The 44645-nt window shown below is 70.6% G+C and carries 39 protein-coding genes (1 of these 39 only partly in view); 28 read left to right on the top strand and 11 right to left on the bottom strand.

Annotated features, from left to right (window positions below; all coding sequences use genetic code 11):
- The first annotated feature begins 465 nt into the window (after positions 1 to 465).
- Genes gatC through gatB form a run of 4 tightly spaced genes read left to right on the top strand, consistent with a single transcriptional unit; the run spans position 466 to position 4040 of the window.
- On the top strand, positions 466 to 762 hold the full coding sequence (gene gatC / locus ACWDZ6_RS25575; RefSeq protein WP_326652771.1) for an Asp-tRNA(Asn)/Glu-tRNA(Gln) amidotransferase subunit GatC: 297 nt from the start codon (positions 466 to 468) through the stop codon (positions 760 to 762).
- A gap of 5 nt (positions 763 to 767) precedes the next feature.
- The gene (gene gatA / locus ACWDZ6_RS25570; protein ID WP_451504697.1) at positions 768 to 2279 is read left to right on the top strand and encodes an Asp-tRNA(Asn)/Glu-tRNA(Gln) amidotransferase subunit GatA; all 1512 of its coding nucleotides are present in this window, start codon (positions 768 to 770) and stop codon (positions 2277 to 2279) included.
- Positions 2276 to 2515: a hypothetical protein gene (locus tag ACWDZ6_RS25565; RefSeq protein WP_175256968.1), complete on the top strand. Its 240-nt coding sequence runs from the start codon at positions 2276 to 2278 to the stop codon at positions 2513 to 2515. Before gatA ends, ACWDZ6_RS25565 begins: the two co-directional genes overlap by 4 nt.
- A 16-nt stretch (positions 2516 to 2531) precedes the next feature.
- A complete protein-coding gene (gene gatB / locus ACWDZ6_RS25560) occupies positions 2532 to 4040 on the top strand; it encodes an Asp-tRNA(Asn)/Glu-tRNA(Gln) amidotransferase subunit GatB (protein ID WP_326652773.1) in 1509 nt (502 codons plus the stop codon).
- A gap of 305 nt (positions 4041 to 4345) precedes the next feature.
- Here the strand turns inward: gatB and ACWDZ6_RS25555 are convergent, their stop codons facing one another.
- Entirely contained in the window at positions 4346 to 5245 is a 900-nt protein-coding gene (locus ACWDZ6_RS25555; RefSeq protein WP_366733459.1) for a hypothetical protein, read from the bottom strand.
- Positions 5246 to 5528: 283 nt separating this feature from the next.
- Here ACWDZ6_RS25555 and ACWDZ6_RS25550 point away from each other — a divergent pair, with 283 nt between their 5' ends.
- From ACWDZ6_RS25550 to ACWDZ6_RS25540, 3 genes are read left to right on the top strand one after another with little or no spacing between them, the layout of a single operon-like run.
- The gene (locus ACWDZ6_RS25550; protein ID WP_389178249.1) at positions 5529 to 6080 is read left to right on the top strand and encodes a GNAT family N-acetyltransferase; all 552 of its coding nucleotides are present in this window, start codon (positions 5529 to 5531) and stop codon (positions 6078 to 6080) included.
- A 26-nt stretch (positions 6081 to 6106) separates the two neighbouring features.
- Positions 6107 to 6691 carry a hypothetical protein gene (locus ACWDZ6_RS25545; protein ID WP_451504696.1) on the top strand — a complete coding sequence of 195 codons (585 nt, stop codon included), beginning with the start codon at positions 6107 to 6109 and terminating at the stop codon, positions 6689 to 6691.
- Between the two features lie 57 nt (positions 6692 to 6748).
- Positions 6749 to 7525: a GNAT family N-acetyltransferase gene (locus ACWDZ6_RS25540; protein WP_451504695.1), complete on the top strand. Its 777-nt coding sequence runs from the start codon at positions 6749 to 6751 to the stop codon at positions 7523 to 7525.
- A 176-nt stretch (positions 7526 to 7701) separates the two neighbouring features.
- Here ACWDZ6_RS25540 and ACWDZ6_RS25535 read toward each other — a convergent pair whose 3' ends face one another.
- Positions 7702 to 8730 carry a LuxR C-terminal-related transcriptional regulator gene (locus tag ACWDZ6_RS25535; RefSeq protein ID WP_451504694.1) on the bottom strand — a complete coding sequence of 343 codons (1029 nt, stop codon included), beginning with the start codon at positions 8728 to 8730 and terminating at the stop codon, positions 7702 to 7704.
- Positions 8731 to 8892: 162 nt separating this feature from the next.
- On the opposite strand from ACWDZ6_RS25535, the gene ACWDZ6_RS25530 reads away from it, so the two are divergent.
- From ACWDZ6_RS25530 to ACWDZ6_RS25490, 9 genes are all read left to right on the top strand, one after another.
- The gene (locus tag ACWDZ6_RS25530) at positions 8893 to 9051 is read left to right on the top strand and encodes a hypothetical protein (RefSeq protein ID WP_451504693.1); all 159 of its coding nucleotides are present in this window, start codon (positions 8893 to 8895) and stop codon (positions 9049 to 9051) included.
- 63 nt (positions 9052 to 9114) lie between these two features.
- On the top strand, positions 9115 to 10401 hold the full coding sequence (locus ACWDZ6_RS25525) for an ATP-grasp domain-containing protein (protein WP_451504692.1): 1287 nt from the start codon (positions 9115 to 9117) through the stop codon (positions 10399 to 10401).
- Positions 10402 to 10430: 29 nt separating this feature from the next.
- Entirely contained in the window at positions 10431 to 11666 is a 1236-nt protein-coding gene (locus ACWDZ6_RS25520; protein ID WP_451504691.1) for an NAD(P)/FAD-dependent oxidoreductase, read from the top strand.
- A 12-nt stretch (positions 11667 to 11678) separates the two neighbouring features.
- A complete protein-coding gene (locus ACWDZ6_RS25515; protein ID WP_451504690.1) occupies positions 11679 to 13097 on the top strand; it encodes a SidA/IucD/PvdA family monooxygenase in 1419 nt (472 codons plus the stop codon).
- Entirely contained in the window at positions 13094 to 14428 is a 1335-nt protein-coding gene (locus ACWDZ6_RS25510) for a glutamine synthetase family protein (protein WP_451504689.1), read from the top strand. The genes ACWDZ6_RS25515 and ACWDZ6_RS25510 overlap by 4 nt, the downstream gene beginning before the upstream one ends.
- A 41-nt stretch (positions 14429 to 14469) precedes the next feature.
- Positions 14470 to 14943, top strand: a complete 474-nt coding sequence (locus ACWDZ6_RS25505; protein ID WP_451504688.1) for a redoxin domain-containing protein — start codon at positions 14470 to 14472, stop codon at positions 14941 to 14943.
- Complete coding sequence (locus ACWDZ6_RS25500) at positions 14936 to 16246, top strand: MFS transporter (protein WP_451504687.1); 1311 nt, start codon at positions 14936 to 14938, stop codon at positions 16244 to 16246. Before ACWDZ6_RS25505 ends, ACWDZ6_RS25500 begins: the two co-directional genes overlap by 8 nt.
- Complete coding sequence (locus ACWDZ6_RS25495; protein ID WP_451504686.1) at positions 16243 to 17535, top strand: ATP-grasp domain-containing protein; 1293 nt, start codon at positions 16243 to 16245, stop codon at positions 17533 to 17535. Before ACWDZ6_RS25500 ends, ACWDZ6_RS25495 begins: the two co-directional genes overlap by 4 nt.
- Positions 17532 to 18917 (top strand): hypothetical protein, encoded by a 1386-nt coding sequence (locus ACWDZ6_RS25490; RefSeq protein ID WP_451504685.1) that lies wholly within the window; start codon positions 17532 to 17534, stop codon positions 18915 to 18917. The genes ACWDZ6_RS25495 and ACWDZ6_RS25490 overlap by 4 nt, the downstream gene beginning before the upstream one ends.
- Positions 18918 to 19012: 95 nt before the next feature.
- Here ACWDZ6_RS25490 and ACWDZ6_RS25485 read toward each other — a convergent pair whose 3' ends face one another.
- The 3 genes from ACWDZ6_RS25485 to ACWDZ6_RS25475 form a co-directional block, all read right to left on the bottom strand.
- Positions 19013 to 19189 (bottom strand): DUF6191 domain-containing protein, encoded by a 177-nt coding sequence (locus ACWDZ6_RS25485; RefSeq protein WP_451504684.1) that lies wholly within the window; start codon positions 19187 to 19189, stop codon positions 19013 to 19015.
- A 14-nt stretch (positions 19190 to 19203) separates the two neighbouring features.
- Complete coding sequence (locus tag ACWDZ6_RS25480; protein ID WP_451504683.1) at positions 19204 to 20370, bottom strand: PQQ-dependent sugar dehydrogenase; 1167 nt, start codon at positions 20368 to 20370, stop codon at positions 19204 to 19206.
- A gap of 210 nt (positions 20371 to 20580) precedes the next feature.
- A complete protein-coding gene (locus ACWDZ6_RS25475; protein WP_451504682.1) occupies positions 20581 to 21579 on the bottom strand; it encodes an aldo/keto reductase in 999 nt (332 codons plus the stop codon).
- A gap of 74 nt (positions 21580 to 21653) precedes the next feature.
- On the opposite strand from ACWDZ6_RS25475, the gene ACWDZ6_RS25470 reads away from it, so the two are divergent.
- The 6 genes from ACWDZ6_RS25470 (at position 21654) to serA (ending at position 31383) form a co-directional block, all read left to right on the top strand.
- The gene (locus ACWDZ6_RS25470; RefSeq protein WP_451504681.1) at positions 21654 to 22604 is read left to right on the top strand and encodes a 2-hydroxyacid dehydrogenase; all 951 of its coding nucleotides are present in this window, start codon (positions 21654 to 21656) and stop codon (positions 22602 to 22604) included.
- Between the two features lie 355 nt (positions 22605 to 22959).
- Positions 22960 to 25776, top strand: a complete 2817-nt coding sequence (locus tag ACWDZ6_RS25465) for a putative bifunctional diguanylate cyclase/phosphodiesterase (protein WP_326652791.1) — start codon at positions 22960 to 22962, stop codon at positions 25774 to 25776.
- A 202-nt stretch (positions 25777 to 25978) separates the two neighbouring features.
- The gene (locus ACWDZ6_RS25460; protein WP_366733451.1) at positions 25979 to 27847 is read left to right on the top strand and encodes an acetolactate synthase large subunit; all 1869 of its coding nucleotides are present in this window, start codon (positions 25979 to 25981) and stop codon (positions 27845 to 27847) included.
- 39 nt (positions 27848 to 27886) lie between these two features.
- Entirely contained in the window at positions 27887 to 28411 is a 525-nt protein-coding gene (gene ilvN, locus ACWDZ6_RS25455; protein ID WP_071263920.1) for an acetolactate synthase small subunit, read from the top strand.
- Between the two features lie 120 nt (positions 28412 to 28531).
- Entirely contained in the window at positions 28532 to 29533 is a 1002-nt protein-coding gene (gene ilvC / locus ACWDZ6_RS25450) for a ketol-acid reductoisomerase (protein WP_326652793.1), read from the top strand.
- A 257-nt stretch (positions 29534 to 29790) separates the two neighbouring features.
- Complete coding sequence (serA, locus tag ACWDZ6_RS25445) at positions 29791 to 31383, top strand: phosphoglycerate dehydrogenase (protein WP_451504680.1); 1593 nt, start codon at positions 29791 to 29793, stop codon at positions 31381 to 31383.
- A gap of 71 nt (positions 31384 to 31454) precedes the next feature.
- Here the strand turns inward: serA and ACWDZ6_RS25440 are convergent, their stop codons facing one another.
- Positions 31455 to 33017 (bottom strand): MFS transporter, encoded by a 1563-nt coding sequence (locus tag ACWDZ6_RS25440; RefSeq protein WP_451504679.1) that lies wholly within the window; start codon positions 33015 to 33017, stop codon positions 31455 to 31457.
- Positions 33018 to 33113: 96 nt separating this feature from the next.
- Between ACWDZ6_RS25440 and ACWDZ6_RS25435 the strand changes: the two genes are divergently transcribed.
- On the top strand, positions 33114 to 33689 hold the full coding sequence (locus ACWDZ6_RS25435; protein ID WP_451504678.1) for a TetR/AcrR family transcriptional regulator: 576 nt from the start codon (positions 33114 to 33116) through the stop codon (positions 33687 to 33689).
- A gap of 149 nt (positions 33690 to 33838) precedes the next feature.
- On the opposite strand, the gene ACWDZ6_RS25430 is transcribed toward ACWDZ6_RS25435, so the two are convergent.
- Positions 33839 to 34417 (bottom strand): YciI family protein, encoded by a 579-nt coding sequence (locus tag ACWDZ6_RS25430; RefSeq protein WP_451504677.1) that lies wholly within the window; start codon positions 34415 to 34417, stop codon positions 33839 to 33841.
- 368 nt (positions 34418 to 34785) lie between these two features.
- On the opposite strand from ACWDZ6_RS25430, the gene ACWDZ6_RS25425 reads away from it, so the two are divergent.
- Complete coding sequence (locus tag ACWDZ6_RS25425; RefSeq protein WP_451504676.1) at positions 34786 to 38358, top strand: SpoIIE family protein phosphatase; 3573 nt, start codon at positions 34786 to 34788, stop codon at positions 38356 to 38358.
- A gap of 76 nt (positions 38359 to 38434) precedes the next feature.
- On the opposite strand, the gene ACWDZ6_RS25420 is transcribed toward ACWDZ6_RS25425, so the two are convergent.
- Complete coding sequence (locus tag ACWDZ6_RS25420) at positions 38435 to 39772, bottom strand: PucR family transcriptional regulator (RefSeq protein ID WP_451504675.1); 1338 nt, start codon at positions 39770 to 39772, stop codon at positions 38435 to 38437.
- A gap of 189 nt (positions 39773 to 39961) precedes the next feature.
- Between ACWDZ6_RS25420 and ACWDZ6_RS25415 the strand changes: the two genes are divergently transcribed.
- The 3 genes from ACWDZ6_RS25415 (at position 39962) to ACWDZ6_RS25405 (ending at position 42941) form a co-directional block, all read left to right on the top strand.
- Entirely contained in the window at positions 39962 to 40888 is a 927-nt protein-coding gene (locus ACWDZ6_RS25415) for a proline dehydrogenase family protein (RefSeq protein ID WP_451504674.1), read from the top strand.
- 40 nt (positions 40889 to 40928) lie between these two features.
- Positions 40929 to 42560: an L-glutamate gamma-semialdehyde dehydrogenase gene (gene pruA / locus ACWDZ6_RS25410; protein ID WP_451504673.1), complete on the top strand. Its 1632-nt coding sequence runs from the start codon at positions 40929 to 40931 to the stop codon at positions 42558 to 42560.
- 141 nt (positions 42561 to 42701) lie between these two features.
- Positions 42702 to 42941, top strand: coding sequence for a hypothetical protein (locus ACWDZ6_RS25405; protein ID WP_326652803.1), 240 nt, complete (start codon positions 42702 to 42704; stop codon positions 42939 to 42941).
- A gap of 20 nt (positions 42942 to 42961) precedes the next feature.
- Here ACWDZ6_RS25405 and ACWDZ6_RS25400 read toward each other — a convergent pair whose 3' ends face one another.
- Both ACWDZ6_RS25400 and ACWDZ6_RS25395 read right to left on the bottom strand, forming a co-directional pair.
- Positions 42962 to 43354 carry an ArsR/SmtB family transcription factor gene (locus tag ACWDZ6_RS25400; RefSeq protein WP_451504672.1) on the bottom strand — a complete coding sequence of 131 codons (393 nt, stop codon included), beginning with the start codon at positions 43352 to 43354 and terminating at the stop codon, positions 42962 to 42964.
- A complete protein-coding gene (locus ACWDZ6_RS25395; RefSeq protein ID WP_451504671.1) occupies positions 43351 to 43806 on the bottom strand; it encodes an SRPBCC family protein in 456 nt (151 codons plus the stop codon). The genes ACWDZ6_RS25400 and ACWDZ6_RS25395 overlap by 4 nt, the downstream gene beginning before the upstream one ends.
- A gap of 140 nt (positions 43807 to 43946) precedes the next feature.
- On the opposite strand from ACWDZ6_RS25395, the gene ACWDZ6_RS25390 reads away from it, so the two are divergent.
- Positions 43947 to 44489 carry a GNAT family N-acetyltransferase gene (locus ACWDZ6_RS25390; protein ID WP_451504670.1) on the top strand — a complete coding sequence of 181 codons (543 nt, stop codon included), beginning with the start codon at positions 43947 to 43949 and terminating at the stop codon, positions 44487 to 44489.
- Between the two features lie 86 nt (positions 44490 to 44575).
- Here ACWDZ6_RS25390 and ACWDZ6_RS25385 read toward each other — a convergent pair whose 3' ends face one another.
- Positions 44576 to 44645, bottom strand: the 3' portion of a protein-coding gene (locus ACWDZ6_RS25385) for a phosphocholine-specific phospholipase C (protein WP_451504669.1). Its footprint extends 1964 nt past the window's final position; only the last 70 of its 2034 coding nucleotides appear in the window; its start codon lies off the right edge, out of view — the gene reads right to left on this strand; its stop codon occupies positions 44576 to 44578.

Genomic DNA, 44645 nt, shown 5'->3' with positions numbered 1-44645 from the left:
CCACCGCGCACGGCGTAACCGGCCGGCTCCCCCGTGGCCGGCCGGCCACGGGGGAGCCGGCCGGGGCGCGGGCCACCGCCGACGGTCCGGGCAGCCGGTTGCCAGAGATCGTCCAGCCGACCTGACCGACACCGGTGCTGTAGACGGCACACTGCGCCTTCGACTCGTTGTAGCCCCGTTGGGAGCCACCCATACCTCTGCACCGGAGACATCCGGCGCCCGGGCCGACGGAACGCACACCTGACGGATGTCAGGACGGCCCGGCTCAGGGCCGGTGCGAAGCCGTGTGAGGCCGGGTCGGATGCCGGGTCGATGCCGGGGCCGAGCGGCGGGACTCCGCCCCGGTCCGATCGCCGGGGCCCGGTCCCTTGGACAACCGTTTAGTGGGCAGCGGCCCGCGCCCCATAGGATTGGGCTCAAACCACACAGCTCGAACCACACACACTCACCCCTGAGGATCGCTGCATGCCTGGCATTACGCGCGAGGAGGTCGCCCACCTCGCCCGGCTGGCGCGTCTGGAGCTGAAGGCCGAAGAGCTCGACCACTTCGCCGGACAGCTCGACGACATCATCGGCGCGGTCGCCCGCGTCTCCGAGGTCGCCGACCAAGACGTACCCCCGACCTCCCACCCACTGCCGCTGACCAACGTCATGCGTGCGGACCAGGTCTCTCCGTCGCTCACCCCCGAGCAGGCGCTCTCCGGCGCCCCCGCCCAGGAGCAGCAGCGTTTCAAGGTGCCGCAGATTCTGGGGGAGGACTAATCACCATGTCGGCCATCAACAAGAACGAGAGCTGTATCAGGCTCACCGCCGCCGAGATCGCCGCGAAGATCGCCGCAGGCGAGTTCACGGCCGTCGAGGTCACCGAGGCTCACCTGGCCCGGATCGAGGCCGTCGACGAGAAGGTGCACGCCTTCCTGCACATCGACCGTGAGGGCGCGCTCGCGCAGGCCCGCGCCGTCGACGCCAAGCGGGCGGCCGGCGAGAAGCTCGGCCCGCTGGCCGGTGTGCCGCTCGCGCTGAAGGACATCTTCACCACCGAGGGCATCCCGACCACGGTCGGCTCCAAGATTCTCGAGGGCTGGATCCCGCCGTACGACGCGACGCTGACCAAGCGGCTCAAGGCAGCCGACGTTGTCATCCTCGGCAAGACCAACATGGACGAGTTCGCCATGGGGTCCTCGACCGAGAACAGCGCGTACGGCCCGACGGGCAACCCGTGGGACCTGACCCGTATCCCCGGCGGTTCGGGTGGCGGCTCCAGCGCCGCCCTCGCCTCCTACCAGGCCCCGCTCGCCATCGGCACGGACACCGGCGGCTCCATCCGCCAGCCCGCCGCCGTCACCGGCACCGTCGGCGTCAAGCCCACCTACGGCGCGGTCTCCCGCTACGGCATGGTCGCCTTCTCGTCCTCCCTCGACCAGGGCGGCCCCTGCGCCCGTACGGTCCTGGACGCGGCGCTCCTGCACGAGGTCATCGCCGGTCACGACGAGCTCGACTCGACGTCCATCGACGCCCCGGTCCCGCCGGTCGTCGAGGCCGCGCGCAACGGCTCCGTGGCCGGTATGCGCGTCGGTTTCGTCAAGCAGTTCTCCGGCGAGGGCTATCAGGCCGGCGTCGTCCAGCGCTTCAACGAGTCGGTCGAGCTGCTGAAGTCGCTCGGGGCCGAGATCGTCGAGCTGGACTGCCCGTCCTTCGACCTGGCCCTGTCGGCGTACTACCTGATCGCGCCGTCCGAGTGCTCCTCCAACCTCGCGCGCTTCGACGCCATGCGCTACGGCCTGCGGGTCGGCGACGACGGCACGAAGTCCGCCGAGGAAGTGACCGCGCTGACCCGTGAGGCCGGTTTCGGCGACGAGGTCAAGCGCCGCATCATGCTCGGCACATACGCGCTCAGCTCCGGCTACTACGACGCGTACTACGGCTCCGCCCAGAAGGTGCGGACACTGATCACCCGGGACTTCGAGAAGGCCTTCGAGCAGGTCGACGTGATCGTTTCGCCGACCACGCCCACCACCGCCTTCCCGATCGGCGAGCGCGCGGACGACCCGATGGCCATGTACCTCGCCGACCTGTGCACCATCCCGACCAACCTCGCCGGAAACGCGGCGATGTCGCTGCCCTGCGGTCTCGCGCCGGAGGACGGCCTGCCGGTCGGTCTGCAGATCATCGCCCCCGCCATGAAGGACGACCGTCTTTACAAGGTCGGCGCCGCCGTCGAGGCCGCCTTCGTGGAAAAGTGGGGCCACCCGCTGCTCGAGGAGGCACCGTCGCTGTGAGCACACTTGCCAAGGCCAAGGGCTTCAAGAAGTCCAAGACCGGTACGTACCTGTCCATCGGCACCACCGCCTTCGGCGCGATCAGCGTCGTCAAGCAGGCCAAGAAGGCCCGCTTCGAGGGCGACACGCTGCGGCTGATCGACGCCGCCGTATCCGCCGCCGCCATCGTCACCGGCCTGGCCCTGCTCTACCGCGAGCTGAAGCGCCTGGGCGACGACGACGTCCTGCTGGGCTGAGAGGGAAAGTTTCACCGTGACCGTCACTGAACTGGTGTCGTACGAGGATGCCCTCGCTGCCTACGACCCCGTCATGGGCCTCGAGGTCCATGTCGAACTCGGCACCAAGACCAAGATGTTCTGCGGCTGTTCGACCGAGCTGGGCGCCGAGCCCAACTCGCAGACCTGCCCGACCTGCCTGGGTATGCCCGGATCGCTCCCGGTCGTCAACGCGATCGGTGTCGAGTCGGCCATCAAGATCGGCCTCGCGCTCAACTGCGAGATCGCCGAGTGGTGCCGCTTCGCCCGGAAGAACTACTTCTATCCGGACATGCCGAAGAACTTCCAGACCTCCCAGTACGACGAGCCGATCGCCTACAACGGCTATCTGGACGTCCAGCTGGAGGACGGCGAGGTCTTCCGTGTGCAGATCGAGCGCGCGCACATGGAGGAGGACACCGGCAAGTCGACGCACGTCGGCGGTGCCACCGGCCGTATCCAGGGCGCGTCCCACTCCCTGCTGGACTACAACCGCGCCGGCATCCCGCTGATCGAGATCGTCACCAAGCCGATCGAGGGCGCGGGCGAGCGTGCGCCGGAGGTCGCCAAGGCGTATGTCACCGAGCTGCGCGAGCTCATCAAGGCGCTCGGCGTCTCCGAGGCCCGGATGGAGATGGGCCAGATGCGGTGCGACGTGAACCTGTCGCTGCGTCCGCACGGCCGGGAGAAGTTCGGCACGCGCTCCGAGACGAAGAACGTCAACTCGCTGCGCAGCGTCGAGCGTGCGGCCCGCTTCGAGATCCAGCGGCATGCCGCGGTCCTGAACAGCGGCGGCACGATCATCCAGGAGACCCGTCACTTCCACGAGGAGGACGGCTCCACGACGTCCGGCCGTGTGAAGGAAGAGGCCGAGGACTACCGGTACTTCCCGGAGCCCGACCTGGTGCCTGTCGCCCCGTCCCGTGAGTGGGTCGAGGAGCTGCGGGGGACCCTGCCCGAGCTGCCGCGCGTACGCCGTAACCGGCTGCGCGAGGACTGGGGCATCTCCGAGCACGATATGCAGTCGATCCTCAACGCCGGCGCGGTCGACCTGATCGTCGCCACGATCGACGCGGGCGCGGATGCGGCCGCGGCGCGCAAGTGGTGGATGGGCGAGCTGGCCCGCCGCGCCAACGAGGAAGGCGCTGACCTGGCGTCGCTGGCGATCACGCCGGAGCAGGTCGCCCGGGTCGCGCAGCTCGTCGTAGCCGGCGACCTGAACGACAAACTGGCCCGCCAGGTCATCGAGGGTGTGCTCGCCGGTGAGGGCGGCCCGGACGAGGTCGTCGACAAGCGCGGCCTCAAGGTCGTCTCGGACGAGGGCGCGCTCGGCGCGGCCGTCGACGAGGCGATCGCGGGCAACGCGGCGATCGCCGACAAGATCCGCGGCGGCAAGGTCGCGGCGGTCGGCGCGCTGGTGGGCGCGGTCATGAAGACCACCCGCGGCCAGGCGGACGCGGCGCGCGTCAAGGAGCTGATCCTGCAGAAGCTCGGCGTCGAGGGCTGACGGCCGGCTTTCGCGGCCCGGAGGCGCGGCCCGCACCACACGGTGCGGGCCGCGTCTTTGTGTTGAGGGGGTGTCCGAGTGCGGCGGGAGGCTCGCGTGTGCCCGCGCTTCTGCCCGTCCCGGCGCAAGGTCTGCCCCTGCGGCGACCTGCTCGTGCCCCCGCCCCGGGGGAGTGTGCCCCCGTCCGGGGGCGAGTGACGCCGGTTCGGGCATGCCTGCCCGTACCCGTGTACCGGTGCGCTTGTCCACGTCCGGCGCAGGACCCGCCCGTGCCGCAGAGCCTCCCGTGTCCCCGCCCGTCCCCGTCAGTGACGTATGCCCAGGCCCGGCAGCCACAGTTCGCCGCGGTCTTTGCAGCTCACATCCCGGGCCCGCAGTTCCTCCGGCTCCCTCGTGCCGCGTGCCAGCAGTTCCGTGATCGCCAGGCGAGCCACCGCGGCCACATCTCCGCGCTCCGGTTCCGCGAAGTCCGCCTGCCACCAGCCGCGGTCGCGGGAGTGCCAGCCGCGCGAGCGCATCGACCGGTCGCGCTCCGGGCTGTCCTCGCCGTCCCGGTCGTCGACCGAGATATGCAGCCCGTCCTGAAGTGCGTACGAGATGAGCAGCTGGCGGCCGCGGTCCGCTGCGCTGGTCACGCTGAAGCTCGCCCAGTCGTCGCCGACCTGCACCGCGAGCTGCTCCACCCAGGCCGCGAGCAGCAATCCCAGCGCGCTCTCGAAGTGTTCGAGGCTCGAGGCCATCCGGCCGCCCGGCCGCTCGATCGGGCGCTCGCCCGGACCGCTGCGGTCCAACTGCCAGATGAACGGCAGGAAGTCGAAGTCGTGGGGCTCGTCCGTCGACCAGGCGCCGCCCCACTCGAAGGTCCTGCGCTCCTCGTTCTCCAGGGAGTCGGTGCTGTGGACCGAGAGCTGCGCCCGCTGACGGTTCCCGGCCAGTAGCACCAGCCTTCTGCTGTCCCGCCAGCGGACGTTGGGACCCTCCGCCGAACCGCCGTAGAGCGTGGGCTCCCCGATCCGGGCCACGATCGCGGCGTACACCTCCCGGAACGCCTCCCGCCGGTCCCGCAGCGTCGCGCCGGGGTCGTACGCGAGCACCGGGACGGGGCGCTGATCGAAGTGCGGATCGGGTGCGTCATGGAGCATCAGGGCGAGCTCTGCGGCACCGCCGGGTGACAGGGTCGGCTGGTTGGTCCCCGTGTATTCCATGTCGCCATCGTGCCAGCCGTCGCCGACAACACTGATGTGGTCTTGGGGACATGAGGACCCGGGGATCGGGGTGGTGGCCGAAATCCGGCGGATCGGGGGCCAGAACGGTGTGCCCAACGGGGGGATGCGCGCCGCCCTCACCATTGGCTGCCGCGACGGCTGGACCGGTGGCTGCCGTGGATCAGCGTCGAACCGCCCGAGTGCCTGGCCCATGCGAAGATCCCTGTGCAGCGCGCGGGCGAAGACGCACAGCTCGTGCCGTAACCGGGCCGGAGGATGAAGGATGTTCGCGATATCGCTGGGTGACGACGGAGCGGAACTGCGTCCCCTGGAACCGTGGCGGGCCGAGGAGTTCTTCGCCCACATGGAGCGCGGACGGGACTTCATCGGCCAGTACGTCGGGCTCCCCACGCTCGTCACGGACATCGCATCGGCGCGCGCTTTTCTTCAGTCGTACGCCGGGAAGCAGGCCGCGGACACGGGCCGGCTGTACGGAATCTGGCTCGACGGGACGCTTGTCGGCGGCGTGATGTTCCGGATCTTCGACGCCGAGTCGGGCAACTGCGAGGCCGGCTGCTGGCTGGAGCCGTCCGCCGCGGGGCGTGGTCTGATCACGCGGGCCACCCGGGTGCTGATCGACTGGGCGGTCGAGGAGCGCGGCATGCACCGCGTGGAGTGGATCGTGTCCTCCGCGAACACCGCGAGCATCAACGTCGCCGGACGGCTGGGGATGACGCGGGACGGAGTGCTGCGGGAGAGTTACCCGTACAAGGGTGTACGTCACGACATGGAGGTCTGGTCAGTGCTGGCTCCCGAGTGGCGGGCCGGTCGTTAAGGGGACTCTCAGACAGGCCACCTAGCGTGCGGCGCATGAACCCCACCGAGACCGAAGAGACCGAAAAGACCACCGCCGCGACCGGGGCGTCCGAGGCGACGCAGAAGGCTGCCGCCCAGGCTGCTGAGCCGGCCGGGACCCCCGCCGCGGAGAAGAACGAGACGGGCCACGAGACCGACGACGAGACGGGCTACGGGACGGACGACGACGCCAGGGAGACGCCTCGCGGCCTCTCCGGCATCGGAGCCGCCGCCGGTGCCGTCGTCGCGGCCGGTCTCGGCGTCGTGGCGCTCAGCGGCAGCTGGGTCGGGAAGATCGCCGCCGAGCGGCAGACGCTGATCGGACAGATCAAGACCGCCCAGGGCGGCACTCCCGCTCAGCAGATCTCCGCCCTCTACGGCGACGCCTGGCACACCACCGCTCTGGTCAACGGCGTCTTCGCGCTGTTCGCGCTGATCGTCGGCGGGGCCGTACTCGCCCTGCCGCAGAAGGCCGGCTGGGTACGCGCCTTCGCCGTGGCCGGAGCCGGACTCGGCGTCCTGGGGCTGATCGTCTCCGCCGGCATGTACTTCGACGTGTTCCTGAGCCTGCCCAGCGCCGGTTCCCGGTAGCCTCCGAGGCCCTGAAACTCATTGGTGCCCACGTCCGCCCACTGCTGCAATGTGCGGATGGATCACGACGCGGTGCTCACCCTGTTCGACCACCAGATGCGGCAGCGCACCCGTGCCGATGATCCCGGAGCGCGTGCCGAACGGGTCGGCGACGTCGTGCGGCAGGTCGGCGCCGACGGAGACTGGAACGGCATCGTCTGGTCCGGCCTCCACCCGGCCACGGCCGACGCGGCGATCGCCGAGCAGGTGCGGTACTTCGCCTCCCTGGGACGCGACTTCGAGTGGAAGCTGTACGCCTACGACCGGCCCGACGACCTCGGCGCACGGCTGCGGGCAGCCGGCTTCACACCCGAGCCCGAGGAGACGCTCATGGTCGCCGAGATCGGCGACCTGCCCACCGCCGTCGACCTCCCCGAGGGCGTGAGGCTGCAACCGGTCACCGATCCGGCCGGCGTGGATCTCATCGCGGATGTGCACGAGCAGGCGTTCGGTGTGAGCGGCGCCCGCCTGCGCGAGCAGCTCCTCGCGCAACTGGCGCAGACCCCGGACAGAGTCAGCATGACCGTCGCGATCGCCGGTGACCTGCCCGTGTGCTCGGCGCGGATGGAACTGCACCCGGGCACCGAGTTCGCCAGTCTCTGGGGCGGCGGCACCCTGGCCGCCTGGCGCGGCCGGGGTATCTACCGGGCCCTGATCGCCCACCGGGCCCGTATTGCCGCCGCGAGCGGCTACCGCTACCTACAGGTCGACGCCTCGAGCCAGAGCCGGCCGATCCTGCGGCGGCTGGGATTCGCCCCGCTGAGCACCACCACCCCGTACGTGTACCAGCTCTAGGCCACGGGCCGCCGGGGCGCGGGGACCGTATGCGTACGCCGTCCGGTCTCGCTCAAGCACCCCGCCCCCCGGCCGAGAACCTCATCGAGGCGCTGTCGTCCGCAGCTCGAGCGCCATCTTCGGCGGTCGTGCATGCCCCCGCCCCGGCACAACCGCCTTCAGCCGGTCTCCGCAGCTCACCCGACAGGTTCGCGGGGAAGGCTCATCTCGGTCGCCAGCAGGAAGCCGAGGTGTGTGCGATTACGGGCGCCGAGTTGTGCCATGAGTTTGGCGATGTGCTGGCGACACGTCCGTTCGCTGATGCCCAAGTGACGGGCGATGGCGGCGTCTTTGTCCTCACGCAGCAAGAGGCGGGCGATGGCACGCTGCATGTCCGAGACGATGAGCTTTTGCCGACGGGACTCGTACGCCGAGGCAAAGGGGATCGCGGTGCGCCAGGCGGCCTCGAACGTGCTCACCATGAAGGCGACCACCTCCGGGTGACGGACCAGCAGGGCGGCCGAGCCGTCGCCTGCCTGGATGAAGGCTGTGCGGTGGTCGAAGACGATGAGCCGCGGGAAGAGGGTGTTGAGGGTGCGGATCTCGGCGCCCGCCTTGGTAAGGCGTTCCGCGTAGGACTCGGTCGCCGGGCTGAACCGGGCGCTGTGCTGGTAGATCGTGCGCATCCGCACACCCCGGGCCAGTAGCTCGGAGTCCCTGGCCAGTGCCTCGTTGAGAACCTCGACGGGGCGGGGGCCGCCGGGCTGGGCAGTCAGCAGGTCCGATTCGCAGTCCGTGGCCGCCTTGTCCAGCATCACGTTGACGTCCGCGGCGTCGAGCAACAGGAAGTCCGGCTCCCCGCCCTGTTCATCCGCGGCCGCCGCGTCGTACACCTCGCGCAGGGCGGCGAACTCGACGGTCGCCGCGTCGATATGGTCCTGCACCGCTTGCAGTTGGTGGCGAAGCGGGCCGAGCGTGCGGGCCTCCGCCACCTGGGGGGTGCACCAGTCGTAGGCGCCGGGCCTGCCTTCTGCCGGCTGCAGCAGATTGAGCGCCCGCAGCCGCTCGAAGACGGTGTCGGCGGCGGCGGGGGGCAACCCGAGGAGCCCGCCCAACTCGTGTGGTGTCGCAGCATTCTGACGCAGCGCCGCTTCGTACATCTGCTGCGTGCCAGGGGTGAGCGAACGAGGTTCGCTTTCGTCGTTTACCTGATGTTTGTCAGTCATTTGTCTTGCCCTCATATTCCGTCATTTCCTATTCATGATCCATCACGGCTGTGGTGTCCGCTCCAGGTCGGCGCAATGATCGAAACCAGGCCGGGCGACGGGGAAGACGTACCAAGGACCGGCCTCGACCATGCAGTGCAGACAAACGGGGCGGAAAACGACATGAACAAGATCACGCGCTGGATACTCCTGTGCACCACCGCGGTCGCGGTGACCGCCGGCTCGCAGTCGGTTGCGGCGCACCGGTCCGGCGGAGCCGGGGTGGACAGCGGCCGGGGGGTCGGCATCAGCGCGGCGGCCCAGGACACCGGCTGGGGATGAGTCGGCCGGGCACTCGCCGTGCCCCGTGCCACCGATGACCTCTCCCGAACGAAAGTTGTAGCAATGGACGCGAAAGCCCTCCTGCTGCTGGTCCGTGTGGGCTGTCTGCGCGAGCAGGCGCTGACCTCCTGGACAGCCCGGACGGATTTCGGACTGGCGGTGGCGGAGAGCGCCACCGCCGCCTACCTCAGGCTGGCGGACCAGCAGATCCCGCTCTCCCCGGAACGCCCTGCCGAGGAGGTGTACGAAGCCTGCCGGGCCGCTCTGGCCGCCGCGCCGGGCAAGAAGGGCGTGATCGGCTTCCTCGACTCGACCCTGCCCCTTGTGGCGCGGCTCGCCGAGGAGTTCGGCCTGCCGGGCTGCTCACCGCAGACCCTCCAGGCCCTCACCGACAAGACCTGGGCACGTGAGCGCTTCGCCGAATCCGGGGTGCCGGGCCCGCGGTTCCGGGTACTCGACGCGGCGGCGGCCGCCCCGGACCGGCGGATGGCGGTCGACGGTCTCACCTATCCGCTCATCATCAAGCCCGCCGACTCCTCAGCGGGGCGGGGAGTGGTACGAGCCGGGAGCGCGCAGGAACTGGACGCGGCCTGGGATGCCGCGGCGCCGTTCACCAAGACCGGCAGTCTCCTCGCCGAGGAGGAGCTGATCGGCGAGGAGATCAGTGTCGAGACGGTCACCGTCGACGGCCGCACGGTGGTCCTGGCCTGCACGGAGAAGCTCAGCACCCGAGGTGACGCGTTCGTCGAACTCGGCCAGGCGATGCCGGCCCGACTCGGCGGAGCCCTGGATGCCGAGGTACGCGAAACCGCGGCCGCCGCGCTGAAAGCCGTCGGCTACGACCACGGCATCGCGCACACGGAGATGATCCTGACCACCGACGGCCCCCGGATCATCGAGGTCAACCCCCGGCCCGCCGGTGACTGCATCCTGGACCTCGTCCGGCTCACCAGCGCGGTAGACGTCTACGGCATCGCCGCGGATCTCGCCCTCGGCCGGCCGGTCGACCTCGACGCGCTCGACCGGACCGCCTTCACGGGCGGCGCGGCGATCCGCTTCCTGACGGGTGAGCCCGGCGTCGTACGCCGTATCGACGGCGTCGCCGAGGCAGCCGCCCTGCTCGACCCCGCCCGCGAGCGACTGGTGTTGCTGACCAGGACCGGCGATGTCGTCGAACCGGTCACCACCAATCTGCACCGTCTCGGCTATGTCATCACGGTGGGGGAGGACACGGCGGCCGCGGTCGAACGGGCCGACAGCATCGCCGCGTTGATCTCCATCGAGACGTCCCCGGCCGCCTCCGGCGAACAGCTCGCCCGCCGCCTGCCCAGTTCAGAGTGCTGGACCTGATGGCCGGCAGCATCCCGACAAGGACTTCCATGCAATCCCCCGATTCCTACTGGATCGCCACCGGCCCGGACTGGACCGGAAGCGGCGCGGCACTGCCGAAACGCACCGGCGTCTGTGTGCTCGGTGCCGGCGTGATGGGCTCGACCCTTGCCTACTGGCTCTCCAGGGCCGGGCTGCGGCCGCTTGTGCTGGAGCGCAACCCCGGCCCGGCGATGGGCTCTTCGGGCCGCAACGCCGGCCGGCTGATCCAGGGCGGCAATGCCCAGCATGCCCTCGCGATCGAGAAGTTCGGCCACGCCGAGGCGCTCGCCGTCTACCGTGCCACCCTCGTCAACCGGGACCTGGTGCGCGAAGTCATCGCGCGTGAGGGGCTGGAGGCCACCCGTTTCCCGACGGCCAAGCTCGACCTCGCCGTCAGCGAGGACGAGGCCCTCGAACTCAAGCGGACCGCCGAGGCCCTGCGGGCGGACGGCATCGCGGCCGAGTGGCTGGACCTTCCCGCCTCGCGCGAGGTGTTCGGCACCGACCTCCCGGACACCATCATCGGCGGGCTGTACCGGCCGGACCAGGACGCGGTTCATTCGGTCGCGTATGTACGCGGAATGGCGGCGGCCGCGGAGCGCGGCGGAGCGGAGTTTGCGTGCGGCGTCACCGTGACGTCCGTGGAGCCCGCCACCGGAGGCGGCTGGCTTGTCACCACCGACGCGGGCCATGTGCTCGCGGACCAGGTGGTCGTGGCCCTCAACGCCTGGACGCCCCGGCTGCTGCCGGAGCTCGCCCCGGTCATCACCCCCGTGCGCGGGCAGCTCGTCCAGACCGCGCCGGTGCCCTTCCGTATCCCCCAGTGGGGACTCGACCGCGGTCTCGTGTACGGCGGGCAGGCCCCGGACGGCTCGCTGCTCCTCGGCGGTCTGCGTAACACCGTCCCGGGCCGCGACGAGGGCGTCGAACTGCCGGAAGGCAGCAATACGCCCGCTTTCTCGCCCGAATTGGCCGGCCGGCTGGCCGAGGCACTTCCCTCGCTGCTGCCCGAGGCCACGGGCGTACCGGTGGTCAGGGCGTGGAGCGGAGTCATGGCCTTCACCCCGGACCGCTGCCCGCTGGTCGGTGCCTGGCCGGGCGCCGACGGCCTCTGGGTGATGGCCGCGTTCAACGGCCATGGAATGCCGTATTCGCAGGTCATGCCGGAACAATTGGCGGAGCGGATCCGCGGTGGCCGGGGCGACGGCATCCCCGCCGCGTTCGATCCCGCCCGCTTCCTCTGAGCTGGAGCAACCATGTCACAGCCAACAGCTCTTTCCCCGGCCACCGAGGCCGGGTCCTGGGACCCCGCCCGACACAGTGGCGCCCCTCTTCTGGTGATCGGCGCGGGCCCCAAGGCCATTGCCCTTGCCGTGAAGTCGAGTGTGCTGCGCGCCGCCGGGTTCGACGTCCCCGAGGTCGTCGCGGTCGAACGGGACTGTACGGCCGCCAACTGGCGTGAGGGGCGCGGCTGGACCAACGGCCGACAGCTGCTCGGCACCCTGCCCGAGAAGGACCTCGGCTTTCCGTACGACTGCGCCACCTGGGGGGACAGCCAGGATCCGGTCACGGGCGAGATAGCCCGCCGGATGGCCGGCTTCAGCTGGGCCGGTCATCTGCTCGCCCGGGGCGTGTACGCGCGCTGGATAGACCGCGGCCGGCCTCAGCCGAGCCACCGTGAGTGGGCCGACTATCTGGAGTGGGCGGCGACCCGGGCGAATCTGAGGTCCGTCACCGGGGAGGTGCGGCGCGCCGAACTGGCGGACGGCGGCTGGAAGCTCACCGTCGTCGACGGCACGGCCCGCACGGCCGTTCACGGCTGTGGCCTGCTGGTCTCCGGACCCGGCCCGACCGCGGGTACCGTGCCCGCCGACGGCACCCGGGTGCTGGACACCGCGGGCTTCTGGAAGCTCGCCGTGGAGGGACTGCCGGACTGGGCACAGTCCGTGGTCGTCATCGGTGCCGGCGAGACCGCCGGCACCATCGTGCGGGAGCTCGCCATCGGCATGGACCGCGAGGTCACCGTCGTCGCTCCCCGGGCCACGCTCTACAGCCGCGGCGAGAGCCCCTTCGAGAACCGCTACTACAGCGACCCCACCGGCTGGCCCCGGCTCTCCGAGGCGGACCGGCAGGAGTTCATCCGGCGTACCGACCGTGCCGTCTTCTCACAGCAGGTGCAGAGCGACCTCGCGCTGACGACCAAGGTCTCCTGGGAGCCCGGCCGCGTCGTCGGTACTCGTCGCGCCGACAACGACATCGCGGTGGAGATCGCGTACGGCGGGCAGCAGCGGATCCGCCACGCCGACCTGGTCATCGACGCCACCGGCGGCGACCCGCTGTGGTTCACCAGGGTGCTCGGGCCCCGCGCCGAGGCCGCTCTGCGTGCCGGACTCGGCGGGTCCGTGACCCGCGAGCGTCTCGAGCGGGCCATCGGTACCTCTCTCGCGGTCACTGGCCTGCCCGCACCGCTCCATCTGCCGAACCTCGCGGCTCTCGCGCAGGGCCCCGGGTTCCCCAACCTGAGTTCTCTCGGGCTCCTCTCGGACCGAGTGCTGGCTGCCTATGTCCCCCACATCCGCCCCGAAGCCGGCGCGGCGGGCGAGGCGCGGACAGGCGCAGACCTGCCCGACCACACCGCCGTCCCCGCAGTGAACCAAGGAGCAGCGCACCGATGACCCGACACGCACCGACGAGCGACCCCGCGCTGGACGTCGACTTCGTCCAGTTGCTCTTCACCGATGTGGCCGGACGCCTCAAGACCCTGGAGGTCCCGTCCGCCCGCTGGGCCGAGGTACGCGACAGCGGCTGGACGCTCGACGGGGCCGTACTGCTCGGCCATGGAGACCCCGAGCACAGTGATCTGCGCCTGGTCCCCGACCCGTCGACCTTTGTGCACCGGCCCTGGACCACGCCCTCCGGGCGCACCGTGGGAATGGTCTTCTGCGACATCCTGGATACCTCGGGCCGGCCGTTCGCGGCCGACCCCCGCGCGGTGCTACGGCGGGCGGTCGAGGCGTCCGAGGCCCGCGGGCAGCGTCCCGTCTTCGGCGTCGAGGCCGAGTTCTACCTGCTGCGCCGGGGTGCCCCCGGCACCGCGGGGGACCCGGCCGACAGCGCCGGCTACTGGGACATCAGCGTCGACGAACAGGCCGACGAGGTCTGCCGGGACATCAGTGAAGCGCTGGGATTGATGGGCTTCACCGTCGACGGACACCACCACGAGGTGTGCCCCGGGCAGCGCGAACTCGTCTTCCGGCACGGCGACGCGCTGACCACGGCGGACCGGCTGCTGCTGCTCAAGCACACCGCCCGCGTCATGGCGCGCCGCCGCGACATGTCCGCGGTCTTCATGCCCAAGCCGCTCGCCCACCTGTACGGCAACGCCCTGCATGTCCACGTCTCGCTGGACGGCACCGGAGCGGAGAGCGGACCTCTGTTCCACGACGCCGCCGACCCGAACGGCATGTCCGCGCTCTTCCACGACTCGCTCGCCGGCGTGCTGGAACACGCGCCGGCGCTGACGGCCCTGGGCAACCCGACCGTCAACTCCTACAAGCGGCTCGTCCCCGCCTCGGGGACTCCGGTCCACGCCAGCTGGGCCCGGCGCAACCGGTCCACCGCATTCAAGGTCGCGGGCGACACCGCGGTGCCCCGCTCGCTGCGGCTGGAGCTGCGCAGCCCCGACCCCGCGGCCAATCCCCACCTGCTCTTCGCGGGGGTGCTTGCCGCGTTCGCCGACGGCCAGGACCGGGGCCTGAAGCTGCCCGACGCATGCGAGGAGCCGGCCGACACGCTGGCCCCGGAGGCCCTCGCGGCCCGCGGCATCACCTCGCTGCCGACGGACCTCCCCTCTGCCCTGAGGGCCCTGGAGGAGGACGCCACGGTCCGCAGCGCCCTGGGCGACCTCGTCGCCCACGCCGTCACCCTCAACTCCCGGGCGGACTGGGCCTCGTGGCACAGCCTCATCACCCCCTGGGAGACAGAGCGGTACGCAGAGACCGTATGACCGCGACCAGTCACCCGCACACTCACCTCCGAGGAACCACCATGCACGTCACTGCCGAGAGCACCGAAGGTCCTGTCAGGGTTCCCTCCCCCGACCACCGGTGGACCGCGCTGTTCTTCATCACCGAGCCGGGCATCGGCGAGGTACTCCCCGAACTGGCCGGCTGCACGACCGGTCTGTGTTCCGTGCGCGACGATGCCGCACGGTTCGCACGCGCGGATGTCCGGGTGCTGGGAGTCAGCGCACATGCGCCGGGCCACCTGGCCGAGTTCGCGAAATCCCGTGACCTGGGCTATCCGCTCGTGGGCGACGGGGAGCTGACACTTGGCCGGGCCGTGGGTGTGCCCGAGGTGAAGGCGGGCGACCGCACCTTGTTCAGCCGGGCCGCGGTCGTCCTCGACCGGATGGGCGTCGTACGGGCCGTGCTGCACCCGGTGCCGGAGCCCGAGCGCCACGCGGCGCTCGTCCTGGAGACGGTGGCGCAGCTCGAAGCCGACGAGGCCGGCCGTGCCTGACAAGACGGCCGCGCGGGGCGGGCGTATCCGGGCCTGGCTGCCGGCTCCCGGCGCACCCCGCGCACTCGCCCTGTCCACCTTCGTCGGCCAGACCGGCAGCGGCCTCTTCCTCCCGGTCAGTGCGCTGTTCTTCACCCGCTCCGTGGGGCTGGCACCGTCCCAGGTCGGGCTCGGGCTCGCGATCGCCGGACTGATCGGGCTGAGCGCCGCCGTACCGATGGGACGGATCGCGGACCGGTTCGGCCCCAGAGGCACCTACGCGGTCACCCTGATCGGCCAGGCCGTGGCCACCGCTTCGTTCACCCTGGTGCACTCCTTGTGGGCGTTCGTCGTGGTCAGTACCGTCGCGGCCCTCGCGGAACGCGGAGGCAGCGCCGCCCGCGGGGCTGTCATCGGGGGTGTGGGGACCGGCGAGGCGCGGGTGAGACTGCGGGCCCTGCTCAAGTCGGTGACCAACGCCGGCCTGAGTATCGGCGCCGCACTTGCCGCACTCGCCCTGGCCGCCGATTCGCGCTCCGCCTATCTGACGGTCGTCTTCGTCAACGCCGCGACCTATGTATGCGCCGCGGTGCCCCTGCTGCGGGTGCCGCCGGTCGAAGCCGCAGGCAGCGGCCCGACCGCGCCCGCGCGCCGCGCGGTGCTGCGCAACCGCCCGTACACCCTGGTGACCGCACTGTGCGGGATCACCAGCATCCATTACGACGTGCTGTCCCTCGCTCTGCCGCTGTGGATCGCCGGGCACAGCAACGCCCCGAAGTGGAGCATCTCCGCCGTCATCATGGCCAACACCGTCCTGGTGGTCCTGCTCCAGGTCCCGTTCTCCCGGGGCACGGGCGACAGGGCGGCCGCCGCTGCGGCGGTGCGCCGCTCCGGCTGGGTGCTGTGGGCAGGCTGGGCAGTGATCGCCTGTGCCGCCTTCGCCGGCTCCCCGGCCCTGGCGTGCACGCTGCTCATCGCGGGCATGGTGCTGCACACCGCCGGCGAGCTGTGGCACTCGGCGGGCAGCTATGGGCTCAGTTACGAACTCGCCCCGGCCGGCTCGCACGGCGAGTACCAGGGCTTCTTCTCGCTCGGCCGCGGGGCCACCGCGGCGCTGGCCCCCTTGGTGGTCACCACCGTCTGCCTTGCCGAAGGCCCCGACTGGCGGCCCGTCACCGGCTGGCTGCTGCTCGGTCTCGTCGTCGCGGCGGCGGCCGCCGCCGTACCTTCAGCCACCCGCTGGGCGGAGCACGCCGACACCGACCGGCACGCCGACGCCCCGGACCGTACCTCCGTCCGCCTTCCCGTGCAGGAGTCAGCATGACCACGTTCGCGTCCTCTCCGCCCGCGCCGACCGGAGCGCGGCAGCCCCCGGACGCTCCGGACCCCCGTGGTCCGGCGGTCCTGGTCCTGGGCGGCGGCACCCGGCTGCCGAGGGCTCTGCGTGGACACGGCATGTACGTCGTCTACGGCGGTACTCCCGACGAGTTCACCTCCGCGCACCACGAGGCCTGCGACGAGGCGTGGCTCCTCGCCGACGGCTCCGAGGACAACTGGGTTCGCAGGGCGGTGGCTCTGCACCAGGTGGTCCCCTTCCGGCGCGTGGTCACCGTCCGGGAGCGGTTCCTGACCGCCGCAGCCCGGATCGGCGATGCACTCGGTCTCGGAGGGAACCCGCTCGACACCGTACTGACGCTGAAGGACAAATTCCTGATGCGGCAGAGCTTCGACGGCCTTGTGGACGGAGGCGCGGTACAAGCACGGCTGATGCACACCCCTGGAGATGTGGACGCGTTCGTGGCCCGGGTCGGTCTGCCCGTCGTGCTCAAGCCGCGTGATGGATCCGGCAGTGAGGACATCGCCGTTGTCCGCGACACGGACGGCATCCGAGCCGCGCGGCAGCGAGTCCGCGCCCGGCCGGAGGCGCTGCTCGCCGAAGAGTTCCTGAGCGGGCCGGAGTTCAGCATCGAGACGTTTACGCACGGGGGCCGCCACCAGCTCCTCGCCGTCACCGAGAAGTTCACGGGCGACAACGCCGTCGAGATCGGCCACGTCATACCCGCACGAATCAGCGCGGACGATCGCACCGCACTCGAGGAGACGACCTGCCGCTTCCTCGACGCGGTGGGTCTTACCGAAGGCCCTGCCCACACCGAGATCATCCTCACCGCGTCCGGTCCCCGCGTCGTCGAATCGCACAATCGGCCAGGCGGCGACGGCATCGTCGACCTTGTTCGACACGTCCACGGCGTCGACATCCGGGATCTCCTCGCAGCCCAGACAGCGGGCGTCGCGCTCCCCGCCGCGAGCGAACCGGCCGGCGCCGCCGCGACCTGGTTCCTGACCGCCGCCCCGGGCATCGCCACCGAGGTGTCCGGCTGGGAAGCGGCTGCCGGCCGGCCGGGAGTCGTGGCCGTGTCGCCCGGCACCCGGGCGGGAGACACCGTGACCCTGCTGCGCGGGTCCGGTGACCGGTGCGGCTCGGTGACCGCGGTGGCCGAGACGCCCGACGAGGCTCTCAACAGCGCCCGCGGCGCACTCGCCCTGGTCACCATCCGTACCGACGCTGCCCTTCGGGAGCAGCAGAACCCTGAGAGCCGAGAAAGCCGATGACCACTGCCGCCCGCACCGCCCCCGTCGGCGTCCGCAACTCCCTGACCGAGCGCTATCTCGGCTCGTCCGCCGGTATCTCCGCGGTCTGGCCCGACGCTCCCGACCAGGCCCGTCTCAACCTGGTGCGCGAAGCGCTGGAGGACCGGTTCCTGACTCGTCCGGGCCTTCTGGAGGCCGCCGAGGTGGCACGCCTCGAAAGGGATCTGAACGGCATGATGGATCTGCTGTTCTCTCTGCCCGCCCGGCTCTTCGGCGACGACGTACATGCTTTCGCCACCGCTGTGGGGCTGCGGCCCGAGCAGGCACGGATCGCTCTGCGTACCCCGGTCCAGGAGCCGGCCCGGATCGGTCGCGCGGATCTCTACCACGACGGCACGAACTTCCGGCTGCTGGAGTTCAACCTCAGCAGCGCTCTTGGCGGCACGCAGAATCCCGAACTCAACCGGCTCCTGCTGGAGGACGAGAATCTGGCCGACTTCGCGGCGGCGGAAGGCCTGACGTTCCCCGACACCCTTGCCGCGGTCGCCGGAGTCATCCTCGAGGCGGCCCAGGACGCCGGACACCGTGGTGCCACCCCCCGCGTCGCACTCATGGACTGGCCGAGCGGGTATCTCAAGACGGAACCGGAGATCCGCGTCCTGGCCGGGCTGCTGGAGCGTTACGGCATCGAGGCCATCCCCTGCCACACCGGCCAGGTCCGGGAGACCGGTGGCCGGATCACGATCGACGGCGACGGCCGCCCCGTCGAGATCGTCTACCGCTTCTTCACGCTCGGCGAGCTGACCGCCGACACCGCGTCCATCACGCGGGCCGAGGAACTGCTGGATGCTTTCGCACGGTGCGGTACGCCGGTGCTGTCCCCCCTGCGCACTTCCATGCACGGCAACAAGCGGGCGCTGTCCATGCTCTGGGAGGACCGGTGTCAGCAGACGTACGACGCTGCCGAGAGGGACCTGGTGGAGCGATTCCTGCCCTGGACACACGCGTTGCGGCCCGGTACCGCCCTGATACGCGGCGAGGAGACGGACCTTGCCTCGTACTGCGTACGAAACCGTCGTGACCTCGTGCTGAAGCCCTCGCACGGCCTCGGCGGTGCCGGCACCGTTCTCGGCCGAAGCGTGTCCGAGGGGGAGTGGGCCGACGCCCTGTCCCGGGCGGGCGACCGGTACATCGTCCAGGAACTCGTCACTCCGCAACCCGAGTTGTTCCCCGCCGCAGACACCGGGGAGCTCTCCCCCTGGGTCGTCAACTGGGGCGCCTTCCTTCTCGGGCGGCAGTACGCCGGATCCTTCCTCCGGGCCCTGCCCGCCGATCGCGCCGACGTGATCTCGTACGACAACAAGGCACACGTCAGCTGCGCCTTCCAGGCCACCGACGTCTGAGCTCCCGGCCCGGGCCGCGCCTCCGCAAGCACAGCGGCTGCGCGGCCCGACGGGTGACCGGAAGGTACCCGGTCCCCGGGTGCGGCCCCGCGCGGTCAGGCCGGCGGCGTCTCCTCCGGCGGGCGGACGGTGACCTTTCCCGAGGCCAGGTCTATCGGGCCGCGGCTCGGATCGTTGTCGCCCACATCGGTCCTGGTCAGTGCGAGTCGGTTGTGTTCCTCCTCGGTGTGCTTGCGGCCCGGCGCGAAGAACTCCTCGAAGACGTTGAACACAAGCTGTTCACCCCTTACTTCACCTCCAGCCGGAGGATCTTGTCGTCCCCCGGCTCGGGTGTGCCCCGGGTGTCCGTCTCGCTGGTGACGAGCCAGACCTTGTCGCCGCCCGCCGACAGGACCGTGCGCAGGCGGCCGTACTTCCCTATGAGGAACGACTGGGGCGCGGCCGAGGGTTCCGCGCCCGCCAGGGGGATGCGCCAGAGCCGCTCGCCCTTCAGGGCCGCCATCCAGATCGATCCTTCGGCGTAGGCGATGCCGCTCGGCGAGGCGTCGGCCGTCTTCCACTGAGCCACCGGGTCGACGAATCCGGGCTTGCCGGCTTTGCCCTCCGCCTCGGGCCAGCCGTAGTTCTTGCCGGGCTCGATCAGATTCAGCTCGTCCCAGGTGTTCTGCCCGAACTCCGCCGCCCACAGCCGCTTGTCGGCGTCCCAGGCAAGCCCCTGCACATTGCGGTGACCGTAGGAGTAGACGACCGAGTCGGCCTCCGGATTGCCGTGCACCGGCAGGCCGTCCGGTGTCATCCGAAGGATCTTGCCGCCCAGCGACTTCTTGTCCTGCGCCAGTCCGGTGTCACCCGTCTCCCCCGTGCCCGCGTAGAGCATCTTGTCCGGACCGAAAGCGATCCGCCCACCGTTGTGCACGACCCCCTTCGGGATGCCCCGCAACACCGTGTCCGGCGCGCCCAGTTGCTGCCCGGCCGGCTTCCTCTCGTCGTAGAGCATGCGGGCGATGCGGTTGTCCGACTCGGTGGTGAAGTACGCGTACACCTGATGGTCCGAGGCGAACGACGGCGAGACGGCCAGGCCCAGCAGACCGCCCTCGCCTCCCGGCGCGACCCCCGGCACCGAGCCGATCACGGTCTGCTTGCCGCTCTCCGCGTCGACCCGGGTGATCGTCCCCTCGTCCCGCGACGCGACCAGCAGATCGCCGTCCGGAAGCGCGGCCACACCCCACGGCGACTTCAGCCCCTCGGTAAGCGTGGACACCACCTTCACCGAGCCCTTCGCGGGAGGCCCTTGGGGACTTGGTGAGCCGCCCGAGGCGGAGCCGGAGGGCGCCCCGGTGGCGGGCGTCGTCCCCTTCCGGCCGGCCGGCGTCGTGTCCTCACCTGACGAGCACCCGGCCGAGAGGAGAAGCACGGCTGCGGCCAGTACGGCCGTCACAGCAGGACGTTGCACAGTTCTGATCCTTTCCACGGCTGCCCGAGCTGCCTGATCGAAGACTGTCCGATCGACGGCAGTCCGGTCGACGGCTGCCCGAGCTGTCCGGCCGGCTGCCTGACTACTGTTCTTACACCGCGGCGACCGTTCAGGTTCCCGATCTTCCGAGAAGAAATCCGGATAAGGAATCGCGGCACGATCTTCCGAGGAGGAGCGAGGTGCGCGCGCTCACTCCCAGGAACCCAGCGCCGACGGCAGCCCCGCCATCTCCGCCAGGTCGTAGGCCGTCAGCTCCAGCTCCGCCGCGCGCGCGTTCTCCACCGCCCACTCCGCGTGCTTGGCCCCCGGCACCGCCACCACACTTCGCCCCCGCCCCAGCACCCACGCCAGCGCCACCTGCGCCGGAGTCGTCCCCGGACCGTGCCGCTCCGCGATCCGCCGCAGCCCCGCCACCACCGGCTGGTTCGCCGCCATCATCTCCGCCGTGAACCGCGGATGCCGCGCCCGCACATCGTCCGGCTCGAAGCCCTGCCCCGGCGTCAGCGTCCCCGTGAGGAACCCGTTCCCCAGTGGCATCGCGGCCAGGAACCCCACCCCGCGCGCCTCGCACCACGGCAGCAGCCGCTCCAGCGCCTCCGGCGACCACACCGACAGCTCGGCCTGCACGGCGCTCACCGGGAACACCTGCTGCACCCGTTCCAGCTGTCGGATCGTTCCCTCGTGCAGATGCGCCCCGGAGCGACGCGAAGCGCGCGCCCCCACCGCGCACATCCCCAGCGCCCGCACCTTCCCGGCCCGCACCAGCTCCGCCATCGCGCCCCAGGTCTCCTCGACCGGTACTTCCGGATCCGCCCGGTGCAGCTGATAGAGGTCGATCACATCGGTCTGCAACCGGCGCAGCGAGGCGTCGCAGGCCCGCTTCACATACCCGGGCCGTCCATTGGCGACCACATGCTGATCGCCGACGAGCAGTCCGACCTTCGTCGAAACGAACACCTCCGCGCGCCGCTCCTTCAGCACCCTGCCGAGCAGCAGCTCATTGGTGAAGGGCCCGTACATGTCGGCCGTGTCCAGCAGGCTCGAGCCGGCGTCGAGCGCGGCGTGCACCGTACGCAGCGATCGGTCCCCGCGCTGCTGAGAGCCGCTGTACGCCCAGCTCATCGGCATACAGCCGAGCCCGACAGCGCCCGCTACGAGGGCCGCCGCACCGATTGTCCTGAGCTCCAACTGCCCGTACCCCTCCCTTGCCGCTCACCAAACTAACGAATGCGGAGCGCCGCACTTCGCATAGCCTCCTGACCATGACTGCAGACGTGTGGCTCCCGATTCCGGCCGACGAGATCGAAGGACTGCCCGCCCCCTCGGACTCGGGCCTGAACTACCGCTTCTGGGACGGTGGTCCGGACTTTCCCGCCGATCCCGCCGACTGTGTCTTCTACGCCGTCCCCTACATGAAGGGCACGGAGGTCGCGGTCCGTCCGCTGGCCGCGATGACGTCAGTACGCGTCGTCCAGACCCTCTCCGCCGGAATCGACCATGTGGAGCCCGGACTCGGCTCGCTGCCCGCCGGCGTACGCCTGTGCAATGCCAAGGGCGTGCACGAAGCCTCCACCGCCGAGCTCACCCTCACCCTGATCCTCGCCTCCCTGCGCGGCGTCCCCGGATTCGTACGGGCCCAGGACAAGGAGGAATGGCGGTCCGGCTTCTATCCGGCGCTCGCCGACAAGTCGGTGCTCATCGTCGGCTACGGATCGATCGGCGCCGCCATCGAGGACCGGCTCGCACCCTTCGAATGCGCGCGGGTGGCGCGCGTCGCGCGCTCTGCCCGCGCCACGGAGCGCGGGGAAGTGCGCGCACTCACCGAGCTGCCCGCCCTGCTCCCCGAGGCGGACGTCGTGATCCTCTCCACTCCGCTCACCGAGCAGACGCGAGGCCTGGTGAATGCCGAGTTCCTGGCCCGGATGAAGGACGGATCGCTGCTGGTGAACGTCGCCCGAGGCCAAGTGGTCGACACGAAGGCGCTGCTCGCCGAGGTCGACAGCGGGCGCATCACCGCAGCCCTCGACGTCACCGACCCGGAGCCGCTGCCCGCTGGCCACCCGCTCTGGCACGTCCCCGGTGTCCTCATCAGCCCCCATGTGGGCGGCTCCACCTCGGCGTTCATGCCGCGTGCCAAGCGGCTGCTCGCCGCTCAGCTCACCCGGTTCGCCGCCGGGGAGCCGGTGCAGAACGTGGTGCTCACGACCGGGTAATGAACCTCTCGCCCGCGCGCCGCGTGCACTCTATGAAGTCACTCGGATGCGCCGCGTGCCGATAGCTCTTTCGATGGTCACGGAGAGTAGAGGGACTATGTCCCTGAGTGACGAGACTGGTGTATCGTCCCGACCGGGGGGCTGCACCGGGCAAGGGGCGGTGCAGCAACGCGACCTGACTGTCGATCAGACTTCGAGGGGGGCGACGGGCGATGTACGGCCAACGGGCGAACCATCCGACGCGGCGGGGCCGCCGCAGACGACCCTCGTACATTTCGAAGCACAGACCAGGTCCGATGACGGTCGCACCGGACGCGGCGCCCCGCGGGACGACGCCGCTCCGCGGAGCGGCCCGGTGAGCGCCCTGAGCGCGCTCATGGCACGGCAGTCGGTCGCGGGCGGCGGAGACAGCACCAGGCTGGCCTCCAAGCTCGTCCTGGCAGCCATCTGCGCCGGCTACGGCGTCGGTGCCGCCTTCGGCTGGGGCTCGCACGAACTGGCCCTGGTCATGGGCGACTTCGGCCTGAGCGCCGCCGCCCTGATCGCAGCCGTCTCCTGCCTCCTCTACGCCCGTGCGAGGCACAGCCGTTTTCGGCCCGCCTGGCTGCTGTTCGCGCTCTCCTCCGCCATGGCCGCCGGCGGCAACGCGATCTGGGGGTGGTACGAGGTCGTGCTGGACCGCGAGGTGCCGAGCCCCTGCATCGCCGACCTGTTCTTCCTCTGCTTCGCGCCGCCCGCCATCGTCGGCCTGCTCGTTCTCGCCAAGCGTCCGGTCACCAGGGCCGGCTGGGTCTGTCTCGCCCTGGACGCCTGGCTGATCGGCGGCTCGCTGCTGACTCTCTCCTGGAGCCTCGCGCTCGCCCACACCGCGCACGTCCAGGGCGAGAGCGTGGCCCCGGCCGCGCTCGCACTCGCCTATCCGCTGCTGGACATCGTGCTGGTCAGCATGGTTCTCGCGCTGCACTTCCGGCGCTCGGCCACCAACCGCTCCGCCATCAACACCGCCATCGCCGCCCTCGCGCTGACCGTCCTGTGCGATGCCCTGTTCACCTCACCGCTGCTGCGGGAGAGCTACCGCTCGGGCCAGCTTCTCGACGCGGGCTGGTTCGCCGGTTCGCTGCTGCTCGCGTACGCCCCCTGGGGCGCGCGCCGCACGGCCGAGACAGCGCGGCCCCAGCGTGGGCCGCGCCACCCGAGCCGCCCCGTCGCGGGCTCGCTCGCCGCCCTCACGCCGTATCTCGCCGCTGCCGTCTGCACCCTCGGCATCCTGTACAACGTGATCGAGGGCCGCCGTGTCGACCGGGTCGTCGTCCTCACCGGCTGCACCGTCGTGCTCGCCCTCGTCGTCCGGCAGGGCATCATGCTCCTCGACAACATCGCCCTGACCCATGAACTGGCGCAGAAGGAGAACCACTTCCGCTCGCTGGTGCAGGGCTCGAGCGATGTCATCATGATCGCCGCCCCGACCGGGATTCTGCGCTATGTCAGCCCCGCCGCCTCCGGTGTCTACGGCCGCGAGGCCGAGGATCTCATCGGTTCCGAGCTGGCATCGCTCATCCACCCCGAAGACCTGGGCCGTGTGGTACTCGAGGTGCGCCGGTTTCTGGCCGCCAAGCCGGCCGAGGAGCCCACCACCCGGATCGAGTGCCGGTTCAAATCGGGCACCGGCGACTGGCTCAATGTGGAGTCCACGGTCAACCGCCACCAGGGCGGCCTGATCTTCAACAGCCGCGACGTCACCGAACGCGTCCGCCTCCAGGCACAGTTGCAGCACAACGCCGAGCACGACCCGCTCACGGACCTGCCCAACCGCGCCCTGTTCACCAAGCGGGTCCGCCAGGCCCTCACCGGCCGCCGTGCCGGAGATCAGGGCACGGCCGTGCTCTTCATCGACCTCGACGGCTTCAAGGGAGTCAACGACCGCCTCGGCCACCAGGCCGGCGACGAGCTGCTGATCCAGGCTGCCCGCCGCCTCCAGGATTCGGTACGGGCCGGGGACACCGCGGCCCGCCTCGGCGGCGACGAGTTCGCCGCTCTCATCGTGGGCGACGGCACCCGCGACCAGTCCGCCCGCGAGTTCCAGGTCCGTGAGATCGCCGACCGGCTGCGGCTCACCCTCTCCCAGCCGTACCGCCTCGACGGCAACGACGTACGCGTGGCCGCCTCCATCGGGGTGGCCTTCGCGGAGCCCGCCACCACCCCCACCGACCTGATGCGCAACGCCGACCTCGCCATGTACCGCGCCAAGGCCGCCGGCAAGGACCGTGTCGAGCTGTACGCGCCACAGATGCAGGCCGAGGTGGTGCGCCGTACGGAACTGGACGCCCGGCTCCGCAGCGCCTTGCACGAAGGCGAATTCGCGCTGCTCCATCAGCCCGTGGTGAGTCTGACCACCGGCCGGATCGACGCCGTCGCGGCGCAGGCCCGCTGGCGCTCCGCCCAGGGCATCCTCTTCACCCCCGCCGAATTCCTCCGGGTCGCCGAGGACACGGACCGTACGGCCGAGCTCGGCCGCTGGCTGCTCGAGGAGGCCGTGGAGCAGGCCGCGGAGCGCGGCAACCTCGGTCATCGGGTCCCCGTATCGGTCCGTATGTCGGCCCGCCGCCTGCTGGACAAGTCCCTGCCGCTCGGCTCCATCGAGGCTCTCCTCATCCGGCATGGGCTGCCCTCGGGCGCGCTGGTCATCGAGCTCGCCGACAGCGATCCGCGGATCTCCTTCGACGATCTGGAGCTGCGGCTCGTCTCGCTGCGCAGGCTCGGCGTACGGATCGCCCTGGACGGCTTCGGCAGCGGGTACGCGGCCATCAACGCACTGCGCCGCCTCCCCGTGGACGTACTGAAACTGGACAGAGGTCTGGTGGAGGGCGTCGTCGAGTCCGCCCGGCTGCACAAGATCACCGCCGGGCTGCTGCGGATCGCCTGCGACCTCGGTATGCAGTCCGTGGCCGACGGCGTCGATGTGCCGGAGCAGGTGCTCGCACTGCGCGCGATGGGCTGTACACACGGCCAGGGCATGGCTTTCTCCGGGCCGCTGGACGAGTACCGGCTGCGCCGTGCGCTGGTGCGCGACGAGTTCCCGGTGCCCGGCGGGATCGCTCTGCCGGTGCTCACGGGTGGCGCGTTCACCGCCCGTAATGGCTCAAATAATGAGACGCGCGTCCCACCCACTTGACAGTGACAGCGCGCCGGGGGGAGGGTCAGTGCCATGCGCACCCGAATTCTCGTACTTGAAAAGCGCGTCGGCTGAGCAGAGCCATGAAGGCCCTGTGGACCCCTCCCGACGCGCTCCCCTCGCTTGCCTCACGGCACGAGGGGTTTTTTGTTGCACCGGACCATCTCAAACCCTCGCAAAAACCCTCAGCTTCGAGAAGAGAATGTCGATGACCGAGCAGGCCACCGGGGCCCACCATCCGCAGCCGCGGGCCCGAAGCGGCGGACCGACATCCGCCACCGTTGAGCACGTCACGGGCGCGCAGTCCCTCATCCGTTCTCTCGAGGAAGTGGGGGCCGACACGGTATTCGGCATCCCCGGCGGCGCCATCCTCCCCGCGTACGACCCGATGATGGACTCCAGCAAGGTCCGCCACATCCTGGTCCGCCACGAGCAGGGCGCCGGCCACGCCGCGACCGGATACGCGCAGGCCACCGGCAAGGTCGGCGTGTGTATGGCCACGTCGGGCCCCGGCGCCACCAACCTGGTCACCCCGATCGCCGACGCCCATATGGACTCGGTCCCGCTGGTCGCGATCACCGGCCAGGTCTCCTCCAAGGCGATCGGCACCGACGCCTTCCAGGAGGCGGACATCGTCGGCATCACCATGCCGATCACCAAGCACAACTTCCTCGTCACCAAGGCCGAGGACATCCCGCGGACCATCGCCGAGGCCTTCCACATCGCCTCGACGGGACGCCCCGGCCCGGTCCTGGTCGACATCGCCAAGGACGCCCTCCAGGCGCGGACCACCTTCAGCTGGCCGCCGCAGCAGGACCTGCCCGGCTACCGGCCGGTGACCAAGCCGCACGCCAAGCAGATCCGCGAGGCCGCCAAGCTGATCACCCAGGCCAGGCGCCCCGTGCTGTACGTCGGCGGCGGCGTCCTCAAGTCCCGCGCCACCGCCGAGCTGAAGGTCCTCGCAGAGCTCACCGGCGCCCCCGTCACCACCACCCTGATGGCGCTGGGCGCGTTCCCCGACAGCCACCCGCTGCACGTGGGAATGCCGGGCATGCACGGTGCGGTCACCGCCGTCACCGCGCTGCAGAAGGCCGACCTGATCGTCGCCCTCGGAGCCCGCTTCGACGACCGCGTCACCGGCAAGCTGGACAGCTTCGCCCCGTACGCCAAGATCGTCCACGCCGATATCGACCCGGCCGAGATCGGCAAGAACCGCACCGCGGACGTCCCGATCGTCGGCGACGCCCGCGAGGTCATCGCCGACCTGGTCCAGGCCGTCCAGGCCGAGTACAGCGAGGGCCACACCGGCGACTACACCGCCTGGTGGAGCGATCTCAACCGCTGGCGCGAGACCTACCCGCTCGGCTATGAGCAGCCGAACGACGGCAGCCTCTCCCCGCAGCAGGTCATCCAGCGCATCGGCGAGCTCGCCGACCCCGACACCATCTACGCGGCGGGCGTCGGCCAGCACCAGATGTGGGCCGCCCACTTCATCAACTACGAGCGGCCGGCCACCTGGCTGAACTCCGGCGGCGCCGGGACGATGGGGTACGCGGTCCCGGCCGCGATGGGCGCCAAGGCCGGTCAGCCGGACCGGATGGTCTGGGCGATCGACGGCGACGGCTGCTTCCAGATGACCAATCAGGAGCTCACCACCTGCGCGCTGAACAACATCCCGATCAAGGTCGCGATCATCAACAACGGCGCGCTCGGGATGGTCCGCCAGTGGCAGACCCTCTTCTACAACCAGCGCTACTCCAACACCGTGCTGCACTCGGGTCCCGAGGACGGCATCGCGGTGGAGGGCAAGTCCAGCGGCGGCACCCGCGTTCCCGACTTCGTCAAGCTGTCCGAGGCGATGGGCTGCTACGCACTGCGCTGCGAGTCCCCGGACGACCTTGACAAGGTCATCGCCGAGGCGAACGCCGTCAACGACCGCCCCGTCGTGATCGATTTCATCGTCCACGAGGACGCCCAGGTCTGGCCGATGGTCGCCGCGGGCACCTCCAACGACGAGGTCATGGCCGCGCGTGGCGTCCGCCCCGACTTCGGCGACAACGAAGACGACTGAGCCGAGAGTCCGAGAGAGAAGACCGAGAGAGACCGACACATGTCCAAGCACACGCTCTCCGTCCTGGTCGAGAACACCCCAGGCATCCTCGCCAGGATCGCCGCGCTGTTCTCCCGCCGCGGCTTCAACATCGACTCGCTCGCCGTCGGTGTCACCGAGCACCCCGACATCTCCCGTATCACCATCGTGGTCAATGTCGAGGACCTGCCGCTGGAACAGGTGACCAAGCAGCTCAACAAGCTGGTCAACGTTCTGAAGATCGTCGAGCTCGAGCCGGGCGCCGCGATCCAGCGCGAGCTCGTGCTGGTGAAGGTCCGCGCCGACAACGAGACCCGCTCCCAGATCGTCGAGATCGTCCAGCTGTTCCGCGCCAAGACCGTGGACGTCTCGCCCGAGGCGGTCACGATCGAGGCCACCGGTTCGAGTGACAAGCTCGAGGCGATGCTCAAGATGCTCGAGCAGTTCGGCATCAAGGAGCTCGTCCAGTCCGGAACGATCGCCATAGGGCGCGGCGCCCGGTCCATCACGGACCGGTCCCTGCGCGCCCTCGACCGCAGCGCCTGACCGGAACCGGCCAGGGCCGTGCTCGCATAGCGAGACTTGAAGGCTTCCGCACCCCGTCCCGCCGTACGGTGGGAAGCAAACAGCGTCATTCCAAGACGTGCACACCAAGGAGATATCCCAGTGGCCGAGCTGTTCTACGACGACGACGCCGACCTGTCCATCATCCAGAACCGCAAGGTCGCGGTCATCGGTTACGGCAGCCAGGGTCACGCCCACGCGCTGTCGCTCCGTGACTCGGGTGTCGACGTCCGGGTCGGTCTGCACGAGGGCTCCAAGTCCAAGGCGAAGGCCGAGGAGCAGGGCCTGCGCGTGGTGACTCCCGCCGAGGCCGCCGCCGAGGCCGATGTCATCATGATCCTGGTGCCGGACCCGATCCAGGCCCAGGTCTACGAGGAGTCCATCAAGGACAACCTGAAGGACGGCGACGCGCTGTTCTTCGGGCACGGCCTCAACATCCGCTACGGCTTCATCAAGCCGCCGGCCGGTGTCGACGTCGCCATGGTCGCCCCGAAGGGCCCGGGCCACCTGGTCCGCCGCCAGTACGAGGAGGGCCGCGGCGTTCCGTGTATCGCCGCTGTCGAGCAGGACGCCACCGGCAAGGGCTTCGAGCTGGCGCTCTCGTACGCCAAGGGCATCGGCGGCACCCGCGCCGGCGTCATCAAGACGACCTTCACCGAGGAGACCGAGACCGACCTGTTCGGTGAGCAGGCGGTCCTCTGCGGTGGCGCGTCCGCGCTGGTCAAGGCGGGGTTCGAGACCCTGACCGAGGCCGGCTACCAGCCGGAGATCGCCTACTTCGAGTGCCTCCACGAGCTGAAGCTGATCGTGGACCTGATGTACGAGGGCGGCCTGGAGAAGATGCGCTGGTCGGTCTCCGAGACCGCCGAGTGGGGCGACTACATCACCGGTCCCCGCATCATCACGGACCAGACCAAGGCCGAGATGAAGAAGGTTCTCGCGGAGATCCAGGACGGCACCTTCGCCAAGAACTGGATGGACGAGTACCACGGCGGTCTGAAGAAGTACAACGAGTACAAGAAGCAGGACGAGAACCACCTGCTGGAGACCACGGGCAAGGAGCTCCGCAAGCTCATGAGCTGGGTCGACAACGACGAGGCGTAAGCCTGACGGCGGGGCCGGGACGAGCGAGTCCCGGCCCTCTGCCACTGTGTCCGGCCGTGCTGCTGCGCTTCTCCACTCTGTCCAGCCACGGACGGGTGATCCTGCCTTCAAGGCGCAAGACGCACCTTCTGGCACCACTACACTTCTCAAGACATACGCGTCAGGCCCACAGTGTCGTGCGTCTTCCACGCGGCTAGCCCCCTCCACCGCCTGCGGCCGTCGGGACGGCCGTCCGCAATGGACTAGTGAGGACTCACGTGAGCTCGAAACCTGTCGTACTCATCGCTGAAGAGCTGTCGCCCGCCACCGTCGACGCGCTGGGCCCGGACTTCGAGATCCGGCACTGCAACGGCGCCGACCGTGCAGAGCTGCTCCCGGCCATCGCCGATGTCGACGCGATCCTGGTCCGCAGCGCCACCAAGGTCGACGCGGAAGCCATCGCACTCGCGAAGAAGCTGCGGGTCGTCGCCCGCGCCGGCGTCGGCCTCGACAATGTCGATGTCTCCGCCGCCACCAAGGCCGGCGTGATGGTCGTCAACGCCCCGACCTCCAACATCGTCACCGCCGCCGAGCTCGCCTGCGGTCTGCTGGTCGCCACCGCGCGTAATATCCCGCAGGCCAACACCGCTCTGAAGAACGGCGAGTGGAAGCGGTCCAAGTACACCGGCGTGGAGCTGAGCGAGAAGATCCTCGGCGTCGTCGGCCTCGGCCGTATCGGCGTCCTGGTCGCGCAGCGGATGTCGGCCTTCGGCATGAAGATCGTCGCCTACGACCCCTATGTGCAGCCCGCGCGCGCCGCGCAGATGGGCGTCCGGCTGCTCTCGCTCGACGAGCTGCTCGAGGTCTCGGACTTCATCACCGTGCATCTGCCGAAGACCCCGGAGACCCTGGGGCTGATCGGCGACGAGGCGCTGCACAAGGTCCAGCCGCACGTCCGTATCGTCAACGCCGCGCGTGGCGGGATCGTCGACGAGGATGCGCTGGCCTCCGCGCTCAAGGAGGGCCGGGTCGCCGGCGCGGGCCTCGATGTGTACGCGAAGGAGCCCTGCACGGACTCCCCGCTCTTCCAGTTCGACCAGGTCGTCTGCACCCCGCACCTCGGCGCGTCGACGGACGAGGCGCAGGAGAAGGCGGGCATCTCGGTCGCCCGTTCCGTGCGTCTCGCGCTCGCCGGTGAGCTGGTGCCCGACGCGGTCAACGTCCAGGGCGGAGTCATCGCCGAGGACGTGCGCCCGGGTCTGCCGCTCGCCGAGAAGCTCGGCCGGATCTTCACCGCGCTGGCGGGCGAGGTCGCGGTCCGCCTCGACGTCGAGGTGTACGGCGAGATCACCCAGCACGATGTGAAGGTGCTCGAGCTGTCCGCGCTCAAGGGCGTGTTCGAGGATGTCGTCGACGAGACCGTGTCGTATGTCAACGCCCCGCTGTTCGCGCAGGAGCGTGGTGTCGAGGTCCGGCTGACGACGAGCTCGGAGTCCCCGGACCACCGCAACGTCGTCACCGTCCGCGGCACGCTCTCGGGCGGCGAGGAGGTCGCGGTCTCCGGCACACTGGCCGGCCCCAAGCACCTCCAGAAGATCGTCGCGATCGGCGACCACGACATCGACCTGGCGCTCGCCGACCACATGGTCGTCCTGCGGTACGACGACCGTCCCGGTGTCGTCGGCACGGTCGGCCGGATCCTCGGCGAGGCCGGGCTGAACATCGCGGGCATGCAGGTCTCGCGCGCGGAGGAGGGCGGCGAGGCGCTCGTCGTGCTGACCGTTGACGACACGGTGCCGCAGTCGGTGCTGACGGAGATCGCGGACGAGATCGGCGCGGCGTCGGCCCGTACGGTGAACCTCAACAGCTGAGACCGGCGGAGTACGTCGAAGGGCCCGGCCCGCCGCGATCACGCGGTGGGCCGGGCCCTCTGTGTGTACGGTCAGCTCGCCGTGACCGGTTCCGGCGCCGGCTCCCCGGCGGGCGCCGGCTCCTCGTCCGTGGTCCTGCGCAGCAGGGCGGCGGCGAGAAGAGCGGCTGCGACCAGCAGCACCGCACCGCCCACGGCGGCGAACTGCATACCGTGGACGAAGGCCTCACGCGCGGCGTCCAGCAATGCTTCCCCAGTCCTGCCGGGGAGTTGTCCGGCGACCACGGCCGCGCCGCCGAGTGTCTCGCGGACCGAGTCGAGGGCGTCGGCCGGCAGCCCCGTGGGGGCGGAGCCGGCGATGTCGTGACGGTAGACAGCGGTGCCGAGGCTGCCCAGGACCGCCATCCCGAGCGCTCCGCCGAACTCTTGCCCGGTCTCCAGCAGTGCGGCGGCGGAACCGGCCTTCTCGGCGGGGGCGCCGGCCAGAGCCATGTCCGAGACCAGCGCCATTACGGTGACGATGCCGCAGCCGATGACGGCCGCGCCGGCCAGCAGGATCCAGAGGGAGTCCGTACCGGTCAGACTGAGCAGGGCGTAGCCGGCCGCGGCGACGACGAATCCGCCGGCGATGACATACGCCCGGTCGGTCCTCCGGGCGAGCGCGGTGCCGACCGGGGCGGCGGCGCCCACCGCGAGGGACGGGGCCAGGCTCCACAGCGCGGCCTCCATGGTGCCCATGCCGAGCACGGACTGCAGGTACTGGGTGGTGAAGTAGGCCGAGCCCATGATCGCGAAGGCGGCGATGGTGTTGAGCGCGATCCCGGAGCCGAAGACGCGGCCCTGGAAGAGGTCACGGCTGATCATCGCGTCGGGGCGGGTGCGCTGGCGGCGTACGAACAGCGCGCCGACGATCAGGCCGGCCGCGATGCACAGTGCCATGGCCGGGCTGAGGCCCTCGGCCGCGATCTCCTTGAGTCCGTACACGACCGGCAGGACGGCGCCCATCGACAGCGGCACGCTCAGCAGGTCGAAGCGGCCGGGGGCGGGGGCCTTGAACTCCGGTACCAGTACGGGCACCAGAACCAGCAGAAGCAGCATCGCGGGCACGTTGATCAGAAAGACCGAGCCCCACCAGAAGTGGTTCAGCATGACGCCGCTCATCACCGAACCGAGCGCGATTCCGCCGGCCATGGCCCCCGACCAGATGCCGATCGCCTGGCTGCGCTGCTTGTCGTCCTGGAACATATTGCGGACCAGCGCCAACGTCGACGGCATCAGGGTGGCGCCGCCGATGCCGAGCAACGCCCGTGCGGCGATGAGCATTTCGGCGCTCTGAGCGTAGGCCGCACCGACGGAGGCGATGCCGAAGGCGGTGGCGCCGACCAGCAGGAGCCTGCGGCGTCCGATGCGGTCGCCGAGCGAGCCCATCGTGATGAGGAGCCCCGCGAGGGCGAAGGCGTAGATGTCGAAGATCCATAGCTGCTGGGTGCTGCTCGGGTCCAGCTCGCGGGTGATTTGAGGGATGGCGAAGTAGAGGACGGAGACGTCCATCGAGACGAGGAGGAGCGGAAGCAGGAGGACGACGAACGAGGTCCATTCCCGGCGGCCGGCGCGACGTGCGGTGGAGTTCGGCATGCCGAGAAATGTACGGCCGTATTAAACGCCCGTCTAGTACATCCGTGTAAAACATATGTATAGGACGGTTGTATGTCCGCGCGGTACGCTGCCCGCATGGGACACCGTGAGGATCTGCTCGAAGGCGCCAAGCGCTGCCTGCTGGAGAAGGGTTACGCCCGGACGACCGCGCGCGACATCGTCGCGGCCTCCGGCACCAACCTGGCCTCCATTGGCTACCACTACGGCTCCAAGGAGGCACTCCTCAACCAGGCCTTCCTGGCGGTGACCGAGGAGTGGGGCGACGCGGTCGGCCCGGCCAACAGGCAGGCGCCCGACATGGCGGCGGATCCCTTCGAGCGATTCGAGAACACCTGGGAGCAGGTCATCGCCGCGGCCGATGCCGGCCGCCAGGTCTGGAAGCTCCAACTGGAGGTCGTATCGCGGCTCGACGACGACGAGAAGCTGCGCGAGGCCATCAAGGAGCCGCAGTTGGAGGGCCGGTTGGGGATGGCGGAGGCCTTCCTCGGCATGGACCCGCAGGCCGATCCGGAGAAGGCCAGGGTGGCGGGCATCTTCTGCCAGGCGCTGGTGGCGGGCGTGATGATCCAGTGGATGGCGGACCCGGAGACGGCGCCGTCGGCGAAGGACCTGACGGACGGGCTGCGGGCGATTTTGGAGAAGAAGGACTGAGGTGCCCGTGCGGGGTCCGCGGATTCGTGAGCAATCGCGGACTCCGGCCCGGGTGCCGGCGCGCCGGGAGCCCCTGAGCCGCTGCCGGGTCCCCGGCGTCGGGTGTCACCCGGCTTCGTCCAGTACGCGGGGCGTTCGACGGTTCCGGGCTAGGAGCGCCCGCCGCGGCGCCAGCGTTGCGCGGTGAGAGCCACGGGTTCGCCCGTGAGTCGGTCCGCGAACGGCTGGACGATCCTCAGCGCCTCGTCCGGGAGGGCGCTGACGACCGAGACGACTCCTGTGGTGTGCGATTGGTCATCGTCAACGAGTACGGCCACGAAGCTCAAACGACTGTCCGGACGGACGCCCAGTTGCGGGTCGTTGTCGCCGACGTCACGGGGTTCCGGGGACCACTGGCCCGTTATCAGTGTGGCCGGTGCTTCTGATGTGAGCGAGCCTTCGGCGGGTTCGCGCTGGAGCAGTACGACTGCTCGGACAGCCGTGACGTGTCGGTAGAGACCGGCCAGCCAGTAGGGCTCCTCGGTCGCGAACCGCTCCGCATCATCACGGTCGGCCACGTTGACGACATGGACGCTTCCCGTGTGTTCAGCTCCGTCGTCGGACAAGGTAGGGCCTCGAAGAATGAGCCGATCGGCAAACCGGTCCATGTAGGACCAGTGCGCCTCGGCCAGGTCGAGCAGCTCGGTTCCGACCCCGGGTCTGTCCTGAGCATGAACGTAGAAGGGCATGCCGAGAAGGTACCAACGCCCGGCCTGCGCCGAAGTCTTGGAGGAGCCGGGGCGCGCACCGTGGACCCCGCGGCCCCCTGCCGTTTGCGGCCCGCCACCTTCTTCCCGCGGTCCCGGCCGACACCGTCGGCGCCGACGGTGTCGGCCGCCCACAGGGACTGCGGGTCGACGATCGCCGCCGTCGGCGTGCGGCTGCAGGCGTAAACTGCTGGGCAAATCATCCTTTTGACTATTTAACCTTGCAATTCTGGTAAGGGCGTAGCCAGAACCATCGGATCCGGCGTCCGATCTGCCGGGAAGGTCCGCAGAGAGTGGCCGTCGGCGGCCTTGGGAGGGCGCGGGCGGATCACCAGGAGGAAGATTTCTCGATGACCCGGCCCGATGACCCGCGCACCGCGGCGGCCCGGATGTTCGCCAAGGCCGGCGCGTTCGGCGAGCTTCTGGCCGGGATCGACTGGGCGGCGACGCCGCTCGGGCCCACCGAGTCCTGGCCGGGGCCCCTGGTGGACACCCTGCGCCTCATGCTCACCTCTGAGCACGGGATGGCTCTGTACTGGGGCGCCGAATTCAGCACGCTGTACAACCTGGGCTCCACACCCATTGTCGGCGCCAAACACCCCTGGGCGCTCGGCAGGCCCTACAAGGATGTGTTTCCCGAGGTCTGGGTCCATCCCGTGAGCTCCCACTTCCACTATGTGACCGACACCCGCAAGCCCCTGCTGATCCCCGATGAGCCGCTCATCATGGAGCGCCACGGCTTTCCGGAACAGTGCTACTTCGACTCCGCCTTCCAGCCCGTGCTGCTGGACGACGGCACCGCCGGCGGCGTGCTGCAGATCATCACCGAGACCACCGGCCGGGTACTGGGCGAGCGCCGGCTGCGCCTGCTGAGCGAGACCGGCGCCCGCACCGTCGGGCTGCCCACCCCGGGCGAGGTCGCCCGCGTCGTCGCGGAGGTGCTGGGCTCCTATCCCGAGGAGATCCCGTTCCTGGGCCTGTACCTGGCCTCCGAGCCGGGGATGCTGCGGCGGGCGGCCTCCGCCGGGCTCCGGCCGGCGCCCGAGAGCGTCTCGCTGAGTGCGGCCGACGGGTCGGAGGTCGCGGCCCGGCTGGCGCAGGTGGTCGCCGACGGTGCCCCTGCCACGCTGCCGGCCGCCGCGCTCACCGGCGGCAACACGGCCGGGCAGCACGCCGCGGCCCCCCGGCTCCCGGTCGAGCAGGCACTGGCCCTGCCGCTGCACTGCGCGGGCCAGGTGGAGGGCGTCCTGGTGGTGGGCCTCAATCCCTGCTTCCCGCCGGCCGGGGCCTACCGGGATTTCTTGGAGGTGCTCGCCGCCGCCGTGGCCGGGGCACTGACGGCCGCCCTGGCCCACGACGAGCAGCGCCGCCGGGCGGAGGCGCTGGCCGAGCTGGACCGGGCCAAGACCACCTTCTTCGCCAACGTCAGCCACGAGTTCCGCACCCCGCTCACCCTGCTCCTGGGTCCGCTCCAGCAGGCCCTGGCCGACGAGGACCGGCCCGAGCGGCGCGAGCAGCTGGAGCTGGCCGAGCGCGGCGCCCTGCGCCTGCTGAAGCAGGTCAACACGCTCCTGGACGTCGCCAGGGCCGAGGCCGGGCAGATGCACCCGGCCCTCGAGCCGGTCGACCTCGCCGGTGCCACGGCCGAGCTGGCCGGGGTGTTCCGCTCCGCCTTCGAGGCAGCCGGGCTGACGCTGGAGGTGGACTGCCCGCAGCTGCCCAAGCCGGTGTCCATGGACCGGGAGATGTGGGAGAAGATCATCCTCAACCTGCTCAGCAACGCCCTGAAGTTCACCTTCACCGGCGGCGCACGGGTGCAGGTGGCCGCGGCCGGCGACCGGGCCCGGCTGACCGTGACCGACACCGGCACCGGCATCCCCGCGGACGAGCTGCCGCGCCTGTTCGAGCGCTTCCACCGGGTCCGCGGCGCCCGCTCCCGCTCCCACGAGGGCAGCGGCCTCGGCCTGGTGCTGGTGAAGGACCTGGTGGAAGCGCACGGCGGCACCGTCGGCGTGGACAGCCGGCTCGGCCAGGGCACCACCGTCACCGTGGACCTCCCCTTCGCCGCCGCCCACCGGCCCCGCCCGGACCCGCCCGCGGCCGGCGCCGGATCCCCCGGGGAAACCCCCAGGGAAGGCGGAGGCGGTCGGCCCGGCCGCGCCGCGGCCTATGCGGACGAGGCGCTGGGCTGGCTGGCGGCCGACCCCGTCCCCGCTGCGGCCACCCCCGCGGCACGCACTCCGCACGCCCCCGCGACCCACGATGCCCCCCACGGCCCCGGCCCGCACGAAACCGACCGCCCCCACCGGGCCCGCCTGCTGGTCGTCGACGACAACGCCGACATGCGTGCCTACCTCACCCAGCTCCTGCAGCCCGACTACGACCTGCTGCTCGCCGCCGACGGCAGGGTCGCCCTGGAGACGGCCCTGGCGCAGCCGGTGGAGCTGGTGCTCAGCGACGTGATGATGCCCCGCATGGACGGCTTCGAGCTGGTCCGGGCGCTGCGCGCCGACCCGCGCACCGCCCGCCTGCCCATCGTCTTGCTCACCGCCCGCGCCGGCGAGGAGGAATCCGTGCGGGGCCGGCACGCCGGCGCCGACGACTACCTGGCCAAACCCTTCTCCGCGCGCCAGCTGCTGGCGCGCGTCCGCACCGGGTTGGAACTGTCCCGGCTGCGCGAACAGGTCCTGACCGAGACCCGCAACCAGCTGGCTGTGCTGGCCTCCCTGGCCGACGCGGGCCTGCGGCTGTCCGCCACCCTCGACCCGGACCGGATACTGCAGACTGCCGGCCAGATCCTCATGCCCGACTTCGCCGACCAGATCAGCATCCACCTCATCGCCGCGGCACCCGCCCCGGCGCAGTCGCCCCCGGCATACATCGCCGGCACCCCCCTTCTTGCCCGCGAGGCCCTGGCCACCGCCGCCACCCAGGCGATCAACGGCACCGCCCCAGCCCCGGCCGGCCCGCACCCGGCGTCCGCCGCCGTGCTGGCCCTGCCTCTGCACGCCCACGACCAGACGCTGGGGGCCCTGGTACTGGTCCGGCACACCGACTACTCCGCGGTCGAACACAAGTATCTGGAGAACCTCGCCCAGCGCCTGGCCCTGGCCTACGACAACGCCACCCGGTACCACAACGAGCGCCGCGTCGCCCTGACCCTGCAGCGCGCCCTGCTGCCCCACCGCCTGCCCCAGGTGCCCGGGGTGCGCCTGGCCAGCCACTACCGGGCCAGCAACCGCGGCGCCGAGGTCGGCGGCGACTGGTACGACGTGCTCGCCCTGCCCGACGGTGCCGTGGGGCTGGCCATCGGCGACGTCATGGGCCACGACGTGGAAGCCGCCACCGTGATGGGCCAACTCCGCTCCGCCCTGCACAGCCTCGCGCTGGAGGGCGCCGGCCCGGCCCGGGTGCTGGCCAGGCTGGACGCCTACCTGCAGTCGCTCGCCACCGAACGCTTCGCCACCTGCCTGTACGCGGTCTACGACCCCCACCGCCACCGCCTGCGCTACGCCGCCAGCGGGCACCTGCCGCCCCTGCTGGTAGCCGCCGACACCGCCTACCTGGAGCTGCCCCCGGCGCTGCCGCTGGGACTGGGCAGCACCCCAGTCGATTGCGAGGTGGCGTTCCCGCCCGGCACCAGCCTGCTGCTGTACACCGACGGCCTGGTGGAAAACCGGGCGCTGTCCCTGGACGACTGCCTGGCGGCCCTGTGCCAGACCTGCGGCGCGCTGCCCGCCGCCGCCCGCACCGACCCCCAGCAGATCACCGAACGGGCCCTGGAGCTGCTGAACACCCCCGACCAGGTCGACGACGACACCGCCCTGCTCGCCGCCACCGCCGAACCATCGGGTCGAACCGGCGACCCGCAGGCTGACGGAAGTGCTGTACAACCGACCGCTACTGCTCCTAGTCATGACTGAGGAAGCTGTGGATCTGCTCATCCACTGCTGACGAACTGTCCTGATTGCCGATGGAGTCGCGGATCCTGGAACAGATCTAGAGCCGTGCCGCCTTCAGAGCCATGTGCAGCAGCAGCCGGTCCTCGCCGTCGTCCAGGTCCAGGCCCGTGAGCTGCTCTACGCGCGAGAGGCGGTAGTAGAGCGTCTGGCGGTGGATGCCGAGCGCCGCCGCGGTGCGTCCCGCCTGGCCCGCGCAGTCGAGGAACACCTCGGCAGTGCGGGCCAGTTCGCTGTGCGAGCGGTCGAGCAGCTCGCGTACGGCGGGGTCGTGAGCCGTGTTCGCGGGGAGCGCGGTCAGCATGCGGTACGGGCCGACGGCCGACCACTCGGCGACCGGCCCGAACCGGGTCTCGGCGCGGGCCGCGCGGGCCGCGGAAGCCGCCTCCAGCCAGGCGGTGTTGAGCCCGGCGAGGCCACGCCGGGGCGTCGCGACCCCGGCGGTCGCCGCGTCCCCGCCCGCGGCGGCGCGGAGCCGGTCCGCCGCGGTGAGGGCGGGCGAGAGGGTGTCTGCGGAGCGGAGCCGTACAAGGGCGGCGAGTGCGTGGCCGTGGGGGGACCGGTCGTCGTGCGGGTGCGGGGTGCCGGACGAAGAGGCGTCGCCTCTGCCGCGAGGCGCGCGGGTCGCGGCGCGCCGGGCGGAGGTGCCGGTGCTCGCGCCGCTGCCGGGGTCCCCGGCCCCGTCCGGGGCCGTATCCGGTGGCCCGGTTTCGAGTTGCCCGGACCGGCCGCCGTCGCCGGCTCCGGCCTCCCACGGCACCGTGCACAGCGCCGCCGCACCCGGCAGCGAGCGCGACGACGGGGCATCGGCCGCGGTCCATGGCGTCACGCACACCACCGCGTGCAGGCCGTCCGCGCTCGCGCCGCCCAGCGCCGCGCGGAGCGCCGCCACCGCCATGTCGTACTGCCAGCCGCCCCCCGCCGTCAGGACCGCGCGGAACTCACGGGACAGATCCGTGCCCGCCCGCTCCTCGTCGGCGAGCAGCGTGCCGATCCTGGCCGTGACCTCCATGGCTGCGGCGAGCTGAGCCTGTGTGGGGCCCGGGGCCGCGTCGAGCAGCCATACGTATCCGAGCACGATGCCCCCGTGGCGTACCGGAAGGCAGATCCGGTCGCGGAAGACCCCCGCTTCCGGGGCCGCCGGGATCCGGACCGGGTCCGTCGCGCGTGCGATGCCGAAGTCCTCGAACCAGGCGCGGACCGCCGGCGTGGACTTCCGGGTCAGGATCGAACGGGTCCTGACCGGGTCCATCGCGATGTCGTCGTCGCTGTCGTGCGCGCCGAAGGCGATCAGGCCGAAGTCGCGGTTCTCCAGCGTCGCGGGGACGGCCAGCAGCGCCGAGATCTCGTCGACCAGCTCTTGGTAATCGCCCTTCACCCCGACATTCTCGCACCCCTTCAGACATATGTCTGAGATCCGGACCACGAATGCGTGACAGGTGTCGATGGCAGTGGATCGGAGCGATCCTTAGGTTTCACGGTGGTTCTTCGTGCCGTTCCGGATGCGTTGTCTGCTGTTCCGCCGCGTCTCCGCCCCGGCCCTGTCCGTACTCTCGTGGAGGTCCCCGTGCTGGGTCCCGTGATCCTCGCCGCGTCGCGCAGCGACAAGATGCGCCGTATCGTCTCGGCAGCCCCGGTCACCAAGCCCGTGGTGAACCGCTTCATCGCCGGTGAGACGGTCCAGGAGACGGTCCCCGTCGTCCGGAACACGGCCGACCGCGGTCTCGAGGTCACGCTCGACGTCCTCGGCGAGGACATCACCGACCCGGCGGAGGCGCTGCGCGCCCGCGACGCCTACCTGGAGCTCATCGAGGCCCTCGAGCCGCTGGAGCTCGGGGTCCACGCCGAGATGTCGGTGAAGCTCTCCTCCTTCGGCCAGGCCCTGCCGGGCGGGCACGACCTCGCGCTGAAGAACATCACGACGGTCGTCGAGGCCGCCGCCGGGATCGGCACCACGGTCACCCTCGACATGGAGGACCACACCACCATCGACTCGACGCTCGCGATCCACTCCGAACTGCGTGAGCGCTTCCCGCAGACCGGCGCCGTCGTCCAGTCGTACCTCTTCCGCACCGAGGACGACTGCCGCGCGCTGGCCGCGGCAGGCTCACGCGTACGTCTGGTCAAGGGCGCCTACAAGGAGCCCGCGACCGTCGCATACCAGGACAAGACCGAGGTCGACAAGGCCTACATCCGCTGCCTGAAGATCCTGATGGAGGGTGAGGGCTACCCGATGGTCGGGTCGCACGACCCGCGCATCATCTCCATCGGCCAGGAGCTCGCCCGCCGGGCGGGCCGCAAGCTCGACGAGTACGAGTTCCAGATGCTGTACGGCATCCGGGAGGCCGAGCAGCACCGGCTCGCCGCCGAGGGCCACCGGATGCGTGTCTACATCGCGTACGGCACCGACTGGTACGGATACTTCATGCGCCGCCTCGCGGAGCGCCCCGCCAACCTCGCGTTCTTCCTGCGTTCGCTGGTCAGCCGCGGCTGAACCCCCCAACTGACCTACTGATTAAGGAGATTCGGCACTCATGGACGCTGTGACCCAGGTCCCCGCGCCGGTCAACGAGCCGGTTCACTCCTACGCGCCCGGGAGCCCCGAGCGCGCCCGTCTCGAGGCAAAGCTCAAGGAGCTGTCCGAGAACCCGATGGAGCTGCCGATGACGATCGGCGGCGTCCGGCGGATGGGCGGCGGCGAGCGCGTCGACGTCGTGCAGCCGCACAACCACAAGGCCGTCATCGGTACATTCGCCGCTGCCACGCAGCAGGACGCGCAGGACGCGGTCGACGCCGCGCTCGCCGCCGCGCCCGCGTGGCGTGCGATGTCCTTCGACGACCGCGCCGCGATCATCCTGCGCGCGGCCGAACTGCTGGCCGGTCCGTGGCGCGAGACGCTCGCCGCCTCCACCATGCTGGGCCAGTCGAAGACCGCGCAGCAGGCCGAGATCGACACCCCCTGCGAGCTCGTCGACTTCTGGCGCTTCAACGTCAAGTACGCCCGTGACCTGCTCGCCGAGCAGCCGCCGGCCAACTCGCCGGGCGTGTGGAACCGTATGGACCACCGCCCGCTCGAGGGTTTCGTCTACGCGATCACGCCCTTCAACTTCACCGCGATCGCGGGCAACCTGCCGACGGCCCCCGCCCTCATGGGCAACGTCGTCGTCTGGAAGCCGTCCCCGACGCAGACCCACGCCGCCGTGCTGCTGATGCAGATTCTGGAGGAGGCCGGTCTGCCGAAGGGCGTCATCAACCTGGTGACGGGCGACGGTATCGCCGTCTCCGAGGTGGCGCTGAACCACCGCGAGCTGGCCGGTATCCACTTCACCGGCTCGACCAAGACCTTCCAGCACCTGTGGAAGACGGTCGGCAACAACATCGCGAAGTACCGTTCCTACCCGCGCATCGTCGGCGAGACGGGCGGCAAGGACTTCGTCGTCGCCCACCCGAGCGCCGACCGCGCGGTGCTGAAGACCGCGCTGACCCGTGGTTCCTTCGAGTTCCAGGGCCAGAAGTGCTCGGCGTCCTCGCGTGCGTACATCCCCGCCTCGATCTGGAACTCCGGCTTCAAGGAGGAGTTCGCGGCCGAGGTCGACGGCATCAGGATGGGTGACGTCACGGACCTGACGAACTTCATCGGTGCCGTGATCGACGAGCGTGCCTTCGCGAAGAACAAGGCCGCGATCGACCGTGCTGCCGCCGACCCGACCTGCACGATCGTCGCCGGTGGCACGTACGACGACTCGGTGGGCTACTTCGTCCGCCCGACCGTCGTCGAGTGCACGGACCCGGGCAACGAGGTCTTCACGACCGAGTACTTCGGCCCGTTCCTGGCGGTCCACGTCTACGAGGACGACCAGTACGACGCCATGCTCGAGCAGATGGAGTCGGCGTCGGACTACGCCCTGACCGGCGCGGTCATCGCCAACGACCGTGCGGCGGCAGCGCACACGATGGAGAAGCTGCGCTACGCCGCGGGCAACTTCTACATCAACGACAAGTCGACCGGCGCCGTCGTCGGCCAGCAGCCCTTCGGCGGCGGCCGCGCGTCCGGCACGAACGACAAGGCGGGCGCCCCGCAGAACCTGATGCGCTGGACGCTGACCCGCGCGATCAAGGAGACGCTGGTCCCGCCGACGGACTACACCTACCCGCACATGGGCTGATCTCCGCCCACCCGGCCGACGCCCCCACCGGGCCGACGCCCCCTCGTGACCCCGCCCCCGCTCCGGCCCCCACACCGGCCGGGGGCGGTCCACGTTCGTCGGGTTTAGGCTGCTGTGAGGGGGTGCCGGAAGGAGAGTGAGATGCCTGGTTCCACTACTCTCGGCCCCGGGCACGGGATCGACTGGATTGAGCACACCGACGCCGTGCGGGTGGCCTCCGTGATGCGGGAGTTGAGCGCGCTACTGTCGATGGATGGGCCGAACCGGCTCACCGATGCGCAGGTCAGCGTCTTGTGCGGGGGACTGGTGCATCACCGGCACGAATTCGGTGAGTGGGTCGAGCGGCTTGCGCAGGACCTGACCCGGAAGGTGTCGTCGTAACGCTGCGGTCCGGGAAGCCGTCACCCCGCCGCGGAATCCGCGCCCGGTGCCGGATCCGCTTCCGGATCTTCCTCCGCGCCCCGGTCGGCCTCGGCCAGGCGCTTGATGGCCGTGAGACGGGTGTCCCACTCGCCGGCCAGCCGGTCCATCCACCGGGCGGTGGCGCCCAGCCGCGCCGGCAGGACCGTGTACCGCGCCTCCCGGCCCTCCCGTCGGCCGGCGACGAGGCCGGCCCGGTCGAGGACCGCGAGGTGCTTCACGATCGCCTGCCGGCTGACCGGCAGCTCTGTCGCCAGGACCGTGGCGGTGGCCTCCCCGTGCGCGGCGAGGATGTCGAGTATCCGGCGCCGGGTCGGGTCCGCCAGTGCGGACAGGACCTCCGCCACGGTGTCCCGGTCAGCGTCCTCCGTCATGCCGCCAGTCGCTCCGTGTACTGCTTGATGTTGTCCATCTGGCCGGTCCAGCCGCTCGCGTGGCTCTCGTACCCCGCGGTGGCGGCCTTGTCCTCGGGGATGACGAGGTCGGCGAAGCCGGTCTCCACCACGCGCAGACGGGTGCCGTCCCCGTCCGGGGTGAGGGTGAACTCCACCAGGGTGGAGTTGCCTTCGACGGCCTGCTCGCCGGGGTGGGCGCTGGCCCAGCGGTACGAGAAGTGGTGCGGCGGGTCGACCTTCACGATCGTGGTCGGGAACTGCCCGTACTCGCCGTGATCCAGCTGCATGGTGCCGCCCGGGCGCAGGTCGACCGGGGTCGGCCTGCCCTGCCCGAACCAGGAGCCGACGTGCTCGGGCTCGGTGAGCACCGCCCACACGCGCTCCACAGGTGCGGCAATGGTGATCTCGCGTTCGATCCGGTCCTTGCTCATGGGATGAGCCTCCTGTTCGACTATGACGTGCTACCCAATGGTTGCACTTCCCGGGTGATTAATGCAACCCGTCGGTTGCGCTAAGGGTCGGAGGCCGGGTCCCGTCCGCCCGCGCCGCGTACCGGAGGAGGATGCGGTGCATGAGTGAGTCGCCGCGCACCGCCCACACCTTCGAACTCGGCCCCGCCGAGCTCCTCGAGATCCGCGGCCTCCTGACGGACGCGTTCGACGGCGACTTCGCCGACGAGGACTGGGACCACGCGCTGGGTGGTGTCCACGCGCTGTACTACGAGGGCGGCGAGCTCGTCGCGCACGGCAGCGTGATCCAGCGCCGGGTGATCCACGCCCGCCGCTCGCTGCGTATCGGATACGTCGAGGCGATGGCCGTGCGCGCCGACCGGCGGCGGCGCGGGCTCGGCGGCCTGGTGATGGACACCCTGGAGCGGGTGATCGACGGGGCGTACGAGTTCGGGGCGCTCTCCGCCTCCGACGACGGAGCCGCGCTGTACCGGGCACGCGGCTGGCAGCTGTGGCGCGGCCGGATCGAGGCGCTCGGCCCCGACGGCGTGGTGCACCTCCCGGACGAGGAGGACTCCACCTATGTGCGCCCGGCCGCGGCCCGGCCGCTGCCGGAGCCGTCCGCGGCGCTGCTCTTCGACTGGCGTGAGGGCGACCTGCTGTAACGCGGATCCCGGTCGTGCACCCGGCAGGACGGGACACCGAGGCCCACGAGCGGCCGCCCGCGTCGTGGGCCTCCAGGGCCTGCCGGTCAGCCGCTGACGCTGGGCGAGCCGGTCTCGATGTGCCCGGTGTACCGCCGTGACCAGGCCGGGTCCACG

Source organism: Streptomyces sp. NPDC002926 (assembly GCF_053591755.1).
The sequence above is the reverse complement of the archived record's forward strand: the minus strand, read 5'-3'. Positions and strand labels throughout refer to the sequence as shown.

Excerpts from the sequence above, each read along its gene's own strand:
- gatC (WP_326652771.1), top strand. The coding sequence starts at position 466 with ATGCCTGGCATTACGCGCGAGGAGGTCGCCCACCTCGCCCGGCTGGCG.
- gatA (WP_451504697.1), top strand. The coding sequence starts at position 768 with ATGTCGGCCATCAACAAGAACGAGAGCTGTATCAGGCTCACCGCCGCC.
- ACWDZ6_RS25555 (WP_366733459.1), bottom strand. The coding sequence starts at position 5,245 with ATGGAATACACGGGGACCAACCAGCCGACCCTGTCACCCGGCGGTGCC.
- ACWDZ6_RS25550 (WP_389178249.1), top strand. The coding sequence starts at position 5,529 with ATGTTCGCGATATCGCTGGGTGACGACGGAGCGGAACTGCGTCCCCTG.
- ACWDZ6_RS25540 (WP_451504695.1), top strand. The coding sequence starts at position 6,749 with ATGGATCACGACGCGGTGCTCACCCTGTTCGACCACCAGATGCGGCAG.
- ACWDZ6_RS25535 (WP_451504694.1), bottom strand. The coding sequence starts at position 8,730 with ATGACTGACAAACATCAGGTAAACGACGAAAGCGAACCTCGTTCGCTC.
- ACWDZ6_RS25530 (WP_451504693.1), top strand. The coding sequence starts at position 8,893 with ATGAACAAGATCACGCGCTGGATACTCCTGTGCACCACCGCGGTCGCG.
- ACWDZ6_RS25525 (WP_451504692.1), top strand. The coding sequence starts at position 9,115 with ATGGACGCGAAAGCCCTCCTGCTGCTGGTCCGTGTGGGCTGTCTGCGC.
- ACWDZ6_RS25520 (WP_451504691.1), top strand. The coding sequence starts at position 10,431 with ATGCAATCCCCCGATTCCTACTGGATCGCCACCGGCCCGGACTGGACC.
- ACWDZ6_RS25515 (WP_451504690.1), top strand. The coding sequence starts at position 11,679 with ATGTCACAGCCAACAGCTCTTTCCCCGGCCACCGAGGCCGGGTCCTGG.
- ACWDZ6_RS25510 (WP_451504689.1), top strand. The coding sequence starts at position 13,094 with ATGACCCGACACGCACCGACGAGCGACCCCGCGCTGGACGTCGACTTC.
- ACWDZ6_RS25505 (WP_451504688.1), top strand. The coding sequence starts at position 14,470 with ATGCACGTCACTGCCGAGAGCACCGAAGGTCCTGTCAGGGTTCCCTCC.
- ACWDZ6_RS25495 (WP_451504686.1), top strand. The coding sequence starts at position 16,243 with ATGACCACGTTCGCGTCCTCTCCGCCCGCGCCGACCGGAGCGCGGCAG.
- ACWDZ6_RS25490 (WP_451504685.1), top strand. The coding sequence starts at position 17,532 with ATGACCACTGCCGCCCGCACCGCCCCCGTCGGCGTCCGCAACTCCCTG.
- ACWDZ6_RS25470 (WP_451504681.1), top strand. The coding sequence starts at position 21,654 with ATGACTGCAGACGTGTGGCTCCCGATTCCGGCCGACGAGATCGAAGGA.
- ACWDZ6_RS25460 (WP_366733451.1), top strand. The coding sequence starts at position 25,979 with ATGTCGATGACCGAGCAGGCCACCGGGGCCCACCATCCGCAGCCGCGG.
- ilvN (WP_071263920.1), top strand. The coding sequence starts at position 27,887 with ATGTCCAAGCACACGCTCTCCGTCCTGGTCGAGAACACCCCAGGCATC.
- ACWDZ6_RS25440 (WP_451504679.1), bottom strand. The coding sequence starts at position 33,017 with ATGCCGAACTCCACCGCACGTCGCGCCGGCCGCCGGGAATGGACCTCG.
- ACWDZ6_RS25435 (WP_451504678.1), top strand. The coding sequence starts at position 33,114 with ATGGGACACCGTGAGGATCTGCTCGAAGGCGCCAAGCGCTGCCTGCTG.
- ACWDZ6_RS25430 (WP_451504677.1), bottom strand. The coding sequence starts at position 34,417 with ATGCCCTTCTACGTTCATGCTCAGGACAGACCCGGGGTCGGAACCGAG.
- ACWDZ6_RS25425 (WP_451504676.1), top strand. The coding sequence starts at position 34,786 with ATGACCCGGCCCGATGACCCGCGCACCGCGGCGGCCCGGATGTTCGCC.
- pruA (WP_451504673.1), top strand. The coding sequence starts at position 40,929 with ATGGACGCTGTGACCCAGGTCCCCGCGCCGGTCAACGAGCCGGTTCAC.
- ACWDZ6_RS25405 (WP_326652803.1), top strand. The coding sequence starts at position 42,702 with ATGCCTGGTTCCACTACTCTCGGCCCCGGGCACGGGATCGACTGGATT.
- ACWDZ6_RS25400 (WP_451504672.1), bottom strand. The coding sequence starts at position 43,354 with ATGACGGAGGACGCTGACCGGGACACCGTGGCGGAGGTCCTGTCCGCA.
- ACWDZ6_RS25395 (WP_451504671.1), bottom strand. The coding sequence starts at position 43,806 with ATGAGCAAGGACCGGATCGAACGCGAGATCACCATTGCCGCACCTGTG.
- ACWDZ6_RS25390 (WP_451504670.1), top strand. The coding sequence starts at position 43,947 with ATGAGTGAGTCGCCGCGCACCGCCCACACCTTCGAACTCGGCCCCGCC.